Raw genomic sequence first — 57,671 nt, forward strand, 5'->3', positions numbered from 1 at the left:
TATACAATATCTTCAGGGAAAATATACCGAATCCCCTCTTGACCTTCTATCGGTAGTTTACGCAAATAGCTCTTTGCTTTCTCACCTTGCTCTTTAGCCATTCTATATAAAAGGAATTGCAAATCTTCCTCGCGAAATGGGCGTAGTAAATAATAAACTGCTTGAAAACGAAATGCTGTAATGGACTCTTCTATATCTTCACCCATAAAAATAAATTTCGTATAACAATTTACTTCCCGTAATAAACTCGCATATTCAAAACCCGTTCCATCTAGTAATTTTGAATTTAAAAAAACAAAATCTGGTGTATGCTTCTTCATCATAAATAAGGATTCTGTTCCTGTATTTGCTTCAAAACATTCTACATTCCTTATATTTTCAGTAAATTTTTCAGCTAAACTTCTTCGCTCTTCTGCATCTTCCATGATCAGTAAAATTTTCATTTCTTCAACCACCTAATTCTTTTGTCCGTATGTCCTGTTGTATACATTCGCTTTTATAAGGAACATTCCCTTTTTCTTACTATACCATTATTTATCTAAAAAAACAGAAAAAAGGGAACCATCATGGTTCCCTCTGCCCTTTTATTCCGTTATTTGTAGGCAGTAAAACCCACTGAATGAGAAAACATGAGCTCTTAGTTTTACTACTCTAAAACATAATTGGTACGGGCCAATTATGAGATCACTTACCGATTAAAGTTTTACCTTATACTAATTCTCGTTGTTTCGTTTCTTGCCCAAGTATAATTACAGCAAATACGCCTATTAAAATTGATCCACAGAAAATCGTAAATATTAGTGATAGCGAAGCCTGTGAAGCAACTAAATATCCTACTAATAGCGGTCCAAGAATACCACCAATACGACCGAATGCTGCCGCCATCCCTGCACCTGTACCACGAATAACCGTTGGGTATTGTTCAGGTGTATAGGCATATAATGCACCCCAAGCACCTAAATTAAAGAATGATAGTAACATGCCTGCTACGATTAATACCGTTAATGACTCTGCCACTCCAAATAAGTAAGCACTGCAAGCTGTACCAATTAAATACGTAACCAAAACAAACTTACGACCAAGACGTTCAATAAACCAAGCAGCTGTGAAATAACCTGGCAATTGAGCTAACGTCATAATAAGTACGTATTGGAAACTTTTTATTAAACTAAATCCTTTTAATACCATTACACTAGGTAACCAAAGGAACATGCCATAATAGGAGAAGACAACAGAAAACCATAAAATCCATAACATAATTGTTGCCTTACGATATTCCCCAGACCAAACTGACTTTATATTTTCGATAACGGATGGCCTTTTTTCAACCTTTTGGAATCTTGGAGAATCCGGTAAATTCCATCTTAAATATAAAGCATATAGCGCTGGAACCGCACTCAATATCATCGCAACTTCCCAACCATATTTCGGTATAACAAAATACGAGATAAGAGCTGCGATTAGCCATCCACCTGCCCAAAAACTTTCTAATAGCACAACTATTTTGCCACGTTCATGTGCTTCAACACTCTCCGATACTAATGTAGAAGCAACTGGAAGTTCTCCACCAAGCCCCATACCAATTAGAAATCGTAAAACAAGGAACATAGCAAGTGTCGTCGTTAAAGCCGTTAAACCACTACCGATAGAAAATAATAATAATGTAATAATAAAGACTGATTTCCGCCCTATTTTATCTGATAGTATTCCAAAAACGAGCGCCCCGACCGCCATACCAATTGAATTAATGCTGCCTATCCAGCCCATTTCTTGGGTACTTAATCCCCAATCTTTTTGCAGCGCTACCATTACAAATGAAAGCATTCCAACATCCATTGCATCAAATAACCATCCAAGCCCCGCTATACCAAGTAGCTTTCGCTTCGAAATTTCTTTCACCTTGCCCACAAGAAGTCCTCCTTACACAGCTGTCTTTACACATCATTTTACATGTGTGAATTGTATAAGTAAAATACTTTCGTGTAAAAAATTCTCCTTCATCATTCCCAAAAAGTAAAATACTTATCCGACTATTTGAGGGCAGTAAAACCCCTCACCTCAAAATTCAGCTGAAGCAAAGGCGGATAGATTAAAAAAACATGACCATTAAACACCCGATTAGTGAGTGCCCGCAATCGGTAGTAGATGAATAAAAACTCACTTTATTAAAAATGGACAAATAAAAAAGTAGCGATAGAACGCTACTTTTTTGAACGCATGACTTCTTTTAAAAATTCCGCTAATACTAACTGACGACGCCAACGCGTTGGATTGCTACACAATCTATAAAACCACTCTAAATGAATCGCTTGAATCCATTTTGGTGCACGTTTTACCTCTCCAGCCCATACATCTAAACTTCCGCCTACTCCAACAGCCATTTTCGTTTCTAAACGATGCTTATTCGTTTGGATAAAGTTCTCTTGTCTCGGGAAACCAAGTGCAACAAGCAATAAGTCTGGTTTTGCCTTTTGAATACGAGAAACAATATTCTCTTCTTCTTCTTGTTTAAAATACCCATCTTGTATACCCACAATAGATACAGCTGAATACGTCTTCGTTAAATGATCTGCTGCAGCTTGTACAACATGTGGTTTTGCACCTAATAAGAAAACTGATACTGGTTTACTGTCTTCTGATAACGCCGCAAGTAAATTACACATTAAATCAAAACCTGCTACACGTTCCTTTACAGGTGTACCTAACATACCACTTGCTTTTACGACTCCAATACCATCAGGTGTAATTAAATCTGCATTTAATAATGTTTGATGGAATGCTTCATCCTTTTTTGCACACATAACAATTTCAGGATTTGCTGTTACTACCTGAAAAGTATGTGTTCGCTCCACTTCTAGTTGTTCTTTTAAATATTGGACCGTTTCATCCATTGTCATTGTAGAAAAAGGAACGCCTAGAATATCAACTGTTTGTACTGCCATAGTTAACTATCCTCTCTATCATTACAAGTTTTTCGCTATTAATTGCTTATATGTTTCCTTTGTATCTTCATATAGTTTTTGAAGTGAGAAGTTCATAATAGCATGCTCATAAATATGTTTCCCCATTGCTGCTAATTCTCCAGTTTTCCACTTATCATACGCTTCTTCTAAAGCTAATGCTAATGCCCTTCCATCATCTGTTGGCACAATCCATCCGTACGTTTCATCTACAATTAATGGTTCAATTTCTCCAGCCCTAGTCACAATTGATGGTACGCGTTGATTTGCCGCTTCTAATAAAACTAGTGGGAACCCTTCACTATGGGAGGTTAATAAATTCACATGTGACGACGCAAATAATTGTTTTACATCTTGACGATGCCCTAAAAACTCAACTTTATTATTAATCCCTTTTTCAGTAGCCAATGACTTTAGATTTTCTTCTAACGGGCCATCGCCAACTAACAATACTTTAATTTTCTCTAATTTTGTTCGTTGTAACGCATCAAATAGAACTTCATGTCCTTTCACAGGATGCAATCGTGCTACTTGGATTGCCGTAAATACATCTTCATCAATATTGAACATTTCTTTTTTATTATAACCTTCTGCTTTTTCCTTATCGTATTCAATTCCATTATAAATAACATGCATCTTTTCATTAGAAATACCTAAAGCAGCTAAACTTTTCTTTAATCTATTTGTTACAACAAAAAATAAATCTACATTTTTTAAGGATTTCAAATTTAATTTCGTAAAAACCCAACCTTTTAAGCCTTGTTTAGTAAAGTCTTCAAATGGATCACTATGAATAGTCGTTACCCATTTTGCCGTTATTCTCTTTTTCATTAAAGAAACATAGAAATTAGCCCTAGGACCATGCGTATGAACTATATCAAATTTTTCATTATTAATGAATTCGCTTATATTCTTTAAAATAGATAAATCATAGCGGGATTTTTGTGAAAACACATGGACTTTTATCCCTAACTCTCTTGCTTCTTTCGCAACAATTCCATCTTCAAATACCGCTAATTCTACTTCACCAGTTGGAAACTGATCGAGAAGTGAAATAATATGTGTTTTCCCTCCCCCATCTTCTGCTCCTGCATTCATATGCAATATCCTCATATTTTTTCCTCCTTTAAATCCTCGCCACATTTCCATCTATCTTTATTTTACTGTACTAAAAAATAAAAGCTAACAAAAGTTAGCTTTTATTTTAATCATTCAATTTCTAAGTCTACAATTAGATAAGCTAACACCACTACAAAGTAGATCCCAACTCCTGGTGCTGTTAAAATATGTCCTGCAATATAAGCAATACCTAATGCTAACAATAAGCTTGCTGCAATCATTCCATATTTTATATTAAATATCTCTTTAAACCTTGTAATAAATACTAATAGGATTCTTAAGCCGTAATAAATAAATGGAATCATTAGTAATGCAAAACCAATAATCCCAAAGTCATAAAACCAATCATGAAAGTCCATTTCAATTAGCTTTGGATCTGGCTGCTTTTGTTCATTATATTTAAAATTACCTGCATAACCCATTCCTAATAACTTTTGTGACGTTGGCGCTTCTTTAAAGAACTGCTTATGTCTTTCTTCATATACTTGACGTCCGCTGAAAATAAGATTTTCTTGATTTTCTTTCTTTTGCTCTTTCTCAAGCTCTTTCTTAACTTCCTCTTCTATCTTTGCCTTTTCTTCTGGCTTTTCACCTTTATGATGAGTTTCTTCTTTTGCTTTAAGTTCTTGCTCTTTTTTCAGCTTCTCTTTAATTTCTTTTTCTTTTTGACCTTGCTGTGCCACATTTTGCTCTGATAAATAGTTATTGTGAATGCCCATATTTTGTGCTAATGGCGTTTGTTTAAACGTTCCAACTACACCAGCTAATAGGACAATAGCAATTACTGCATTAAGCGCAAGGGATTTTTTGTTCGGATTTTTTCTATCAAATAATAATTGTAGTACAATGATCCCGATTGCTGCCGCTAACGTAGCACCAATTGAGCCCATTCCTACTTTCGTACCGACCTGAATTAATGAGTAAATCATTAAAAGCGATGGAATCCAATATAAAACGTGTTTCCAGCTCTTTGTCTTTTGAATAGAATATAGTACCACAATAGGGAAAATAATAGCTAAGATTGAACCTAGTTCATTCCCTGCATAGAACCAACCTCGAGAACCTACCTTCATCCATTCATAACTACCAAAGTCAGTAGATGTTGAAATAGAAATAACCATAATTGCGTTAATGATTAATGTAGAATATACAATACTATTTCGAACCTTATCACTAATATTAACTTTCTTTTTCAATGATTTTAAAGCTAAAATATATGACCCCAGCATGATATATATATATAATGCTTTCGCAACGAATTTAACTTCTTCACCAAGTACAATAGGATCCTTAACTAGTTTGTTATTAATAAATCCTACCCCTAAAACTCCGGCTAATAATATAAGATAAATTAAAAACTTTCTATTTTCCTTCTCTTTTGCCTGAATTAAAATGTAAATACCACCAACAGCCATAATAAGGAATCTTACTAAAATTCCAACGGTAGCACTTGACTTTAATAAAGTGATGCTAAGAGACGTTAATAAATCTAAAACAGGCTGTAAAATAATAAAAAAGAGCAAAAACCGCTCAAATCTAACCCTAGCTTGATTTGCTAACATTCCAAGACCTCCATACAAAATCTTAACATTATCTTTTAATCATAATTTTTTATCATTCAAACACACCTAGCAATTATAACATAACTCATATTCAAATCGAGAACTATTTTTCCAGCTAAAACTAGCCAGGACAAGTATTAATCAGTAATAGAAATTACTGTCCTTTCGCTATACTCCCTATTTTTACAAAAGCTATCTAACAACCATCCCCTTATTTTTGTCAGTATATACATATTTTTTTATCATTTTATACAGATGTAAACAACATACCTAACATTGTAACATTTTACCAACTAGGTAACACCAAAAAAATGTAAAATTAATCTTTTCATATCTTCTTCAAATTACTTTATAGCTATTTTTCAAACATTTTCAAACGCTTTCTTTATGTATTTTATCCGTTTTTCTACATGTAGCGAAAAGTAATTGTTATTTCCAATACTTTAGTGTATATTTTTTCTCTGGAACATCTTTAAGAGGAAGGGATTAAGGCCATGTTATTAATCGATATATTTACGTTTCTTGGCATTATCGCCGCTGCCATTTCTGGTACATTAGTTGGTTTAAAAAAAGATTTAGATTTATTCGGTGTCCTTTGTTTAGCTGTAGCTACTGCGCTCGGCGGCGGTATTATTCGTGATATTATGATCGGTAACCTGCCTCCCGTCGCATTTGTTAAACCCATTTACTTTTTCGTAAGCGTATTATCAGCATTATTTACTTGTATGTTTTTTGAGCGTATCAATAAACTTCAAGTTGTTATTATGCTTTCTGATGCTGTTGGCTTAGGCGTTTTTACAGCTATTGGTGCAAATGCGGCAATGTCACATCATGTTGACGCCTCATTTTTAGTTGTTTCAATGGGAGTCATTACAGGTATTGGAGGCGGTATTTTGCGTGACATTTGCGCTCAAGATATCCCCTACGTATTCCGAAAAGAAATTTACGCCATCGCTTCTATTTTAGGGGCAATTAGTTTCCTAATCACATATGCAATGGGGGCACACGTATTGGCTTTCTATGTTTGTTTATTAGTAACATTCATTATTCGTGTTGTCACTGTCATATATAATGTACATTTCCCAGTTTTCTTTAAAACACATGCTAAAATTAATAAAGGTCATTAAGAGAATTCTATATGGAATTCTCTTAATTTATATACTATTCTACACACTAATATAGAGTAATTGCATATAAATATATATAATTATATTAGAACCAAAAAATGAAAACGCTTTACAAACAGGGGGAAGAACGATGCTTGGGGTTTTTAAAAAACATAACAATACAACAAACGTAAGTATACTTGAATTAAGTAAGAATCAACAAATCACTTTTAACGTTCCTACTAATTCTGAACTGAAAATTCAAATGGATATGCTACATATTTCAAAAGAAGATTTACAAATCGTAAAGGTACTACAACCTTTTATTTATGAAGAAATTGATTGGATTACTGAAAAATTCTATTCCAATATTACACAACAGCCTAATTTAATTACGATTATCGAACGTTATAGCTCTATTCCAAAACTAAAGCAAACTTTAAAAACACATATAAAAGAATTATTTAGCGGAGATATGCATGAAGACTTTATTGAACAACGTGTTAGAATTGCAAAAAGACATGTACAAATTGGGTTACATAGAAAATGGTATACTGCCGCTTATCAAGAATTATTCCGCTCTATCATGAAGATTTTAAAAACGAAAATTACAACAATTGACGATTTTTCTTATTCTATAAACGTAATAAATAAATTACTTACTCTTGAACAAGAACTCGTTATTGCGTCTTATGAATCTGAATATGAAAGAATGCAAAAAGAACTTGAAAAAGAAAAAGAAATAACAGCTATGACCATTACGCATATTGCAACAGAACTAGCATCTGTATCTGAAAAAACAAGCGCTTCTATTCAGCAGTTAACCGCTAAATCTGAAACGATTGTAGAAATCGCTAAAACAGGTACGTCATTAGCTACAACATCAGAAGAAAAAGCAAATAAAGGTAAAGAACAATTAAATGAGCAAAATAAACGAATGGAATACATTCAAACGAACATGGAAACGATTATTACAGATACACATGAACTTCTCGATATTTCTAACAAAATTAACGAAATTATAGATATTGTAAAATCAATTGCCGAGCAAACAAATTTACTCGCACTAAACGCTGCAATTGAATCTGCGCGCGCTGGGGAATTTGGCAAAGGCTTTTCTGTTGTAGCTGGAGAAATTAGAAAGTTATCAGAGCAAACGAAAGAATCTATATTTAACGTTACAAAGCTCGTTGAAAAAACAAATGAACAGATTGTTCGTGTCTCTTCTTCCGTGAAACAAATTAGCTCTCTCGTATCTGAAGGAACTGATAGTATGTCTGCAACGGATCAATACTTCCAAGAAATCGTAAAAGACATGTCTAACTCAAAAGAACAGAATAAAAAAATTGAAAATGAGTTAGAAACCATTTCACAAGTAATGAAAGGAATTCAAGACGATTCCTCAAAAATGGCTCTAACAGCTGATAGTTTACAACTAGAACTGAACCGATAGAGCGATTATGTCAGTAGAGATTCTTTATCTCTACTAGCTCTTAGTATTCATCTTCCATCCAAAAAAAGAATCCAAATTGGATTCTTTTTATTTTCTAAAGAATATTTTTTGACAATATACATAACTCATATAAACACCAAAGCTTTGCAAAATAAACAATGCTGGCACAATAAGATTATAATATGCCATATCGACTTGGAAGAGCTTTAACAATACGTATCCGCTAATTAACAATAAGAACAACATATATCCCTCGTTTTGTTGTTTCTTAATAAGGAAGTGTAATAGAGCGATAGTCATAAACAATGTTACCGCTATATATATCAGTTTTTCACATTTAAAAAGAATAGAATTTATTCCCTCATCTGAAAACTGATTTATCACCGGTTCTAAAAGTTTAAATCTTTCTCCCTCAATCTCTTTTAACTTTTGATCAATATGCTCTGTTACACTTTGATTTTTCGATACTTTTTCCTCACGTTGCGTTTTTCCAATTAAGATAGATTGAACATACGTCTCATTCGTAATCGTATATTGTGACAGTCCCATTGTCTTAATTCCATAATTCACACTAAAATGAGCACTATAAAACAGAATAAGTATCCCTATCGTCTTTAGTAACACTTTTTGTTTCGTTGCTGATTGAAACACTTCAATTAATAATACATATATCGTGATAAAAATAGGAATAAATAATCCCATTGGGAAAATCATATTACTACATGCAAATAAAACCGCTGAAAACACCCACATATAAGGATGATCTAATCCTTTATATAAAAGTATGTAGCAAGCAAAATAAAATAAAAATATTGCAAGTGACTCAGGAGTTAATACGGAACTCATGAATATATTTGGAATATACAGAGCATAAAATGTGGAAGCAATACGACCGCATTCTTCTCCAAAAACCATTGCCGCAATACGATAAATAAAAAATGCAGTTCCTGCGCAAAATAACACATTAAATAGTTGTAAAGCAAATAATGTATCACCAAATATACGAATAATTACTGACTCATATATAATAAACGGCAAATGAGTTACAGTCCCTATATTATTACCAATTGCAATCTCCTTTGCAGACTCATACATCACTTTCATATCACCAATTATTGGAGTGTCTACAAATAACAGCATACTAAGCCTCACAACTATAGATATACTTATAAGAAAAATAAGAAATTGTTTGTCTGTAAAACGATATTGTAGAATTGATGCCACTAACAAAATGAGTATGACGAAAATTGCCAATATGATTGTTACACTTGTTGTACTTCCTCCAAAAAATTGCTTACTTGTCTCAAATGCTGTCCAACAACTATAAACAAAAAATGCGAGCATCGCACCAATCGTAATTTTATTGAAGAAAGATGAAAAATTTGTTTGTATATGATTCATATGTCCATTGCACCTCTATTTCCATTCATAACAAAACGATTCTATCATGAATGGGTACACGGCTGATAGGGAATTTCTATGACAAATACATAGTCATTACTTTTTACTTGCAATGTAAGCGAATCCTCTTTTACACTACATTTTAGATAAAATAAATTTTCTTTCAGTTACATGAATACAAATACAGAAGTTTAAATAATCCTCTTTTGGAATACGCTTTACTTTATTAAATATCTAATATGAGTAATCCACTTACACATATTATTCTGATTGAAAACAGACTATAGGGGCTGAATATATGGAAAAGAAATTCATGCGAGAATCAAAAGCAATTAAAACAACACGTGTTTTTCCTAACGATTTAAATAATCACCAAACACTGTTTGGAGGGAAATTATTAGCAGAAATTGATAGTATTGCTTCAATTGCGGCTGCAAGACATAGTCGTAAACATTGCGTAACAGCATCTATTGATTCAGTTGATTTTTTAACTCCAATTCACCAAGCTGATTCTGTTTGTTATGAAGCATTTGTATGTTATACAGGGAAATCTTCAATGGAAGTTTTCGTAAAAGTAATCGCTGAAAATTTATTAGCAGGCGAGCGTAGAATTGCCGCCACTTGCTTCATTACATTTGTGGCAATAAAAGATGGAAAACCTTCGTCCGTACCACAAGTACTTCCTGAAACTGAGGAAGAACATTGGTTACACACAACCGGTTCAGAACGCGCGGAAAATAGAAAAAAAGGACGTTTAAAAAGTAAAGAAATGGCTGAGGTTTTAACTTTAAATAAACCTTGGAATATTTAATACGATACTCTTCCATATACATGCATAGGTTCTTTCTTCCTTGCATGTATTTTTTATACAAAATATTCTCTCTTATCCTTTTATTCTCAATCTGTTCTCTTAAATCATGCACCAGCTTTTCCTTTATTTTGTTATACTGTTAATGGTATATTAAATAAAGTTCGTTTAAAAATAACCATAATATGATTAAGTATATAAGGGATGGTGCGGTAATGACTATTGAAGTACCAATTTCAATACCAAAAACGTTAATTATTATTCCAGCGTATAACGAGGAAGAAGCAATTGCAGATACATTAACAAGATTATTAAAACTAAAACAGCATTTTACTGGATTAAGCATTTGCGTTATTAATGATGGATCACACGATAAAACAGCTCAAATCGTAAAAGAATTTCCTGTTCACCTTGTGAATTTACCCTATAATCTAGGTATTGGCTCAGCTGTACAAACTGGATATAAATACGCATATGAGAATGGATATGATATTGCGATTCAGTTCGATGCTGATGGACAACATAACCCAGATGATTTATATAAAATTATAAAGCCTATCGCTGAAGATGAATGCGATATGGTACTAGGGTCACGTTTTACAGAAAAAACAGCATATAAAGGTAGTATTTCCAGAAGAATCGGTATTTTTTATTTTACTGCCCTATTGAAAGTACTAACAAAACAAACATTTATGGATCCAACTTCTGGATATCGTGCTATCAATCGAGAAGTAATTACAATTTTTGCACACAATTATCCAAAAGATTATCCAGAACCAGAAGTTCTTATTCATTTAAAAAAGAAAAAACTTCGCATTAATGAAATATCTGTAAATATGCAAGAGCGACAAGGTGGACAATCTTCTATCACACCTTTTAAATCTGCATATTACATGATTAAGGTAAGCCTTGCTATATTGATGCAAAAAATCGTGAAAGGTTGATAATAAATGCCTATAATTACCTTTTCATTCATCTTTATTTTATTATTATTATTATTAATTATTAATTCTATTCGTCGCGGAACTTTAGAAACGAAATATGCTGTTTTGTGGATTTTTGTTTGTATTGCAATGGCTATTTTAAGTTCTACCGATAAAATTATAAACTGGATTGGAAAACTATTAAAAGTAGAATATCCCCCTTCCATTTTATTTTTATTTGGATTATTATTCTGTTTCATCTTAATTTTTGACCTAACAAGAAAAATTTCTAAACAACATCATCAACTTGTAACATTAACGCAAGATTATGCGTTACTAAAGCAAAAATTACATGCGACTGAGCCAGACAAAGACTAACCTAATAGTTCAAAGCCAATATAAAAAAACCTCTTAATTTATTTCAAAAATTAAGAGGTTTTTTATTCTCAATAATCATTTATTCCCCTTCACAATCGTTACGATAAATATATCCTACTTACTAACTAAGTAAAAATAGTATAAATAAGAATTTATATGCAATAAACATATTAAAGCCGTTTGAAATACGAGAATTAACCATAAGCCACCACCTTTTTAATAGAAAGTTGATTTACAAAGTTTATATGCGTTAAAATTATACAGATGTTCTTGTAATCTTCTTCCTTTCAAAAGGCTTGTATATATGGTGCAAGACATAAAAAACTTGAGGAGATAAAAATTCTATGATGGAACAAAAACAACTTGTTTCTGTTGTCATACCTCTGTATAACACGGAAAAATATATTGAAGAAACGATGCAATCAATATTAGATCAAACATATAAAAACATCGAAATTGTAATTGTAGATGATGGGAGTAAAGATCAGTCACCTTCTATCGTAAAAAATCTTGCTGAAAAATACCCAGGGCAAGTAAAATACGTTCATCAAAAAAACCAAGGCGTTTCAGTAGCCCGTAATACAGGTATGGAAAATGCTAGCGGAGAATATGTCGCTTTCCTTGATAGCGATGACTTATGGCATCCAACTAAAATTGAGAAGCAAGTCGAAAGTATGCATAAAAACGAAATGGACGCGTGCTATTGTGGTTATATGAATTTCTACGAAGAAACAGGCGAGAAGGTTGAACATACAACAAACTTTATTAAAGGTGATATGACAAAAGCATTCCTAACGCATCAAGTTGTTGCTCAAACAAGTACTTGGATTTTCAAAAGATCTATCGTAATAGATCATAACATTCGTTTTACACCAGGATGTAGTTGGGGCGAAGACTTGGAGTTTTTATTTAAACTTATGAGTGTGACAAATGTATGTTATGTCGATGAATACTTAACATATTACAGAATCTTATCAGAAGGAAATCTTTCTTCTAAATATAAAGATTATGAATTAAAAACGGCAAAAGAGCTGGAAGTATTCAATCGTATGAAAGACTGGATACATAATAAATCTCAAGATTTCATTACAAAAGACCCTCAGTCACTTATTGAGATTCTTGAGACTTATTTATTTCCTTATACAGTCATCAATAACTCTTGTATATATATTAAAGAAAACTCTCAATTAGATAAATCACAAGTTCAATTAATCAAAAAAGATATAAAGAAATATTGCCGTAAAATCTATTCAAAGAATGGAAAGCGTAGTAAAAAACTATATGCAATGCTTTGGTTTGTACGAATTAAATTTCTGTTTTCTTAAACTGAAAATATAACGATACTCTCTTTCTGTGAACAAATCAAAATTACAAATAGGACAAGCTAACCGGGTCCTAAAGAATAGAAAGGTCTTTTCTCATGAAAACAAATAAAATTCTAAAAAATGCATCCTACCTCTTTGTAGGAAACATTACTGTTCGTTTTGTACTGGCTATTGCAACAATTCTCTTTGCAAGATATGTTTCACCAGATGAGTACGGGATGTTTACAGTTGCATTAGCAGTTTCCGCTGTCATTTGCTATTTTACGGATGCAGGTTTGACACATACGTTTATGCGTGAAGGAACAAGAAGCAACGCTAACATTAGCGTATTAATAAGCAGTTATTTACGAATTCGTTTAGTATTAGCTATCGTAATTTCTGTGCTCTTCGCCATTTTCGCTCAGTTCTTCTACACTGATGCTTACTTACGTGCCATGGTATATTGGGTCGTACTACCAACTATGTTTGGAGCTACTTTACAAGGGGTCGGGATGGCCTATTTCCAAGTAACAGAGCGTATGCAATTCACGGCGATTATTTCTGTACTACAAGGTGTGACGGCCGCAGCCGCTCTTCTGCTAGGGATGTCATTTAAATGGTCACTTATGATGGTTGCTGCTATGTACGGAATATCTAGCCTTGTAACAGGAGTCATTGCCTTTATAATGACAATCCGCTATACAACAATTCATAAGGGTTGGAATAAAGGCATTTTAGATCAATTACTTATTTTCACAGTCAATGGCGTTATCATTATGCTTTTACCGCAGTTAGGTCCTATTATCTTAGAAAAAGTTTCAACGAAAGCACAAGTTGGATTCTTTGGGGCCGCCTATAAAATACCTGCTGTACTTTACCAAATACCTGGTGTAATTGCAGCAGCCTTTTATCCAAAATTGTTTGCTTTTGGAAACGAAAATAATATTGATGAACATAGAAAGCTATCTCAATTCGAATTAAAGCTTATGTCTTTCTTAGGGATGGGAATTTCTATCCCGTTTATTGCCGATCCAAGTTTTTGGATTGTAACTCTATTAGGTGAAAAATATGCACCAGCTGGTGATGCCCTTGCAATTTTAGCCTTTATGGTCATTTTACAATCTATCAACTATCCGCTTGCTGATAATTTAACAACAGCTGGTCAACAATGGAAACGTGCAACAACTATGGCAATTGGATTAGCTGTCGCTATCATAAGTTACATCATATTAGGTAGCCAATTTGGAATGATGGGAGCTGCTGTAGCTGCTATCCTTACTGAGATTACATTATTAATCGGATTTTCATTATTCGTTCGTAAAGGATTTTCATTGCTATTCAAAGGAATAATATTCAATACACTAGCATTTATAATTAGTTATGCAATATACCGCACCATACTAATTAGCTTACCACCACTAGTAGCTTTAGTACTTACTGGTATATTGTATGGCATTATTGGCCTTGCAATTGATCCACAAATACGTAGATTAATTTTAGGGGTTGTAAATAAAAAGCTAGGTAGATAAACAATAACAAGGCAAGCTTCTAAATTGTAAATAGAAGCTTGTTTTTTTACTTATATACAATTCCCCTTCATAATAAGAATTTCTAGGTACAACCCCAATATATTTCTCGTACTTCTCTCCACTTAATACAACTGGTTTTACCGTCAAATATAGTATTTCCACAAATTCTTTCATCTGCTTATCAAACAGACCAATGAACTGGATCATTCCTCTTTTTACAGTTATTATTCGTTTGGTATATCCCGTTAATTCCCGTATGTGTTAAATCAATTCCTCACCTGTAATGGCACCATAACCTGATATGTTCCAATTTTGTCCATAGGCCTCGTCATGTGAAGCTAATTCAACTATTGCTTTTGCACCAGCTGGTGTAAAAATATATTCACGGGCAATCTTTTTATCTTCAACAAAGCTAGACATTTTATTTGCAAGTATTCCTTTTAATGTATGATGGACAAGTGTGTTTTCTGCATTTGGACCATAAAAGTCTGGGAAATGAGCAATAAACATTCGTACATTAGCTTGTTTTGAAAATATATACATTTTGAAATGATGGCATTATATGAAAGAATTTAGTATCATGATTCAAGGTACTATTTCAAGTTGGACGGAGGATACTATGAGCTTATTAACAGTTGAAAAATTAGGACATACATTTGGCGATCGTACATTATTTAAAGATGTATCTATGCGATTACTAGCAGGTGAACACGTTGGATTAGTTGGTGCAAACGGCGTTGGTAAATCAACATTTATGAATATTATTACTGGTCAACTTATTCATGACCAAGGTCGTGTAGAATGGACACCGGGCACACATTACGGCTACTTAGATCAGCATACTGTTTTAACGCCTGGACGTACAATTCGTGACGTACTGGCGGATGCATTTTTACCGTTATTCGAAAAGGAAAAAGCTTTAAATGAAGTTACAGAAAAAATGGGAACTGCTACACCAGAAGAGCTAGAAGAACTTCTTGAGCAAATGGCAGAAATACAAGATGCACTTGAAGCAGGTGGTTTCTATTTACTAGATATGAAAATTGAAGAGGCTGCACGTGGTCTTGGAATTGATGCAATTGGTTTAGATCGTGATGTTTCAGCACTAAGCGGTGGACAACGTACAAAAGTATTGCTTGCAAAGCTATTACTTGAACAACCAGAAGTGTTATTACTTGATGAGCCTACTAACTATTTAGACGTTGAACATATTCATTGGTTAACAAATTATTTAAAAGAATACCCACATGCATTCTTATTAATTTCTCATGATACGGAATTTATGAACAAATGTGTTGATGTTATTTTCCATCTGGAATTCACAAAAATGACACGCTATACAGCGACATATGAAAAATTCCTAGAACTAGCAGAGATCAATAAAAATCAACATATAAACGCTTATGAAAAGCAGCGCGAGTTTATCAAAAAGCAAGAAGATTTCATTGCAAAGAACAAAGCCCGTTATTCAACAACAGGTCGTGCAAAGAGTCGTCAAAAACAACTTGATCGCATGGAACTTATTGATCGCCCGGAAACAGCAATTAAACCTGAATTCTCATTTAAAGAAAGTCGTGCAAGTAGTCGCTTCGTCTTTGAAGGTGAACATGTAGAAATTGGATATACACATCCGCTACTACCAAAGCTATCAATGACAATTGAACGCGGTGAAAAAATTGCTATCGTTGGATGTAATGGTGTTGGTAAATCAACGTTACTAAAAACAATCTTAGGTAAAATTAAACCTTTAAGCGGTAAAACGAGTCTTGGGGACTTCTTAGAGCCTGCATACTTTGAGCAAGAGGTTAAAGCTGACAATATAACACCAATTGATGATGTATGGAATACATTCCCTGGCTTAGACCAGCATCAAATTCGTGCGATGTTAGCAAAATGCGGATTAAAAAATGAACATATTTCTCGCCCGTTAAGTCAATTAAGTGGTGGAGAACAAGCAAAAGTTCGTTTATGTAAACTAATGGGTGAAGAAAGTAACTGGCTACTATTTGATGAGCCGACAAACCATCTTGATGTTACAGCAAAAGCAGAACTTAAGAAGGCTATGAAAGCATATAAAGGAACAATCCTTCTTGTATGTCACGAACCGGACTTTTATGAAGATTGGATTACAAAGGTTTGGAACATAGAAGAATGGGCACAACAAAACTCTTAATTATCTAACCTGCCCTTTATACTGTAACTTAACGTACAAAGGGCAGTTAAGTTGAATCAGTAATAAATTTTGATAAGGAGTTTTCAAATATAATGGAAAGTACATTCTCTCTCAAACTTAATACGTTTTTTGTGAAAATTTTATTAGTACTATGTCTAATCATTTCTGGTGCTATCACATGGCATTCGGTAGCAGTGATTAAAGAACATGATGATACTAGCCTCTTAGTTTTAGTACCAGTCCTTATTCTAATAGGTCTTGTATTTTTACTTTTTGGCTATATTTCTAATAAATATATGTCAAAATTGGCATTTTCTATCTCACTAATCATTTTGGCTTTTTCTATTCGATTAATTTGGGTACTCAATATTCAAACCCCTGTAGAAACAGACTTTGCAATGATGTACCATAGCGCTATACAAGCTGCTAAAGGAGACTTTAGTTTCGCACAAAATACTTATTATACTTCATGGGTTTACCAACTTGGATTTACAATGTACCAAGCCTTTATTATTAAGTTATTTGGTGAAGGGACGTTTCTCTTAAAATTTTTAAATATAATCTATTGTACAGGAACAACATTACTAATTTATAAAATAACTTCTTATATATTTAATGAGTGGTCTGGACGAATAGCTGGATTACTATATGCATTTTATATCCCGAGTATTGTATTGAGTTCTGTACTAACAAATCAACACCTTGCTGTATTTTTATTTTATCTAGGCTTCTATTTATTAATTACAAAAGGCCTAAGCAATAAGTATACGTGGATTTTTATAGGGGCTATCCTAGCTTTAGGAGACATCATGCGTCCACTTGGTGCTATAATCTTAATTGCAATAACTATATATGTCTTTTTACAAGGTATATTAGGAAAATCAAGAAAAGAAATTTTTATTTCTGTAAAAAAACTTGGTGGCATTTTGATTGTATTTTTCCTTTTACATCAAATTGTAAGTTATTCATTTATATATTCCGGAATCACACAATACCCTCTCTCTAATCGCGATCCGCTTTGGAAATTCACAGTAGGATTTAATCATGAAACAAAAGGTAGCTATTCTGGTACAGATGCGGAATATATTATGTCCCTTAAACTTGGCGAAGAACGAACTGCGGCCCAAAAAAAGCTAATTCAAGAGCGACTATCTGATCCACAGAAGGTTTTATCTTTATTTGGGGATAAATTTGTACTCATGTGGGCAGATTATGACTCCGCACCATTATGGAGCCTAGTAACATTGGAAAAGACAGATAAGGATATGGTGTCATTAAAAGAGGATCTTACAAAATATGAAAAGTATATGTATACTGCGGCTATGATATTTAGCACATTATCACTCCTTTATCTCATCCTAACTAAACAAAATAAAACACATTACACTCTATTTTTATTACTAATAATCGGTTATGTAGCTATTCATTTCTTAATCGAATACCAAACAAGGTACCGATACTTCATTATCCCTAGCTTTACAATAATTCAAGGCTACGGAATATATATTTTTTATAGTCTAATATCGAAAAAGAAATTCTCATAAAAAGAAAATAAGAAAATACCTTTCAAAATATTTATAATTGCCCTCAATTTTACTTATAATTTACATTTTGAGGGCAATTTTTTTATGATTAATTTCATTTAAAACTTGAAAATATGGTATAATTTTTATTTGTTGTATATGAATAACACTTCTATATTTTTTGTTTTACTTATATATTATTATAAACATGAGGATATTATTATGGAAAAACTCTTAAAGTTTGGCTTAGTAGGGATCTTTAATACACTCATTACAATTATTAGCTTTTGGATATTATTAAAATTCGGTATGAACTACCTTATTGCGAATACCATTGCCTATTCAATTGGTGTTGCCAATAGCTACTATTGGAATAAAAATTGGGTGTTTAAACCTAATAATAAAGGCTCGTCAATGTTCTTTAAATTTCTAACTGTAAATTTAATTGTATATGCTTTTAATACATTATGTTTATTTATATTAGTAAATAAACTTACCTTTAATGCATTAATTGCACAGATCTTCGCAATTGGTTTCGGAATGGTTATAAATTTTGTACTTAATAAAATTTGGACATTCAACCAAACTAAAAAGGTGACTAATTAAATTTGAACAACTTATTAAAAATACGGAGGATGCAACATGCAAAAATTAATTTCGGTTGTAGTTCCTATGTACTTCGAGGAAGAAGTAGCACAAGAATGTTATAACCGTTTAAAGTCCGTTATGCTTCAAAATAACATTAATTACGAATTTGTCTTTGTAAACGACGGTAGTACAGATCGCACAATGGAAATCTTATCTGAGATTGCAGCAAATGATTACCGTACAAAAATTGTTAATTTCGCACGTAACTTTGGTCACCAAGTAGCTGTTACAGCTGGTATTGCTGCCGCAAAAGGTGATGCTATTGTAATTATAGATGCAGACTTACAAGATCCACCTGAAGTTATTCCTGAACTTATTGCAAAATGGGAAGAAGGATATGAAGTTGTTTATGCAAAACGTAAGCAACGTAAAGGTGAAACTTGGTTCAAACTTTTAACAGCTAAGTATTTCTATAAATTCTTAAACTACATGTCTGATATCGATATCCCAAAAGATACTGGTGATTTCCGAATCATCGACCGTAAAATAGCTGATGTTTTCAATCAAATGACTGAGCGAAATCGCTTCATCCGCGGTATGATGTCTTGGGTTGGCTTCCGCCAAACATATGTTGAATATGAACGTGATGAGCGCTTTGCTGGTGAAACAAAATATCCATTAAAGAAAATGATTAAATTTGCATCTGACGGCATTATTGCATTTTCGACAAAGCCATTACGCATCGTTATGTCTTTAGGTTTATTATCAGTTCTTATTTCTATAATTGTCTTACTATATACAATTACTGTGAAAGTCTTTGGACATGGCACGCAAACAGGTTGGGCGTCCATTATGGTTGCTATTACATTCTTTAGTGGTATTCAATTACTTGGTCTTGGAATCGTTGGCCAGTATATTGCTCGTATTTATGACGAAAGTAAAAACCGTCCGATTTATATCGTAAAAGAAACAATTAACATTGATGAAGAAGAGACAGCACTGCAAAAAGAAAAAGTGAATGCATAATAAAAAGGTAACAATGAAAACTATCATTGTTACCTTTTTATATTGTAATAGCCCATAAGCCTCAAACGAAATTCTTTTAAAGTTGGATATGCCTCTAAATTAAACAACATCCCTTGGATAACCGGAATTCTTGGATTTTGCATCCTCATTTCTGCCTCCAAAACATCTAATGTAACAAGCAATTCCTCATCTTCTAATTGATCCGCTAAAGTACGTTTAAACACAATAATTTCTTTTAAAAAATGTTCCTTAACCTGCTCCTTAATAAGCTCTGATTTACAAAGAAATTCTCCAAGCTTTTCTTCATGTAACACAGGTTCTTCTGAAGATTCTACCAATCCATCTACTAAATGATCCACTCTTTTCAAAATAAAAGCAGAGACGTAAGATAAGTCTATTTCTGGCGCTTGTAAAATAATTAGTTCTAAATATCCACGGCATATGCCTTCTACCATAATGACTAAATCTAATAAATATGGCATAACCTTATCACCATAAATAGACAGTAAACTATTCCGATAAAATGCGTGAGACTCTAACTTCATCCGCATCATAAATTCTTCGACTTCTTTATTAAAAGGAATCGCGTTTTCCCTTGCATGCATAATAATAAATTCTTTATGCTTTTGTATATCATTAAACTGGCAATGCAATTGTTTTGCAAATTTTTCACGTGGCAATAACGACTCTTTTTCAATTTCCATCATTTTGTTTTGAATCTTGTCATAGTAATATCGAAGTGTCGCTAATAAAAGTTCCTCTTTTGATTTAAAGTATAAATAAAAGGCTCCCTTAGATATGCCACAAGCTGTCACAATTTCCTGCACCGATGTCGCATTTACACCCTTAGTCGCAAATAACTTCATAGCCATCTCTATAATTAAACGCTCTTTGTCTTTCATATCATGTCTCTCCTAAATTTAATCTCGCATCTTATTATGAATGTATTATACCATCCCTTTTCATTGACGGCTGACCAATTAGTCAGTTATATTATGTATTAGACTGACCAGTTGGTCAATATAATACAAAGGGAGCGCAAACATGAACAAAATTATTAATTTTTCGTTAAAAAATAAGTTCGCAGTTTGGCTACTAACCATTATCGTTACCATTGCAGGTATTTATTCTGGGCTGAATATGAAGCTGGAAACAATTCCTGATATTACAACACCTGTTGTAACAGTAACCACGGTTTATCCTGGTGCTACACCAGAAGAAGTAGCTGATAAAATTTCAAAACCGATGGAAGAGCAACTGCAAAATTTAAGTGGTGTAAACGTTGTTAGTTCATCATCTTTTCAAAATGCATCTTCTATTCAGGTAGAATATGATTTTGATAAAAACATGGAAAAAGCTGAAACAGAAATAAAAGAAGCTCTCACAAATGTGAAACTGCCAGAGGGCGTAAAAGATCCGAAAGTTTCACGTGTAAACTTCAATGCCTTCCCTGTTATTTCATTAAGCGTAGCAAGTAAAAATGAATCTTTAGCTACCTTAACTGAAAATGTAGAAAAAAATGTTGTTCCAGGATTAAAAGGACTTGATGGGGTCGCATCTGTTCAAATTTCAGGTCAACAAGTAGATGAAGTACAACTTGTCTTCAAAAAAGATAAGATGAAAGAATTAGGTTTAAGTGAAGATACTGTAAAAAATGTAATTAAGGGATCGGACGTATCTTTACCACTTGGTTTATATACATTTAAAGATACAGAAAAGTCAGTTGTTGTAGATGGAAATATTACAACAATGAAAGCATTAAAAGAATTAAAAATCCCTGCTGTTCCTTCATCAGCAAGCGGTCAAGGTAGTCAAACTGCTGGAGCTGGTGCACAAATGCCACAAATGAATCCAGCTGCTATGAACGGGATTCCGACAGTTACATTAGACGAAATTGCTGATATTAAGGAAGTCGGAAAAGCAGAATCTATTTCTCGAACAAATGGAAAAGAAGCAATTGGAATTCAAATTGTCAAAGCTGCTGACGCCAACACAGTTGATGTTGTAAATGCAGTGAAAGATAAAGTAACAGAACTTGAGAAAAAATATAAAGACCTAGAGATTATTTCAACATTCGACCAAGGTGCACCTATTGAGAAATCAGTAGAAACAATGCTGAGCAAAGCCATTTTTGGTGCTATTTTTGCGATTGTTATTATTATGCTGTTCCTACGAAATATCCGAACAACATTAATCTCTGTCGTTTCCATACCACTTTCTTTATTAATTGCTGTATTAGTCATAAAACAAATGGATATTACACTTAACATTATGACGCTCGGAGCAATGACAGTCGCTATCGGGCGCGTTGTGGATGACTCCATTGTTGTTATTGAAAATATTTACCGACGTATGTCGTTATCAGGAGAGAAACTACGCGGGAAAGATTTAATTCGTGAAGCTACGAAAGAAATGTTTATTCCGATTATGTCTTCTACCATTGTAACAATTGCTGTATTTTTACCGCTTGGACTAGTAAAAGGTATGATTGGTGAAATGTTCTTACCATTCGCCTTAACTATCGTCTTCGCTTTATTAGCATCGTTGCTAGTAGCAGTTACAATCGTACCGATGCTAGCTCACTCTTTATTTAAGAAAGAGAGTATGAGGGAAAAAGAAGTACATCATGAAGAAAAACCAAGTAAATTAGCAAATATTTATAAACGCATACTTGCATGGGCTTTAAATCACAAAATTATTACATCAAGTATCGCTATCCTTCTATTAGTTGGTAGTCTTGCACTTGTGCCAATCATTGGTGTAAGTTTCTTACCATCTGAAGAAGAAAAAATGATCATTGCAACATACAACCCTGAACCAGGTCAAACGTTAGAAGACGTTGAAAAAATTGCAACGAAAGCTGAGAAGCACTTCCAAGATAATAAAGACGTCAAAACAATTCAATTCTCATTAGGTGGCGAAAACCCAATGAGTCCTGGTCAATCAAATCAAGCAATGTTCTTCGTACAATATGATAACGACACGAAAAACTTCGAAAAAGAGAAAGAACAAGTCGTTAAAGATTTACAGAAGATGTCTGGGAAAGGCGAATGGAAAAACCAAGACTTCGGGGCAAGTGGCGGTAGTAACGAAATCAAGTTATACGTTTACGGAGATAGCTCGGAAGACATTAAGCCTGTCGTAAAAGATATTCAAAACATAATGAAGAAAAACAAAGACTTAAAAGATATAGACTCTAGTATTGCAAAAACATACGCAGAATACACTTTAGTCGCAGATCAGGAAAAGTTAAGTAAAATGGGTCTAACGGCTGCACAAATTGGAATGGGACTTTCTAATCAACATGATCGCCCTGTTCTGACAACAATTAAAAAAGACGGTAAAGATATCAATGTATATGTAGAAGCTGAAAAACAAAATTATGAAACAATCGATGACTTAACAAATCGTAAAATTACAACGCCACTTGGTAATGAAGTGGCTGTAAAAGATGTGATGACTGTAAAAGAAGGAGAAACTTCGAATACAGTGAAACACCGCGATGGCCGTGTTTATGCGGAAGTAAGTGCAAAACTAACATCTGATGACGTTTCAAAAGCATCCGCCGCGGTTCAAAAAGAAGTAGATAAAATGGATCTTCCTTCTGGCGTAGATGTTTCTATGGGAGGCGTTACAAAAGATATTGAAGAATCATTCAAACAACTTGGCTTAGCGATGTTAGCTGCGATTGCTATTGTATACTTCGTTCTTGTCGTTACATTTGGCGGTGCTCTTGCACCATTCGCAATTTTATTCTCGCTACCATTTACAATCATTGGAGCTCTTGTTGCCTTATTAATCTCTGGTGAAACGTTAAGTGTCTCTGCAATGATCGGTGCCCTTATGTTAATCGGTATCGTTGTAACAAACGCAATCGTGCTTATCGACCGCGTTATTCATAAAGAAAATGAAGGTCTATCAACACGTGAAGCTTTATTAGAAGCTGGTGCAACACGCCTTCGCCCGATTTTAATGACTGCAATTGCAACAATCGGTGCTCTTATCCCGCTCGCATTAGGATTTGAAGGTAGCGGCTTAATTTCTAAAGGACTTGGTGTAACAGTAATTGGTGGATTAACAAGTTCAACATTATTAACACTTCTTATTGTTCCAATCGTTTATGAAGTATTAAGCAAATTTAAAAAGAAAAAAGTAAAATAACCAAAAAATAACCTCGCTAACTGCGAGGTTATTTTTTATTTCCAAACAAGATTAGGAAATCACCATAGCCTTCTTTTTCTAATTCCTCTTTTGGAATAAATCGAAGAGCTGCTGAATTTATACAATAGCGAAGTCCATTCGGTCCTGGACCATCTGGAAATACGTGCCCGAGATGTGAATCTCCTTCCTTACTTCTCACTTCTGTACGCGTCATATTATGACTCACATCCATTTTTTCCTTCACACTAGCTGATATAACTGGCTTCGTAAAACTAGGCCATCCACATCCACTATCAAATTTATCTAGAGAAGTAAACAAAGGTTCACCTGAAACGATATCTACATAAAGACCTTCTTCTTTATGATTCCAATACTCATTTCGAAATGGTGGTTCTGTACCATTTTCCTGTGTTACATAAAATTGCATCTCATTCAGTTTTTCCTTTAAATGAGCATTATCCTTTGGCCAATGCTGCTTAATAAACGCATCTCGCCCTGAGCCTTTACGGTATAACTCGTAGCGGAATTCATTTTTTTTATGATATCCTTGGTGATATTCCTCTGCGGGATAAAACGTAGCAGCTGGCAATATTTTTGTCGCAATCGGCTTTGAAAAGCGCCCACTCCTTGCAAGCTCTGCTTTTGAAGCCTCTGCTTTTTTATGTTGTTCTTCATTATGATAAAAAATCACTGTTTCGTAAGACTGTCCGCGATCGTGGAATTGCCCACCTACATCAGTCGGATCAATTTGTCTCCAATATATATTTAATAACTCCTCATACGGCATTTTATTTGCATCAAATGTAATTTGTACTGCCTCATAATGTCCCGTCGTTTCTGAACATACTTCTTTATATGTTGGATTCTCTTTATGACCACCTGTATAGCCAGAAACAACCTTTATAATGCCTTCCATCTCTTCAAATGGCGAAACCATACACCAGAAGCACCCTCCAGCAAATGTAGCTAATTCTACCTTTTCATTTACAGCCATTATTTCACCCCTATTCTATCTTCTTCTTACAGTATGGCATAAGAAACATCATGTTATAAAAGAAAAAGCATCGAATATCGATGCTTTTTTCTCTTCACTTTATTTTTTTCCAGCGTCCTTCTCCATTTCATCACTTGTCACATCTAAGACATCTAATAAGAAAATGAAGATTGGAATACCGATAATTAATCCCCATACACCTAAGAAGTGTTCCGAGAAGATTAATACCATAAACGTATAGAAAATTGGTAAGTTTGTTTTTTGCGACATAAACTTCGGATTTAACACGTAACTTTCAAGCGCATGAATGACTGTTACGATAACTAAAATATAAACAACGTACATAATACCGCCGATATTGTAAGCAATCATACAAAGCGGGAATAACGAAATGATAACCCCAGCTACTGGAATTAAACCAAGTAAGAAGATCATTAACGCTAAACCTAATAATTGTGGGAATCCTAATATCCATAATGCAATAACGGATAAAACGCAGTTAACAACTGCAATTAAAAATTGTGCCTCAATTACTTTTCCGAATGAACGTGCAAATTTCTTACCGAAGTACTCGATTTCAGTATAGAAAATTGCAAGTCTGCTCTCTTTAAATTTTGCAGTAAAAGCAACGATACGAGCTTTCTCCAATAAGAAAAATAAACTTAAAATTAAAGAAAGTAACACTTGAAGGCCAAATTTCCCAACATTCGTAATCGATTTATACAAAATGTCAACACCTTGTCCTACATACTTCGAAAGTTCCATATGATTAACAGCATTAACTGCATACTTAATTAATTCACTGTCCGGTGGGTTTCTTAAAAATACGTTAAATTGATAAATCAATTGTGAAATTTGTATCGTTAATACTGGTAAATATTTAAATAGCGTAATAGCAATTCCGCCAATTAACATAACATATAGAAATGCTATAATGAGCTTTCGATTAATGGGCATAAAGTGGTCTAATTTGCGAGAAATAAACTTTTGGAATCGATCCATTAAATACGTAAGAATAAACGTAATTAATATTAAATTCAACATACTTTGCAGCCCATATAATACGAGAGCAAGTATTACTAATACGAGTAACCTCTGAAATCCTTTGCTTTGAAACAGGTTTTTTATTTGCATAATCGACGAGTACTCTCTCCTGTCCTATAAAGTAAAACGTTAATAAGTAGATTTTTCTCTCTTTTCTACTTTTAATTATTCATTCATATTAAGATTTTTATAAGCTCATTATACGTCTACCTTAGCAGATCTATAGTAGCTTACTTCTTATTTTACAATACAATGACCTAATTCAAAACGTATTCTACACAGTATTAATGAAGATTTAAGGAAACTTACATTTTTTCAAAATAGGTCTTACCACTACTGTAACATAAAAAGCAAGCTATCAGTAGAAATCTGTCCTACAAATAGCTTGCTTTTCTCATTTTTTAAGTAAGTTTTACTATCCAATGAATGGCATGAACATCGGTATGACAACTACCGTTACAACTCCAACTACTGTTACAGCAATACTTGCCATAGCTGCCTCTACTTCACCCATTTCAATTCCTACTGCCACTCCTAATGCATGACCTGCTGTTCCCAGTGCTAAACCTTTTGCAATTGGATGTTTCACTCTAAATGTTTTTAAGAATAACGCTCCTAATGCGTATACGATAACTGCGTTAAAGATTACTGCAAACGATGTAATTGCTGGTATACCACCAATACTTTCAGAGATTGGTAACGCAATTGCTGTTGTTGCCGCTTGTGGTAACATTGAATTCATTACTGCTGTATCTAGGCCAATTGCTTTTGCAACAATGAACACGACAATTACTGAACAAATAGATCCAACCACGATAGCTGATAAAATTTGCCACCAATATTTTTTCAACTTATCCACTTGTTTATATAATGGAATTGCAAACGCAATTGTTGCTGGCTCTAAGAAAAAGCTAATCATTTTTCCACCAGTATTATATTCTTCGAAAGTAAAGTTACCTACTTTTAAAAAGACAATCCCTAATACCATCGCTACGAATAATGGTGTGAATAAGAAGAACCCTTTTGAATGCTTGAATAATAATGTTCCGATTCCGTATGCGATTAATGAAACGACGATTCCGAAATATGGAGTCATTGTGCTTGCCATGTTCATTCCCTCCTAACAATATATACCAAAAATAGTTACGCAACTTTTCCGTGCTTGCGTCCTTTATTTACTACTTTCAATTCTTTTGTATCTTCTGTTTCTTTTTCATCTTTTCCTAAAATAAATTGTGCAAATAATCCTGTTACAGCGAGTAAAATAACTGTCGCGACAACAATTACAGTTAAAATTTGTACAAAATATTGTCCCATTACACCAAGAGAATTAATAACCGAAATACCTGATGGGACGAAAAGGAATCCGATAATACCTGTTAAAGCTGTTCCAAGTGATTCAACTTGTTCCAATTTAATAACCTTTAAACATAATAGACTAAATAAAATGACTAACCCGATTACCGATGAAGGCATCGGAATTGGTAAATGTGTTGCAATAATATTAGAAACTAACATAATAGCTGAGAATATGAATGCTTGTGATAAGAAACTATATACTTTTTTCGTACTCATTTTGGCCACCTCTTTCGATTTGGTACCTTTATTGTATAGGATATACTCGCCTTAGTAAGCGTTTACATAACAGAACGTCAAATATACAGAATCAGTTACACATATAAAAGGCTGAAATACAAAAGCTGCTTCTTAAATGCGAAGCAGCTTCTTGAGTTCTTTTGCATATGTACGACTAACAGGTACTTTTGATCCTTCTTTCATAATTAAATTATAAGTAGAATTGAACCACGGCTGGATTTCAGTAATATGATTAATATTTGCAATAAAGCTACGATGTACACGCATAAAACTTGCTTGCGGCAACTTCTTTTCCAAAATCACAAGTGTATCGTGTGTTATATATGTGTCCCTCATTGTTTTTACTGTCACTTTTCCATCCACAAGCCCTACATATATAATATCTTCAATATTTACAAGTACGATTGATTCTTCAATTGGTAATGCTAATTTATGCATCTCTGCCGTTACATCTGCCCCTTTTATTTCTTGCTTCGTTTCTATTTGCGACTGCTTTTGTTTTTTATACTTCTTTAATGTTTGTACAATACGTTCTTCATCAAATGGCTTTAAAATATAGTCTAACGCATCTACTTCAAATGCTTGCAACGCGTATTGATCATAGGCAGTCGCAAATACAATGGCAGGTGGATTTTTCATCTTCTTTAATATATTCGCAATTTCAAATCCGTTATCATCAGATAACTGAATGTCTAGGAAAACAATATCTGGTTTGTTTTTCATTAGCTCTTCTAATGCATCCTCTACACAATCAGCCTCACCAATTATCTCAACTTCCTTCGTTCTTTCTAATAAATACTTTAGTTCATCGCGTGCTAACATTTCATCATCAACTACTAGTACTTTTAACAATCTGCTCTTCCTCCCCTACTTTTTTTGGAATAACAAAAGTAATCTCTGTCCCCTCATTTAATTCACTTTCGATATGAAGCATCGTTTCTTTTCCAAATAACCCAATAAGACGTTCATTAATATTATATAAAGCTGTTCCAGTCCCTTTCTTGGACGAAACTACCATCTTTCCTAATTGTTCTAAACGTTCTTCCTCAATTCCTTGCCCATTATCTTTTACTTCAAAATGAACCATACCCTCTTTTTCAAAAACATGCACTTCCACTTCACATACTGGTTGCTTCTTCGGGAAAGCGTGTCGCAACGCATTTTCAACCAATAGTTGAAGAACAAATGGTGGTACTAAAGTTGTCTTTAGCTCATCCTCAATATACATCTTTACTTCATACTTATTTGGGAACCTTGCTTGTTCTAGCGATAGGTATGCCTGTACATGGTTTAATTCTTGTTCTAGTGGAATCAATAACTGACGTGCGCCTTGCAAATTACAACGGAAATACACGCTAAGTTGTAACAATAACTTCCTTGCCTTCTCTACATCTGTTCGGCATAAAGCTGATACTGTATTAATCGCATTAAATAAAAAGTGCGGGTTAATTTGTGCTTGTAATGCCTTTATTTCCGCATCTTGCAATAATTTACTTTGCAACTCGGCTTCCCCTAATTCAAGTTGTGTAGAGAATATTTTTGCTAATCCTTCTGCTAATTCCTCTTCCACACGACTTAACTGGTTAGGATTTTTGAAATACAGTTTTAATGTCCCTATCGTATTTCCATGTGAAGTTAGCGGAATAACAATCGCCGCTTGCAAAGGGCATCCTTCATGTTGACAATTAATGACCTCACGTGATTTTGCTTTCATTATTTTCCCTGTTTGTAACACTTCTTTCGACAAACCAGTTATTAAACTATGTGAAGGAATATGGTGATCTGATGCTAATCCAACATGAGCTAATATTTTCTCTGTATCTGTTAAGGATACCGCATCTGTTCCTGTAAAACGGTGAATAATTTGTGCCACATGCTTACATGATTCTTCTGTTAAGCCTTGGCGAAAATACGGTAACGTTTTATCTGCAATACGTAATACCTTATGAGTCTGAAGTGCCTTTGCGTTCTCTTCCTGACGCAATATAGCTTGTATCATAGAAAGTAAAATAAAACTTCCAAAACTATTTACAAGGATCATTGGTATCGCAATTGTTTTCACAATACTCATTCCATCTTCTACAATTAATAAGATCATAATCATTTCTAAAGAAACGATAAACACACTTAAAACCGCTGAAAATTTAGGCGTAATTGTACGATTATACTTTTTAAAAATGTATCCAATATAACCTGTTATAACCCCCGCTAAAATTGAAGAGATTGCACAGCTTAGTGCAGTCGTCCCGCCAAGCATATAACGGTGAATACCAGCAATTGATCCTACTCCAATTCCGACGATAGGGCCACCAAGCAATCCACTAATTCCAACACCCATAATACGTGTATTCGCGATTGTGCTCGATGAAGAAACACCCTGTAGCCAATTTTCATTCATAATCGTATTTCCTGCTATTTCAATTCCTGTGTAATTGCTTACAATTGTAAACACCGAAAAAATACAAATAAGCTTAAGCTTATCTACATACCCATCTTGCTTATGAAGAAGGCGCCTGAACGTTTTAATATGAGAAAGTAAAAACCCTAAAATAACAATAAGCCCGACACGTTCAATCATCATAAGTACTAAATTTAGCATCTGTGATTCATTCCTTTTTATATGAGTTAGTTTTATTATCGGAAAATAATGAAGTGGGCGTCAAGAAGAATGAAATATCTTTTGTAATATTTTACACATAACAATTCCCGCTCTATTTGACAATCTAATAGAAGAGTGCTAAAAATAAAGTAATATAATACAGTCCTTTAACCCAACCCCGTGAGGTTGAGAAGGAAGTCGGAATATACTATACGTATGGCCTATTTTAGAAATACGTATGCTTTTTTTGGCCTTCTCATCATATCAGGTGAGAAGGCCTTTTGTTATTCTTCCATAGCGACTGTAGAAGAAAATAAGGGGGAGTAATGATGAACGTCACTACTGATGTACAATCAACAACAGAGGAAACGAAAGAGAAAAGATATAAAACATTATTTGGGTCTGCGTTAGGATATGCAGCAGAAGGCTTAGATATGTTGCTCTTATCTTTCGTACTCGTCTACATTTTAAAAGAATTTCATTTAAGCCCTGTTGAAGGTGGAAACTTAACTTTAGCTACCACAATAGGAATGCTAATTGGGTCTTATTTATTTGGATTTATTGCTGATTTATTTGGGCGTATCCGTACGATGGCCTTCACAATCTTACTATTTTCACTCGCAACAGCACTTATTTATTTCGCAACAGATTATTGGCAATTATTAATTCTTCGCTTTTTAGTGGGGATGGGAGTTGGTGGTGAATTCGGGATTGGAATGGCCATCGTAACTGAAACATGGTCTAAAGAAATGCGTGCTAAGGCGACATCTGTTGTTGCACTTGGATGGCAATTTGGCGTACTAGTAGCTTCACTCCTTCCAGCATTTATCGTCCCACATTTTGGATGGAGAGCTGTTTTCCTATTTGGACTTATTCCCGCTTTATTAGCTGTTTATGTACGAAAAAGTTTAAGTGAACCGAAAATATGGGAACAAAAACAAAGATACAAAAAAGAATTGTTACAAAAAGAGGTTGAAGGCAGTTTAACAACTACTGAGGCTGAACAACTAAAACAAATGAAAAAGTTCCCACTTCGAAAGCTATTTGCAAATAAAAAAGTAACAGTAACAACTATTGGCCTTATTATTATGTCATTCATCCAGAACTTCGGATATTATGGTATCTTTACATGGATGCCAACTATTTTAGCGAATAAATATAACTATACATTAGCAAAAGCTAGTGGTTGGATGTTCATCTCTACGATCGGTATGTTAATTGGAATTGCAATTTTTGGAATTCTAGCTGATAAAATTGGTCGCCGTAAAACTTTTACAATCTATTATGTCGGTGGTACTATATACTGTCTCATTTACTTCTTCTTATTCACAAATCCAACATTATTGTTATGGGGCAGCGCATTGCTTGGATTCTTCGCAAATGGCATGATGGGAGGATTCGGAGCAATTTTAGCTGAAAACTATCCTGCTGAAGCTCGCTCTACAGCAGAAAACTTTATTTTCGGTACAGGACGTGGTTTAGCTGGCTTTGGACCTGTTATTATCGGATTACTTGCTGCAGGTGGTAATTTAATGGGCGCATTATCTCTTATCTTCATTATCTATCCAATCGGTTTAATTACAATGCTACTATGTGTCCCAGAGACGAAAGATAAAGTATTAGAATAGATTGAAAATGTACAGAGTATGATCTTAGTTAAATAAATAAATAAAAAAGAGGAAGCATTTCATTTGAAATGCTTCCTCTTTTTATATGAATACAATTATTTATTTTGATCTACTAGCTTTTTGGAACAAGAAGCTAGTTTTATCTTCTTCTTTTACAATGCCTTGTTTTAATGCTAGTTCCCCTGCAACTTTAGGCGCTAGCCATAGCATTGGGAGTAACAGAATGGATACCGGGACAGCTGTTACTACGATGAATGATTGCAAGGCGTTAATACTTCCCTCACCCATGTATAACAGAATTGCAGCAACTGCTCCCATAATAAGCGACCAAAAAATTCGTAAGCTAATTCTAGGATCTCCATCTCCAGTCACTGCCATCGAAATCGAATAAGCCATTGAATCTCCTGTTGTCACTACAAATAAAATTGTTAATAAAAGAAATGCCGGCCCAATAATATGAGAGAGTGGCAGTTGCTCTGTAATTGCAATCATAGCAGCTGGCATACCCGATTCACTTAATGCGCTTGAAATAGAACCAGGCTTCATTAACTCATAAAACACACCTGATCCTCCCAGAATTGTAAACCAAAATGTTGTAATAATAGGTGCAATAATTCCAATTGCAACAATGATTTCTCGAATCGTTCTTCCTCTTGAAATACGGCTCACTAAAATTGCCATCATCGGTCCATATCCAATAAACCATCCCCAGAAAAAGATTGTCCACGATCCTAACCAACCTGTATCACCGCGGTATGTGCTCATTGGAATAAATTCATTTATATAAAATCCAAACGAAGATACAAACGAATCAATAATAAATCCACCTGGTCCACATAATAATACAAATACCATTAATAAAATCGCTAATTTAACATTTAAATCGCTTATAATTTGAATCCCTTTATTAATTCCTGTTACTGCAGATATAGTAGAAACCGCAACTACACAAATAATAATTGCTAATTGAGTAGTAAAAACATCAGGAATATTAAACAATGCTTGTAGGCCATAACTTGCTTGTAAGCCTAAAAATCCGATCGGCCCAATCGTCCCTGCAGCTACTGCAATAATGGCAAATGCATCAATCATTGTTCCAAGCAAACTCTTTCGCAATTTCTCACCAAAAATAGGATATAAAAGCGTTCGAGGTTTTAACGGCATACCTTTATGATAATGCCCATACATCATAACTACCGCACTGATTGTACCTAAAATCGTCCAAGCCAAGAAACCCCAATGCATATAACTTTGTGCTAAAGCAGGCATTACTGCTTCTTTCGTTCCAGCAGATATACCTTCATGTATCGGCGGCACCGTCATCAAGTGGTACATTGGCTCTGCAGCTGCCCAAAAAACGCCACCTCCGGCAAGTAATGTCGACATAATAATAGCAAGCCACTTTGCCGTACTAATCTCAGGTTTTTCTAATCCCCCAAGTTTAACTCTTCCATATTTCGAGAATGCCATACACATTGCAACAATAAATGTACCAATTAATAAAACTTGCCAGAAGGCACCAAAATATTTAATTGAAGCTGCAAAACTGCTATTAATGACTCCCTCTACATAATTTTTATTTAAGAAAACCGCAATTACAAATAATAAAAGCGAACCACCACTAATAAGAAATACAGGCCAATCCGTTTTTCGACTCTTCATCCTCATTTACACTTCCTCCCTCCTCAGCAATCTAAAAAAACAACTTTATTATGTTTTATTGTTTACACCCAAAACACAATGATTATATAAGTATAATAATTTATCTATTTCCTACACACTTATGTTGTCCCTAAAAATATGCTAAATCCCTTATTTAAAAGAAAATTTCTATTCCTCTTACATAAAAAAGCAAAATAAAAGACCTTATATTTCTATAAGGTCTTCGAAACAGAAATTTGATTATAACATAAGGAACTCCTTGGTTCAAAAAGCTCCTTCCAAAAATAACCGAGGGTAAAGGCTTCCATTTGCTACGTAACAGTAATTAAAAAAATTTATATTTTTACAGAAAATGCCCTATACTACAAACTATTTATGAAAAAAATTCGGCTTCAAAATTTCATTCGAATACGGTTTATGATAAATATGAGTGGTAGCTGGAGATAACGGCGGAATGAGCCACACCCAATTGCCAGTGACAACCCGTCCACATGATGCTTCTTGCTTCTCAAATTGTTGAAATTGTTGTGCAGCTGTATGATGATCTACAATACTAACTCCTTGTTTTTTGAAGGAATATAATACAGCAATATTCAACTCAATTAGTGCCTTATCTTTCCATAACGTACCGTTTCTCGATGTATCCAAATCCATCATTTCCGCAACTGCTGGAAGTAAATTATAGCGATCATGATCCGCTAAGTTACGTGCCCCAATCTCTGTTCCCATATACCATCCATTAAACGGAGCTGCTGTATAGGAAATACCGCCAATTTCTAAGCGCATATCTGAAATCATTGGAACCCCGTACCATTTTGCTCCAAGTAACGAAATTGGGTATTCTGGGTGTTCAATTGGTACCTCTTTTACTTCTTCTTTCGGAATTTCTTTATATATAGGCGCTTTTCCATCTATAGAAAACACAAGTGGCAATACATCGAAATTCGTACCTTCTCCTTGCCAGCCAAGTTCTTGACAAAAATCTGTAAACACAGCGGAATGAGAGTCACCAATCACTCCCATTTCTGTTTTATATCCTGCATATCGAATTAATTGATGATTATAAATTCGTATATTATTCTCTTCACCTTGATATTGCTTAAAAATCGTAATGGTCGGTTTCACTTTTCCGTCGTTCGTTGCATATTTAATATGATGAATTAATGCATTATATACACCTTCCTCGTCATTTACTTCACGTGCATCTAATATGTGCATCTTACTCCAAAATAGTCTTCCGATACATCGATTACTATTGCGCCATGCCATTCGCGATCCATGGACAAGTTCTTCAAATGTATGTTCATACGTCCCCGTCTTTTCTATTTCAACTTGAATTTCCTTCATACGTTCTTCTATGAATTGTTCTTTATTAAGTTCTTTATAGCAAATCGTAATAAATTGACTCGCTTCCTCTATTAATTGTTTCGTTTTACTCATAAACGATCTCCTTCTATTCCAACAAAACGTTCTACTTTACAGTATAAGCAAAAAGAATAAGAGTCACAAACGAAAGTCGAATTGTTACTTTTATTGTAATATTTTTCAGAAAATTAAAGAGATTACTATTGACTTACATAAAAAATAGGTGTATTTTTGACTCAGGTAAATTATTTTTACCTAGACCAACTTTTAAAAAGAAAGGAGGTAATATTATGTCTTCATTTCAATTGCCAAAGCTTTCATATGACTATGATGAACTAGAGCCATATATCGATAGCGACACACTTTCTATTCATCACGGAAAACACCATGCGACATACGTAAATAACTTGAATGCTGCTTTAGAAAACTATACGGAATTACATAATAAATCTTTAGAAGAGTTACTATGTAATTTAGAAACTTTACCAAAGGAAATTGTTACAGCTGTCAGAAATAACGGTGGTGGACATTATTGTCATAGTCTGTTTTGGGAAGTAATGAGCCCACGGGGTGGCGGCGAGCCTAATGGAGACGTTGCAAAAGTAATTGATTATTATTTCAATACCTTTGACAACTTAAAAGATCAACTGTCTAAAGCAGCAATTAGCCGTTTTGGAAGTGGCTATGGGTGGCTTGTCCTTGATGGTGAAGAACTTACTGTTATGAGTACACCTAATCAAGACACACCTCTGCAAGAAGGGAAGACTCCATTACTCGTCATCGATGTATGGGAACACGCCTATTATTTAAAGTATCAAAATCGGCGTCCAGAATTTGTTACCAATTGGTGGCATACAGTGAACTGGGACCAGGTAAATGAAAAGTATTTACAAGCAATTCAGTCACAAACACATTAGTCGTGCGTATAAGGTAAGTTTGGTAATGTAGAATTAGTATTGTCGAAATCCTCCAGAATCCCCCGGATTGCCACCGGGGGATTTATGATTATTTCATTGCATGTATGTAATAACGTAATACTTGTTCTATTTCTATTTTCAACCCTCGGAACGGGAATCCTAATTCATTAGCTTTTCCATTATGTAATGTACAATTAGTCACTTCATTATAAGGTGCTACATGATCTCCTACTTCTTGAATGCGTGATTTTATCCCCGTATTTTCTTCTATAAAATGAATAATTTCCCGAGTAGAAACTACCCCGTTGCTACAAGCATTAATTGGCCCTTCTATGTCTTTCATCCCGCACCAAGCTAAAAATCCCCCGGCTTCTTCCTCATGTATAAACGACAATTTTCCATCTAGATGATTCACTGCGACAGGTTCTTCTCTCACAATATGTTCAACGTAAAATTGTAACCTTTTCGTATAATCATTTTCTCCAATAACAACTGGAAAACGAACTGCAACAACTGGAAATGTTGCTTGTTGAAATACAACTGCTTCGGCTAATCTCTTTCCTTCACCATAATTGAAGTCATTCCTATCTCCATACGCAATTTCATACTCGTACGGATTGAAGTCCTCTTCTGATAAACTTAGTGCTGGTTCATAGACAGCCATTGAAGATGTCATAACGTATTTCTTCGTTTTCCCTCGTAACACTTCACATATTATCTTCGCTGCATTCGAGCTATAGCATAAATTATCGTATACAATATCATAACTTTTATCTGCTAGACGCTCTGCTAGTTGTTTTTCATCTTCTCTATCTACAATAAGTCTTTTTACTCTACTTCCAAAAGAATCTTCCGTAATTCCTCTCGTCGCAATCGTTACATCGTGCCCATCTTGCAAAAGTGCTTCTACTAAATGTTTACCAAAAAATCTAGTTCCCCCTAGCACCAATACTTTTTTCAACTTTATCATCCCCATTTCGATAAATTGTAAAATACTACCTCTCTATTATAAATGCTAACATATAAAAAGCATGGAACTCGTTTAACGATTCCATGCTTTTCTCCAAAAAATATATTAACGTACTCGATATTTATAAATACAATAACAGAAGTATAAAATAGAAATTACAGATACATAAACCCATAATTCATATACGAACCCCTCTCCCCATACTCCCATAAAATAAAAGAGTGAAGGTAACGTCAATGTTACCCATGATTGTACGAAGGCAATCCTTCCAAGATATTGATTGATGTTCTTTTTTTGTGTATTTAATACAAAGAATAAATACCAAAGTAATGCCCACATAAACCACGTTAGCGCATTCACAACATCGTGGAATTGAACAAATGAAACAACCATATAGAATAAAGCAATAATTGCTACCCAAATACAAAACCAACCTAGACCGCTACTATCCATCCCTTTTATAAAAGTAACACCTACATATAAATAGGTTAATCCGAATAAGAAAGTAGCTGCATATGAATATACCGTCCAATTGCTTTGATCAGAAATCATGATTAAATAGAACGGAATAATAATTTGTAGTGCACCCACAAATAAATTAAAAACACCTGCACTTTTCATCTCTGCTTTTCCTAATATAACAAGACTATTTAAAAATAAAGCTGCACCCGAAAGTAATAATCCTACGTAACCCATATGTATTCGTGTGAAAGTCTTTCCCTTTCACACTTTTAACCTCCCCACAATATAAAGTGATTCTTTATTATTTTTCTTCCTATTTAAAACTACATACATAATTTTTAATTTAAATAAGTCAGACTTCCTACCTTGAAGAACACCAAATTTAAAACGCTTTCAATCATAAATAACCCTATCAGAACATTAATAAGATTCCTTGATTATAAACGTACTCTAACCATGACACAAGTATTGATGTTATTTTAAACATTACGTTTTTCATTTCTATAAAAATTAATAGGATAATGCATTTTTTCTATCTTACTCTACTAATTTCTAACATGGAATATTATAAAATGAGCTAGTCAGTAATACATTCATCTTTATAAGATAATCGTATACTGACCTAAACTTTCATAGTGAATATTGATAGTTTCTCATCCCTAATAATTGCTATTTATCATAAATATCATTCGGATTAATTGTAGGAATAAACCCATTTATAGAACTATATTTTTTAGATACGGTATTTGGAGTAACGGTAAACGTTACAATCTTATTACTTTGTTGTTTAAAATAGCGCATCCAATTTTGACTCCATTCATCTTTCGTAATAGCTTGTTTATTGAAGTCCTCCCACAATACACCATGTATAAAATTCAAGGATGTATTTTTGATTGTGTCAAATCCCCAATTCTGTATAAGAAGCAAATCGGAATCAACACCTTTTATTTCTTTTAATAAATTTACATATGCTTCGCGAAATTTCCCTTGTGTAACTGGCTGATCATAAAAATAGTCATCAATATCACCAGCGGTATCTAAAAACACACCGTCTATTCCTTTTCCAATAACTTGCTGTTTCACTTTATTTACAACAATCCGCCGGTAATGTTCATCAGCTAAATTCATAATATATGTATCCCACTGCTCAATCTTCATTTTCTTACCGTCTCGATAATAATAGTCTGATTCAACTACTTGCGATTTATGCCACGATTCTAATTCTAAAACACTAACATACCCAAGGACTACTGTTCCGGATTTTTTTAATTGCTGAACTTGCTCTTTCGTAAATGCATATGGCTCTATAATGACCATGTCATACTTTGAAAGTCCCTCAATTACTTGCTCATTTGCTTCACCATAATAAATTTTATAACTTCGCACATCTTTTAAAACTGGTTCCACGACATTTGCTTGGGCGGATGTACTTGAGGAAAAAATAAAAGAAAATATAGCTAAAAAGCATATGGAACGTTTCCACTCCATAATAATATTCCCCCCCTATAAAACTGTAATTTTTTATCGTTTTAAATATTAATACAAGTATAGTAATACAATAACATTTTACATTTTTTCAAGCTCGATATTTAATATAAATTCCAATAAATACAATACATTAACAAAAATTAGAATTTATTTCACTTGAATTTACTACATCTCTGTTGATAAAATGATTTGGGCTTCGTATATTATATATTTTAAAATAATTCTTTTAAATTATGTATTTTATTTCAGTGTACTATTCCTCAAAATTAAATTCGCAAACGAAAGAAGGGATTTTTTATGCACTATAGACAATCTAATTTATTACAAAAAATGATTGAACCTACGATTCTCTTTATTGCTCTATTTTTTCTCTCAATACTAACTGATTTTCTAACACCAACGTATGAATACTTCTTACTCTTATTTATTACATTAATTATTTCTAGCCGGTATGGCATATCTATCGCCCTTTTCACCTTTCTAGAAGCAATGATTTATATTTTTGTAAGCGGTATATATAAAGAAGATGATATATTACTGTACTTTTATTCATTAGATTACTGGATTAATTGGATTTTCTTACTTGTTATTAGTTTATGTTGTGGACTAATGAGTACTGCACAAAAAGAACGGTATGAAGATGTACATATGATAAATAATGAGCTAAAAGCCGAAAATAAAGAATTAAAATATGTTGTGAAACAATTGGATGAAACACGTATTACACTACGTTCTCGTGTACTTGAATCAAATAATCACTTATCTAAAATGTATCATATGTTTAAAGCTTTAAATCATACACATCCTGAAATTGTACTCGATGAGGGAATAAATGTATTAAAAATGTATTTCGGAGCAAAAAAAATTGGTATCTACCACGTTGATAACAATAAACAATCACTTCGTATTAAATTAAGAGCAGAAACTGGTAAAAACACCTTACCTCAATCCATTTTTGTTAAAAATGCTTCGCTAGTCATCAAAAATGCTCTAGCGCATAATCGACCTTTTTTCCGTACAGAAGAGGATTTTCAAGACGCTCCACTTTTAGTTGGTCCCGTCCTATTCCAAGATGATGTACAATACGTCATTATATTAGACGAAATTGAATTTTCAAAAGTAACTTCTGAGCAATTCGAACTTTTCACATGGTATTTACGCTGGATGGGTGATCGTTTACAAAACGCTTCTAATCTTTGGCTATCAAGTCAAGAGGATCGTACATTCCCTAAAACGAGCATTTATTATGAAGATGAATTTGAACATTTACTAAAAATAGAAAAGAAACGTTACGAAACATTATCTTATCCATATTCCTATTTTGAATTTACTGTTCCACAAGATTCCTTAGAAATAATAAATTCTATTTTAAAAGATCATTTGCGTGATATCGATATATTCGGTTATAGCACAACCAAACAAAAAGTTATGATTCTATTACCTGGCACTGAAGAAAAGTTTTTATTACCAGTCAAAACTCGTATACAAAACGCTCTTTCTTCTAAAGGAGTGGTATGCTAATGATTTTACTCCTTCTTTACTTTATTTATGCTATTTTGGTTTTTCTTTTATTTCGATTTACGAAAGGTTTGATTACTGAAGATAAGAAAGGAATTATTGAGTTTTGCTTGATTATCTCTCTCCTTTTCCCGCTTGTCGGACTTATTGTATCAGCAATCATGTTATTACTGAATATAAGACGCTCCAAAACCGAGTGGTTACAGCAATACTCTGAGTATGTTTCCTTTCAAGTTGATCATTATGAAGATATTTTGGCATCAGCAAAACAAGATATGGACCTAATTTCATTTTCTTCTGGATTAGAACTAGATAAGCCTGAATTACATAAACAACTCATTGTACAGTTAAGCTCCTCCCCTATTTCCAATGAAGGAGGCTTATTGAAAGAAGCCATTCACCATAAAGATCCTGAAACTGTACATTACGCAGCAACTACTATTAATTTACTAAATGAACGGTACGAAAAACAGATCGAATACTTAAATAAGCAATTTCTACAAAATCCACAAAAGGAAATTGCAAAAGAGTTGGTTTCTAACTATTTAAGATATATAGACAGTGGTCTTCTTTCTAATCAGCAAAAGGAAAAAATAATCGCCGAATTTATGAATTTTATTACACAAAGTGTAGAACTATTCCCTACCGAACCTCTTTATCCTTTCCACCTTGGAAATCTGTTTCTACATACAAAACAATATGCAAAGTCTGAAGAACAATTTTTAAATCTTATTCATTTCTATCCTGAATCATATTACGGTTATGTTGGGTTACTTGAAATATATTATGAGCAAAAGTTATGGGACGAGCTCTATAACTTAATCAATAATCTAGCAGCTGCAAAAAGAGTTCATATACTACCGCGTAAATATCAATTATTTGTAAGGCAGTTTGGAGGCGCACACATTGAAAAAGGGGATTAATATATATATCGGAATTGTTAGTATCATTTTATTTCTCTTAATTATATCTATCCTTATATATCGAACAGAAAATTTCTATCAAAAGTTTTCTGTTCCTAAAACTAAAGAAACAAATACTGTTAAAACACTCAAAGCAAAAGATGCAGCCCAAAATGGACAAAAAATGCAATTATACGTTTTAAAAACGGATAATACATTAGGGCAACAAGTCGAATTTAATACGAAAAAGGCAATGGATTACGCACACCTACACTATAAAGATATTACAGCTAATGAAATTAAGGGACTTACTCCCTCTCCCTATACAGGAATTATTATTACAGGTGAAATAATGGCGCAACTTCCACAAGCTGATATTCAAAATTTTGTACAAATGGGTGGAAGGATTATTATCGCAAACCGACTTGATTCAGATCCTTCTTGGAACACATTATTTGGTATTACAAAAAAAGAAGGCTTCAAAGATGTGAAAGGATTAACCTTTGAAGAAGTTTTATTCCCTGGTTATCCTGATCTCTCAAGTTCTTCTCCATTGTTCACTCATAGCTCAATGAATATTACGCTAGATGAGAATACAACTAATACTTGGATTACTGCAGAAGATACTCCCATCCTTTGGACCAATGACTACGGTGAAGGAAAAGTCTTATATTGGAACACAACAGCATTGAACGATAAATTAGGTAGAGGTATGTTCGTTCAATCACTGGGTACTATTTTCCCGACTTTCGTTACAGTACAACTTGGAGCGGAGATTATGTATATCGATGACTTCCCATCTCCAATTCCAAGTGGAGAACTAAAAAACTTAACAACAGAAAAAATTTCTGTTGAAGAATTTTATAAAAAACATTGGTGGAAAAATATGAAGGATATCTCTGAAGAACTTGATATTAAATATACAGGGGTTGCAATTGGGACATACCAAAATAAAGTAACGCCACCTTTTGAAAATTTCACAGGTAAAAATAGAAATACCTATTTATTATTTGGGAGAGAATTATTAAGTCACGGTGGAGAAATCGGTATTCATGGCTATAACCATCAACCTTTATTATTACCACCAGACCCAGTAGATAAAGCACTTGAATATGTTCCATGGAATTCAAAAGAGGACATGGAGAGATCCTTAGATGCTTTACAAAAACTCGTGTATAACTTCTTTCCAAACGAAAAACTAAAAACCTATGTACCACCATCCAATATTATAAATACAACTGGATTAAGTGCATTAAACGACGCGGTTCCAACTATGGAAACAGTTGCTTCTCTATATGTGGGAAGTAAAAGTAACGGCAGTTTAATTCAAGAATTTGGACCAGACGAGCACAACAAAAATATTTATCACTTCCCGCGTATTACGAGTGGCTACGCTATCCCAGATGAAGAACAATTTATTTTAGCTGATGTTACCGCAAATTTAGGGGTTATCTCACATTTCGTCCATCCAGATGATATCCTTGATGAAAAACGTTCGGGTAATTTAACGTGGGAAGAATTATTTAAAGCTTATAAAACGACAATTAAAGAAATACGAGAAAGATATCCTTATATAAAAAGTATGACACAAAGCGAAGCAACTGCTTCTATGAAAATTTATCAAACTGGTGATTTAGCTGTTTCTTATGAAGATGATGCTGTTCATATTGCATATAAAGGATTACCAAACCACACTGCAACGATTATACGTGTGGAAGAAGGGAAAAAATTGAAAACCGGTTCATTCCCATACGGCACAGTTACAAAGCTAGATTCACAAATTTATAGCGTTATATTAAAACAAGCTAACGCTACAATTCCAATTAAAGGGGTATAGCAGATGAGAATAGGTTTAGTCGTTGAAGGAAGTTATCCTTTTGTCAGTGGCGGAGTAGCAAGTTGGGTACAAATGATCATCCAACAATTTAAAGAACATGAATTCACCATATTTGCGATCGTACCGCAAATAAAAACAGAAGAGGAATATCAATATGAAATTCCTAACAATGTAAAAGATATCATTATGATTCCCTTACAATCAGAAAGTGACTCAAAACATATAAAAACCAATTTAACGACTGATGAAGTACAAACACTTCAAAAATGGTTTACATTCCAAGCTAACAACACAGAGGCATTACAAATATTAGGGAACAAGCAAAAGCTAGGAACACTACATTCCTTCTTCGAAAGTCGTGAATTTTATGAAATAGTGAAAGAAAGCTATTTATATGAAGAAAGTAGTGGTTCTTTCTTAAATTACTTTTGGATGTGGAGATCTATGTTCACACCAATCATTCAAATTTTACAAATTGATTTCCCTGAATTAGATCTTATCCATTCTGTATCTACAGGCTATGGTGGGCTTCTTGGAGCTGCAATTAGTGCCAAATCTGACATACCATTTATTCTAACAGAGCATGGTATTTATTCTCGGGAACGTGAAGAGGAAATACTCCAATCAACTTGGATACCAATCGAATACAAAAAAAGATGGGTTTCTTTCTTCCATCATTTATCTCACCAAGCATATGAACAAGCTGCTGATGTGATTACGTTATTCGGACGGAATAGTGCATATCAAAAAGAACTAGGAGCCCCGGCCCATAAACTAAAAATTGTTCCAAATGGTGTTACTTTATCTGACTATAAAGGGCTACGTAAGCCAAAACATAATTCAGATAAACTCATTATTTCTGCTATTATACGAGTTGTGCCAATTAAAGACGTAAAAACAATGATTTATGCAGCTAAATTATTATTAGAAAAAGATATTCCTTTTATCTTCTACTTATTAGGTCCTGATACAGAAGAACCAGAGTATGCCCAAGAATGTCGTGATTTAATTCAGCAACTTGGATTAAAAGAACATGTAATAATGACTGGCAGAGTAAACATTAAAGATTACTTAAAACAAACGGATATTCTCGTATTAACTAGCATATCTGAAGGACAACCACTAGCTATGTTAGAAGGAATGGCATCGGGATTACCATGGGTTGTTACAGACGTTGGTTCTTGTAAGGAGTTAATTTATGGACAAGATGAAGATCCTTACGGCCAATGTGGCTTTGTTGTACCACCTGTATCTCCTGAACAAGTTGCCACCCACTTAGAATGGTATTATCGCCATCCTGAATCCATTCAACAATTCGGAAACAATGGGCGTAATCGTATTGAAGCATATTATCAATTATCAGGTGTTGTTGATAGTTATCGTAAGCTTTATTTAGAAAGGGGGGCGAAAACATGGCAGGTATAGGATTTCGATTACAAAAATTATTTCAGGAAGACTACTATTCTTCAAGGGTAAAAGCTTATGGATTTTCGTTATTTGTTACAGCTGGTCCTTGGTTAGTCGTTATTTTAGCAGTAACAACTATTCGATTCATTTTGAGTTTATTTCATTCTATTTCAATTGAAGAACAGCGCCTTTTCACTATTTCAATTTCATATTGCTTTATTTTTTCTCAAATTATTTACGGAGCATTGCAGCTCATTGTAACTAGATATGTAGCTGACCTTTTATACGAACAAAAAGCTGATAAAGTATTTTCTTCATTTTTAGGAATGACGAAGATCACACTTTTTTTAGCTATTATGTTATGGCTTTTGTTTGCATTTTTCACACCGTTAGCTTTATATTATAAAATCGTGATGCTATTTTTATTTTTAGCTTTAAATATCATCTGGATTCAGTCCATTTATTTAACAGCAGCTAAAGATTATCAATCAATTGCACTGGCATTTTTAATCGGATCCATTTTTTCCCTATTAGGAATTATCCTAGTAGCTTACTGGCACCCTACACTTGGGTTAGAACATGGATCTGCCCTATTGCTTTTAATTTCTTTTACACTCGGCACTTTCATTACACTAGTATGGTTAAGTATCGTTATTGTACGAATGTTTCCAAATAGTGATGCTACTGAACAATTTACCTTTCTGTCTTATTTAGATAAATATCCAGAATTATTTTGGTCAAGCCTCTTTTACAATGTGGGTATTTGGGTATGTAATTTTGTTATTTGGTTTGGAGACGGTCGGGGAAATATTGAAGACACATTTATTTATCATCAAATTTATGATACTTCTGTTTTCTGGGCGTATTTAAGTATTATCCCAACCTATATTTTCTTTGTAGTATCCATTGAAACCAGGTTTTATGAAAGATATAAAAAGTTCTTCGGTTCGGTAAACAATGGCGGAACATTACATACGCTTTTACAATTGAAAGATTCCATGAACTTTGTCTTAAAGCAGGAAATGGAACGTATACTTCGTAATCAAGGTATTTTTTCCTTACTTATTATTTTTATAATATGGATGTTTAGTTCGCAATCTGGAAAGACAACACTTAATTACTCTATTCTGCAACTAACTATAGTTGGTGCTTATGCAAATGGAATGGTACTCGTTATTACATTACTACTCCTATACTTTGAGGATCGTAAAGGGGCATTTCGAACATCAGCTATTTTCTTTTTTGCAAACTTATTATTAAGCCTTATCCTGCTTCCATTTGGATTCAATGGTTACGGCATTAGTTTCGCAGTTGGATCTTCTATTACATTCCTATATGCTATTTCTAGACTCTTTACTTACATTAAAGATATTGATTATTATACATTTTGCCAGTCAAATATTCCCATAAAACAGCGGACCTTTTTTACCAAATTAGCTAATAAACTTAATGGGAAATAAATACAAAAAATGCCCTTTGCTCATGCAAAGGGCATTTTTTGTATCTACATATTAAACTTCCAAATAGCCATTTTTATTATTTGATTGCCATCTCCAAGAATCTGCACACATTTCTTCTAATCCACGTTTTGCTTCCCATCCTAGTTCACGTTTTGCCTTTGATGCATCTGCAAAACATATTGCCACATCACCAGGACGACGCTCTGTAATTTTATAAGGAACTTTTTTTCCTGAAACCCTTTCAAATGCTTCAACCATCTCAAGTACACTATACCCTGTACCTGTGCCCAGATTATAAGCATCTACTCCTGTTGTATTCAGTACTTTCTCTAGCGCTTTTACGTGACCTTTTGCTAAGTCTACAACATGTATGTAGTCACGGATGCCTGTTCCATCTTTCGTTGGGTAGTCATTTCCAAATACACTTAATTCTTTTAGCTTACCTACTGCCACTTGTGTGACATATGGCATTAAGTTATTTGGAATTCCATTTGGATCCTCTCCAATACGTCCACTTTCATGTGCACCAAATGGGTTGAAATAGCGAAGTAACGCGATACTCCATTCTCTATCTGCAAATGCTACATCACGCATAATTTGCTCAATCATTAATTTCGTTTGACCATATGGATTTGTTGCACTTAATGGAAACTCCTCTGTAATCGGTGACGTTTCCGGGATACCATATACAGTTGCGGATGAACTAAAAATCATCTTCTTTACATTATGTTTCTGCATTACTTCACATAGCACTAAAGTGCTCGTAATGTTGTTATGATAATATGTTAATGGAATTGCTACTGATTCCCCTACAGCTTTAAATCCTGCAAAGTGAATAACTGCTTCGATTGCATTTTCTTCAAAAATTGCGTCAAGTGCTTCTTGATTTAAAACATCTTCTTTATAAAACTTAAATTGTTTTCCTGTTATTTCTTTCACTCGATTTATAGATTCTACCGAGCTATTCGAAAGATTATCAACTACTATAATTTCGTAACCGCTATTTAGTAATTCTACACATGTATGACTACCAATATACCCTGCTCCACCTGTTACAAGTATTGCCATAATTATAGTCCTCCATATTTCATTCATTATAAACTTCTCAAAGTATATCACATATTTCTTATCCTATGTTTAATATGCGAACACATAAACTTACATTTTATCCCATAATAATTTTATAACATATACGATTTCAATCAAGTAATAAGAAAAATGCCACATGATTTTTGTCATGTGGCGTTTTTCTTATTAAATTACGTAACAATATACACTTAGAAAATGTGCAAGACTACCTAATAATACAAAAACGTGAAAAATTTCATGATGTCCCATATATTTAAACTCTAGCCATTTTGGCTTTGTTCCATAAATAAATCCACCAATTGTATAAAAAATGCCCCCAAGTACTAAGAAAACAATGCCTCCTGTACTTAAATTCTTAGCTAACGGTGCAAAGAATAAAACAATTAACCAACCCATCGTAATATAAATTGCTGTCGATAACCATCTTGGACAATTAAACCAAAACATTTTAAACACAATGCCACAAATCGCAGTTGCATAGACTAAACAAAATAATAGCAAACCACTTGCTGAATTTAATGTAATTAAGCAAAAGGGTGCATATGTACCTGCAATTAATATAAAAATCATAGAATGATCTAACTTCCTAAAGAAGTAAATAACACGTTCATTGGCCACAACACTATGATATACAGCTGATGCCGTATAAAGGACCATCATTCCAATCCCAAACAAAATAACAGCTGTAATTGCAGCAAATGATGGCATCTTGATAGAAACTTTCACAAGCATAGCTAATAAGGCAATAAATGATAATATCGCTCCACCTAAGTGAGTAAATGCATTAACTGGTTCCCTTACATAAGCATTCATAATAACACCCCTCATATAATTACATGTAGTTTTAATAACTACATGTAATTATATACATATTTCTTTTTAAGGTCAACATTTACAATTTATTTGTTTCGTAATACCATATTTAAGGATGTATTAGACATTAAGTTCCACTAAGTTATAAAAGTGAGGGATTCTACGTGGAAAATATAAATGAATTACTTGAGACATTGCATTTAGAAAAAAATATTAAACTTGAGGATATTCCAAATGTTGACTTATATGTAGATCAAGTTGTCCAACTATTTGAGAATACTTATGCAGATACAACGAGAACTGATGATGAAAAAGTATTAACAAAAACGATGATTAATAATTACGCAAAAGGGAAACTATTCATCCCTATCAAAAATAAAAAGTATTCAAAAGAGCATATGATTTTAATTAGCCTAATTTATCAATTAAAAGGTGCTCTTTCCATTAACGACATAAAAAGTTCATTAGAAACTATAAATGACTCCTTATTAAATGATGATTCATTCGAATTAAATACGTTATACAAAAATTATCTTGCTCTTACTGAAAGCAATGTCGAAAGCTTTAAACAAGACGTAAATAACCGTGTTACAGAAGTAAATGAGATTTCTTCCTTAGAAGACACAAAGCTAGAAAAATTTCTACTACTAACATCCTTCGTGACTATGAGTAATATGTATAGACGTTTAGCGGAGCAACTAGTGGATGATTTAAAAGAATCATAAATAAAAAACTATCCACCTATTAAAGTGGATAGTTTTTATTTACTTAATTGCTTCATGAACTTTTAGTTGTTTCCCTTTAATCGTTGTAGTCTTCATGACTTTCAAGACAAGTGGTCCTTTTCCATTTAATATTTCAACGTAAGAAACATTATCTTGTATCGTAATAATGCCTATATCTTCTGCTGTAACACCTTTAATTTTAGCAATTGTACCGACGAAATCTACCGCCCTAATTTTCTTTTTCTTCCCGCCATTAAAGTACAGCTTCATAATGCCTTTGTTGATGTCTGCATTTTTATCTTTCTTTATAATTGGTTTAGCATGTATCTTTTCTTCAAATGCAGCTTTCCCTTTCATAACTTCTTCTTTTGAAGGTCCAATTGCCTTTGGAATTTCAAAGCCAATATACTCCTCAATCTCTTCTAAAAATCTATTTTCATATGGTGTTATAAATGTAATAGCTTTTCCACTATTTCCAGCTCGTCCCGTTCTTCCAGTACGATGTACATAGCTTTCTTTTTCAAGTGGAATATCATAATTAATAACATGTGTAATATTATCAATATCAATTCCTCTCGCAGCTACGTCTGTTGCTACTAAATAACGGAATTTTCCTTTTCTAAAATCATCCATGACTTCAAAACGATCTTCTTGTACCATACCACCATGTATTTTGTCACAAGGATAGTTAGCTCGTTTTAATTGTCTATATACATGATCTACATTTTCTTGTGTACGGCAGAAAATAATACAGCTATCAGGATTCTCAATCGTTGTTACATCTTTAAGTAGTGAAAGCTTCTCGTCTTCTATCGCCTCAAAAAGAGTATGTTCAATTTTATCCGTCGTAATCCCAGCCGCTTTAATTTCAATATGAGTTGGTGCATTCATATATGTACGTGATAATCTTTCAACATCTTCCGGTAAAGTTGCTGAAAATAACATTGTCATTCTATTTGTAGGTAATTCATCAATAATTGCCTCTACTTGATCGATAAAGCCCATGTTTAGCATTTCATCTGCTTCATCAATCACTAAATATTTTAATCGCTCTAAAGAAAGGGTCCCTTTTTCAATATGATCCAATACACGCCCTGGAGTCCCTACTACAATATGCGTCTTTTGCTTTAACTCTAATTTTTGACGTGCAAATGGGGACTTACCATAAATTGCGGCGGCTTTAATTCTTTTGAATCGCCCTATATTTGTAATATCTTCTTTCACCTGTACCGCAAGCTCTCTCGTTGGTGTTAAAACTAATGCTTGTGGTTTATTCTCTTCCCACTTCACCATTTCACAAAGTGGAATACCAAATGAAGCTGTTTTTCCACTTCCCGTCTGGGACTTCACAACAAGATCCTTCTTTTGTAATGCGACTGGAATAACCTCACCTTGTACTTCTGTTGGATGATCATACCCTAACCCAGTAAGTGCCCTTACAATTTCTTTACTTAATTTATACTCAAAAAACCCTTTTTTACTCATATATTAACCTCATTTTATTCTGTATTATTTTCTTTTTTATCTTTTGTATACGTTACTATCGCCCTACTTATTATACTTGAAACCTCACATAAAAAGATGGATTATGCCAGATTCATCTTTTTATATAGAAATAAACCTTATCATTTCATATATTGTTCAACTACTTGATAACATCTTTTGCTCGTATTGTTAGCATTAACCTTTTCATAGAATCCTACATCCACTCCAAAAAAATAAAAAGAATACATACACCCTTGTATAATTATCTTAATTTTTCAACCTTTTTTTATAAACGAACAATACAAACAAAAAAACATTTTAAATTCGTTTTTAACGTTGTTTTTTAGATATAAAATCTACTTTTAAAAAAAACGTTAAGAAATCCTTTGACTTTTTAATGAAAACAATGTAAATTATCATATGGACGAACATTTTTGATTAATAAAAATAAAATATTCGTATTTTAGGGGTGTAAATGATGGAAAACGTATTCGACTATGAAGATATTCAATTAATTCCTGCAAAATGTATTGTGAACAGCCGCTCTGAATGTGATACAACTGTCACTTTAGGTAAACATAAATTTAAATTACCTGTCGTACCTGCAAATATGCAAACGATTATTGATGAAAGAATTGCAACTTATTTAGCTGAAAATAATTACTTCTATATCATGCATCGTTTCCAACCAGAGAACCGAATCTCATTCATTAGAGATATGCAATCACGTGGATTAATCGCTTCTATTAGCGTTGGTGTAAAAGCGGACGAGTATGAATTCGTACAACAGTTAGCTGCTGAACACCTTACACCTGAATACATCACGATTGATATCGCGCATGGACATTCTAATGCTGTAATCAACATGATTCAACATATTAAAAAGCATTTACCAGAAAGCTTCGTTATCGCTGGAAACGTTGGAACTCCAGAAGCGGTAAGAGAATTAGAAAACGCTGGTGCTGACGCAACAAAAGTTGGTATTGGACCTGGTAAAGTTTGTATTACTAAAATTAAAACAGGCTTTGGAACTGGTGGTTGGCAGCTAGCTGCACTTCGCTGGTGTGCAAAAGCTGCAAGTAAACCAATTATCGCTGACGGTGGTATTCGTACACATGGTGACGTAGCTAAATCTATTCGATTTGGGGCGACTATGGTTATGATCGGTTCTCTATTCGCTGGTCATGAAGAGTCTCCAGGGGAAACAATCGAAAAAGACGGCAAACTTTATAAAGAGTACTTCGGTTCAGCTTCTGAATTCCAAAAAGGTGAGAAGAAAAACGTTGAAGGTAAGAAAATGTTCGTTGAGCATAAAGGTTCTTTAGAAGACACTTTAATCGAAATGGAACAAGATCTTCAATCTTCTATCTCTTACGCTGGTGGAACAAAATTAGACTCCATTCGTACTGTAGATTATGTAGTCGTGAAAAACTCTATTTTCAACGGTGATAAAGTATATTAATTTTTAAATTTAACTCGAAGGACAAGCAGTTTTATGCTTGTCCTTCTTTTTCATATATAGAAATGTAAAATATTTTCATTTTACTGAATTTTCTAGTATTATGTTTTTAAATACTTATAATAAAGGGGATATAACAAATGAAAAAAACCATTGAAAAACGCCATATTCGTGCAGAAGTTCCTACTGAATTAACATGGGACCTCTCTGATTTATACGAATCTGATAAAGAGTGGGAAACTGCATTACATGTATTAACAGATGATATAAAAAAACTTGATATGTTTAAAGGTCAATTACACACTAGTCCCACGACCTTATTACATTGCCTACTTTTAGAAGAAGAGCTTTTAATGAAGTTAACAAAATTATACTCCTACGCAAATTTAAAAGAATCTACCGACCGTACAAATCCAGTTGTTCAAGCGAACGCTTCCAAAATTTCCGCTTTATGGACGAAAGTACATACGGCGCTATCCTTTATTCATAATGAAATTCTCTCATTAGAAGCAGGAACAATTGAAAAATATTTAACTGAAGAAACAAAACTTGAACCTTTCCGTAAATCATTACTAGACATATTACAAAAAAGGCAGCACACGCTCTCTCCTGAAACTGAAGAAGCACTTGCTGCACTTGGCGAAGTACATAGTTCTCCATACAAAATTTACGGTATGACTAAATTAGCTGATATGGATTTTAACTCCATACAAGACGAACAAGGAAATGAACTTCCTGTCTCATTTGCATTATTTGAAAGTAAATATGAGTTTTCTCCAAGCGTAGACATACGCAGAAAGGCATACTCATCATTTGTGTCCACTTTGAAGCGATATAAAAATACCGTGGCAACAACATATGCTACCGAGGTCAAAAAACAAGTAACACTCTCTCGTTTACGCAAATTTGAATCTGTTACTCATATGCTTTTAGAACCTCAAAAAGTTCCACTTGAAATGTATAACAATCAACTCGATATTATTTATAAAGAATTGGCGCCTCATATGCGCCGTTTTGCAGATTTAAAAAAGAAAGTATTAGGACTCGATCAAATGCTGTTCTGCGACTTACATGCACCTTTAGATCCCGAATTTAATCCAGCAATTACTTACGAAGAAGCAGGAAAACTCATTCAAGAATCTTTACAAGTACTTGGCGATGAATATAGTGCCATTATCGAAAAAGGATTCAAAGAAAGATGGGTCGACCTTGCAGATAACGTAGGCAAATCAACTGGAGCATTTTGTTCAAGTCCATACGGTTCTCATCCATACATTTTAATTACATGGCAAAATACGATGCGTGGCTGCTTCACATTAGCTCATGAATTTGGGCACGCTGGTCATTTTTATTTAGCAAATAAAAACCAACGTATTATGAATGTACGTCCATCTATGTACTTCGTTGAAGCACCATCTACAATGAATGAATTACTATTAGCCCAGCATTTATTAGCGACGAATGACGATAAGAGAATGCGCAGATGGGTAATCCTGCAACTACTTGGCACATATTATCACAACTTTGTTACTCACTTACTTGAGGGAGAATATCAAAGAAGAGTATACAGCCTAGCAGAAGAAGGTGGAGCACTTACAGCTACAACTTTAACTGAAATAAAAACAAATGTCCTTTCAACATTCTGGGGAGATTCCGTAAAAATTGATGAAGGTGCTGGCTTAACTTGGATGCGTCAACCTCATTATTATATGGGCTTATATTCTTACACGTATTCCGCAGGCCTCACTGCATCTACTGCAGTAGCTCAAATGATTAAAGAAGAAGGACAACCTGCCGTTGATCGCTGGTTAGATGTACTTCGCGCTGGTGGTACGATGAAACCACTTGAATTAATGAAACATGCCGGAGTTGATATGTCAAAACCAGATGCAATCCGCAGAGCTGTTTCTTACGTTGGTTCCCTAATTGATGAATTAGAGCGCTCTTATCAAGAATAAAAAATAAGCCCTCGCTTTATGAGGGCTTATTTCATATTTACTTTCCAAATCTTTTACGGTATCCACATTTTCTACATAACTCTTCAACTGCAACTCTTCTAGAAAATCCATCAACAATGTTTGTCGCTCTTTCACCTTCTATAATGTTAGAAAATGAGTCATTATTAATATTCCCAAGATTAATGATTCCCTCACCATCTAAACAACAAGGAATAACCGTTCCGTTCGCTAAAATACCAGCTTGATTTCGAAGCCCGTGACAGAATCCTTTTCCATCATCCTCTTCTTCATGCAATGCTGGCCACTGGAATTCATAGTCTTGATTAATAAAGACACGTTCCGCAATTTTTATACCTTTTCCTGGTGTAAGCTTCTCTTCAATTTGATAAGATAGATCAAACTCATTTTCAATGATGGATAATAACTCTCTATTCTTCTGAATTTCAGCATTCGTTTTATTATCCTGCGTTAAATTCCATAATCTTAGTGAAACAATTAAATCTGATTGACTTGTCGCCTCTCTAATGAAGGAAAGTATACTTCTTACATACCCCTCTTTGTCTTGTGAACCTGGGTGCCCATCAAAACTATGCAGTGAAAAATTCATTTGTCTTAAAGCAGGCTTATTTAACAATCTATGCCTTCTCTTATTAATTAACGTTCCGTTCGTTGTAATATTAACTTTAAACCCTTTTTCATGGCTTAAATCTAACAATTGATCTATTTTTGGATGCAGCAACGGCTCACCCTTCACGTGCAAATAAATGTAGTCTGTGTGTGGTTTAATTTGGTCTAACCTTTTTGCAAAATCCTCCACAGAAATGAATTGCTTCTGTCTTTCCGTCGGCGGACAAAAGCTGCACGCAAGATTACATACACTCGTAATCTCCAAGTAAAATTTCTTAAACTTCTTCACCTTTAACTCCTCACTTCTATGACTACTTATACTTTTTCCTCTTCATATTACAGCATACTTTTTTAGAAATAGAAACATACTTATTTTAGGAAATATAGAAAACGGCCACATATGTAGCCGTTTGAATGTACTATTACTATTTATGATACGGTTCACCACGATTAATACGAAATGCCCTATACACTTGCTCAAGCAATACTAATCGCATTAATTGGTGCGGTAATGTCATCTTTGAAAAAGAAAGTGATTCGTTTGAACGCTTCATTACTTCTGAACTTAATCCAAGTGATCCACCAATTACGAATGCAACTTTACTCTTCCCATATGTAGCAAGACGATCTAAGCTTACTGCAAATTCTTCTGATGATTTTTGTTTTCCTTCTATCGCTAACGCAATGACATGCGTATCATCAGAAATTTTATCCAGTATACGTATTCCTTCTTTTTCTTTTACAATTAACATTTCTGCTTCACTTAAATTTTCTGGTGCCTTTTCATCTGGCAATTCAATTACTTCTACTTTTGCGTATGCAGATAATCGTTTTAAGTATTCTGCTATACCTTGTTTTAAATATTTTTCTTTTAATTTCCCAATTGAAATAATCGAGATATTCACACGTATTCCCCACCTTACAAACATGTTATCCACATAACTTATCCACATATCCACAATTGTTACCCACATATTGTGTGAGAATCTGTGTTCGATACAACATATGTCGCCTCATTTTGACAAAATTCACATGTTTTTTTCTCTTTTTCTGAGTTATCCACATTGTTAATAACCGGCGGAACTTCACACTCATCCACAATAATATCTAAAGCTAATTCAACATGTTCTAAACAACAAGGTAAGTTCATATTCTTCACCTCACTTTTCTACAATAGAAAACAGGAGGTAGGCCCTCCTGTTTTTAATACTTTTGAATGCCTAGTTTAACCGTTGTTGTTGCTCGTTTTGTACCACGATAAAACGTAAGAGTCATTTTATCATTAATTTTTTTATCATATAAGGCCGTACGGAATCCGATAATATCGCGAACTGGTTTCCCATCTACTGCTACAATCACATCGTGTTCTCGCAAACCAGCATCTGTACCTGGCGAAGGACTTTTCACATCTAAAATGCAAACTCCCTCTGTTACATTGCCTGGTAAATGCAATGTTTTTGACCAATAGTAGTTTGGAATTTCATTTAATGATCTCAGTTCAATTCCAACATACGGTCTTCTTACTTTTCCGTACTTCTCTAATTCATTCATAATTGGAACAGCTCTAGTAACAGGAATAGCTAGCCCAATTCCTTCTACTTCTTTTGCCGCAATTTTCATTGAGTTAATACCAATTAATTGACCCGCTGCATTTACAAGCGCACCACCACTATTACCCGGATTAATTGCTGCGTCTGTTTGCAACACTTCTACTTGCCAATCATAATGTCCATCTTGATCTAAATCTACAGGGACAATACGCTCATTAGCTGAAATAATACCTTGTGTGACAGTTCCAGAAAATTGGAGCCCGAGTGGGTTTCCAATCGCAATGACTGGTTCTCCTCTACGAACAGTATTAGAATCGCCAATCTCAATTACTTTTTTCACATGCTTTGCATCTATCTCTAGTACAGCCAAATCTGTGACTACATCGGTTCCTAATACCTTTCCTGGAACCTTCTTACCGTCACTTAAACTTACTTCAATACGATTTGCTCCAGCAACAACATGATTATTCGTTACAATATAAGCTTGACCATCTGTCTTCTTATAAATTACACCTGATCCCGTACCTGCTTCTGAATCTGCCTCTGAAAAATTATCTCGTTGAATATTAATAACTCCAACAACAGCTTCAGACGCACGATCAACAGCATCCACAAAACTAATCTGTTTAATGCCTTGAGCTTCCGCCATATTACTTCCACTTGCTTCAGCCTGCGGAAACGCGTCCGTATCATTTGAAAATAAAGGAGCTCCAAATGCAAATAACGAAGCTCCTACAATTGTTCCTGCTATGCTAGAAATAACAATACCTTTATGCTTCTTTTTCCTTGCACGTTTCATACGATAATTTTCTCCATCAATAAAGGACATATTTGTTCACCCATCTTCCTGAAAACAACTATATTCACCTTTATTGTTTACTAAAATGGAGAATTATACGTATTGAATTTTTGTAGGCATTTTTGGATCTGTATCGTGGATTTCAAAAGCTTCTCCCACTCCAAATCCCTTTTCCTCTAATACTTGCGATACTGACATTCGCGCCAGTTCTTTCATGTTATTATCTAAACTTAAATGGGCTAAATAAATATGCTTTGTCTCATCTGTAATTACATCCGCCATAGCCAATGCAGCATCTTCATTACAAACGTGCCCTACGTCACTTAAAATACGTCGCTTAATACTCCATGGATAGCGTCCCATACGAAGCATTTCCACGTCATGATTGCTTTCAAACACGAAAGCATTAGCCCCCTTAATAACACCTTTCATACGGTCACTCACGTATCCTGTATCTGTAATAAGAGCTAACTTTCTATTATTGTTATGAAAAGCATAGAACATCGGCTCTGCCGCGTCATGTGAAACTCCAAATGACTCGACCTCAATATCACCGAATGTTTTTACATCCCCAACTGAGAAAATAAACTTTTGCTCAGTTGGGATATTTCCTATTAAGTGTTCCATTGCATTCCATGTTTTCTCATTTGCATAAACAGGTAAATCATATTTACGTGCCAATACACCTAATCCTTTAATATGATCACTATGTTCATGTGTTACAAGAATACCCGATACATCGTTTATATTTAATTCTGCCTGTTTAAATAAAGCCTCAGTTGCTTTACCACTTAAACCTGCATCGACAAGTAACTTCTTTTCATCTGTTCCTACATATAGCATATTCCCTGTACTTCCACTTGCAAGTACGCTAAAATGCAATCCCATTCTTTCTCACTCCAGTATGTTCATCAACCACTTGATTTTCCTTTTCCCCTAATTCCATAACTTGTCCTTCAATTGCATTTACAAAGAAGTCCTGCTTCTGCTCCGTCTTTAAGTTCCACGTTGGAGCAAGTACTTGGTTATTAGAAGTAGATGCGGTAAGGTTGGCATAACCAATTTGCGCTTCTTTTACATGTGTATTCCCATGAATTTTATTTTTTAAATACAGATTTTCTAAAGCGGTTTGGGCAGTAATAATTTCTTGCTGTTTCGTTTTTTCACTTTCGCCCATTTCTTTTAAACCTGTTAGCATCGTCTGCGTGTACGACACAAGTTCATTTTTTTCATTTAATTCCACAACAATCATTGCCTGATCGTTATAGAAAATAGGCTTATCTTTATATTTTTGGAAGAAGTA

The 57,671-nt window shown here is 34.0% G+C and carries 49 protein-coding genes and 3 pseudogenes (2 of these 52 cut by a window edge); 23 read left to right on the forward strand and 29 right to left on the reverse strand.

The genetic code is table 11. The features are described from left to right. From ACTFRS_RS25030 to ACTFRS_RS25050, 5 genes are all read right to left on the reverse strand, one after another. Positions 1-443: the 5' portion of a LytR/AlgR family response regulator transcription factor gene (locus tag ACTFRS_RS25030; protein ID WP_000698249.1), read on the reverse strand. Its footprint begins 274 nt before the window's first position; 443 of the gene's 717 nt are visible here — the first part of the coding sequence; its start codon is at positions 441-443; the stop codon falls past the left edge of the window. A gap of 265 nt (positions 444-708) precedes the next feature. Then, positions 709-1,908 (reverse strand): MFS transporter, encoded by a 1,200-nt coding sequence (locus ACTFRS_RS25035; protein WP_087955226.1) that lies wholly within the window; start codon positions 1,906-1,908, stop codon positions 709-711. 293 nt (positions 1,909-2,201) lie between these two features. Next, on the reverse strand, positions 2,202-2,942 hold the full coding sequence (locus tag ACTFRS_RS25040; RefSeq protein ID WP_139868578.1) for a WecB/TagA/CpsF family glycosyltransferase: 741 nt from the start codon (positions 2,940-2,942) through the stop codon (positions 2,202-2,204). 21 nt (positions 2,943-2,963) lie between these two features. After that, positions 2,964-4,073 (reverse strand): glycosyltransferase family 4 protein, encoded by a 1,110-nt coding sequence (locus ACTFRS_RS25045; protein ID WP_242293754.1) that lies wholly within the window; start codon positions 4,071-4,073, stop codon positions 2,964-2,966. Positions 4,074-4,168: 95 nt separating this feature from the next. Continuing rightward, a complete protein-coding gene (locus ACTFRS_RS25050) occupies positions 4,169-5,641 on the reverse strand; it encodes an O-antigen ligase family protein (protein WP_139868580.1) in 1,473 nt (490 codons plus the stop codon). 494 nt (positions 5,642-6,135) lie between these two features. On the opposite strand from ACTFRS_RS25050, the gene ACTFRS_RS25055 reads away from it, so the two are divergent. From ACTFRS_RS25055 to ACTFRS_RS25065, 3 genes and pseudogenes are all read left to right on the forward strand, one after another. Further along, positions 6,136-6,768 carry a trimeric intracellular cation channel family protein gene (locus ACTFRS_RS25055; RefSeq protein ID WP_000924376.1) on the forward strand — a complete coding sequence of 211 codons (633 nt, stop codon included), beginning with the start codon at positions 6,136-6,138 and terminating at the stop codon, positions 6,766-6,768. A gap of 250 nt (positions 6,769-7,018) precedes the next feature. After that, positions 7,019-7,396: pseudogene (locus ACTFRS_RS25060) on the forward strand (protoglobin family protein); the annotation flags it as partial. Beyond that, on the forward strand, positions 7,394-8,200 hold the full coding sequence (locus ACTFRS_RS25065; protein WP_369805093.1) for a methyl-accepting chemotaxis protein: 807 nt from the start codon (positions 7,394-7,396) through the stop codon (positions 8,198-8,200). The pseudogene ACTFRS_RS25060 and the gene ACTFRS_RS25065, both read left to right, overlap by 3 nt. 87 nt (positions 8,201-8,287) lie before the next feature. Here the strand turns inward: ACTFRS_RS25065 and ACTFRS_RS25070 are convergent, their stop codons facing one another. Then, on the reverse strand, positions 8,288-9,601 hold the full coding sequence (locus ACTFRS_RS25070; RefSeq protein ID WP_440025313.1) for an ArnT family glycosyltransferase: 1,314 nt from the start codon (positions 9,599-9,601) through the stop codon (positions 8,288-8,290). Positions 9,602-9,899: 298 nt separating this feature from the next. On the opposite strand from ACTFRS_RS25070, the gene ACTFRS_RS25075 reads away from it, so the two are divergent. From ACTFRS_RS25075 to ACTFRS_RS25095, 5 genes are all read left to right on the forward strand, one after another. Further along, a complete protein-coding gene (locus tag ACTFRS_RS25075; RefSeq protein WP_000412121.1) occupies positions 9,900-10,412 on the forward strand; it encodes an acyl-CoA thioesterase in 513 nt (170 codons plus the stop codon). A 212-nt stretch (positions 10,413-10,624) separates the two neighbouring features. Next, positions 10,625-11,353: a glycosyltransferase family 2 protein gene (locus ACTFRS_RS25080; RefSeq protein ID WP_000151538.1), complete on the forward strand. Its 729-nt coding sequence runs from the start codon at positions 10,625-10,627 to the stop codon at positions 11,351-11,353. Positions 11,354-11,359: 6 nt separating this feature from the next. Beyond that, complete coding sequence (locus ACTFRS_RS25085; protein ID WP_001121772.1) at positions 11,360-11,710, forward strand: DUF2304 domain-containing protein; 351 nt, start codon at positions 11,360-11,362, stop codon at positions 11,708-11,710. Between the two features lie 344 nt (positions 11,711-12,054). Then, positions 12,055-13,035 (forward strand): glycosyltransferase family 2 protein, encoded by a 981-nt coding sequence (locus tag ACTFRS_RS25090; protein ID WP_000970533.1) that lies wholly within the window; start codon positions 12,055-12,057, stop codon positions 13,033-13,035. Between the two features lie 95 nt (positions 13,036-13,130). After that, positions 13,131-14,543 carry an oligosaccharide flippase family protein gene (locus ACTFRS_RS25095; RefSeq protein WP_440025309.1) on the forward strand — a complete coding sequence of 471 codons (1,413 nt, stop codon included), beginning with the start codon at positions 13,131-13,133 and terminating at the stop codon, positions 14,541-14,543. Here ACTFRS_RS25095 and ACTFRS_RS25100 read toward each other — a convergent pair. Beyond that, positions 14,532-15,074, reverse strand: a pseudogene (locus ACTFRS_RS25100) (short chain dehydrogenase); the annotation flags it as partial. The gene ACTFRS_RS25095 and the pseudogene ACTFRS_RS25100 overlap by 12 nt on opposite strands. Before the next feature lie 31 nt (positions 15,075-15,105). Between ACTFRS_RS25100 and abc-f the strand changes: the two are divergent. The 4 genes from abc-f to ACTFRS_RS25120 all read left to right on the forward strand — a co-directional run bounded on the left by abc-f (position 15,106) and on the right by ACTFRS_RS25120 (position 19,853). Further along, positions 15,106-16,716 (forward strand): ribosomal protection-like ABC-F family protein, encoded by a 1,611-nt coding sequence (abc-f, locus tag ACTFRS_RS25105; protein WP_440025307.1) that lies wholly within the window; start codon positions 15,106-15,108, stop codon positions 16,714-16,716. A 92-nt stretch (positions 16,717-16,808) separates the two neighbouring features. Beyond that, entirely contained in the window at positions 16,809-18,260 is a 1,452-nt protein-coding gene (locus tag ACTFRS_RS25110; protein WP_139868588.1) for an ArnT family glycosyltransferase, read from the forward strand. A 201-nt stretch (positions 18,261-18,461) separates the two neighbouring features. Further along, entirely contained in the window at positions 18,462-18,845 is a 384-nt protein-coding gene (locus tag ACTFRS_RS25115) for a GtrA family protein (RefSeq protein WP_000413286.1), read from the forward strand. Positions 18,846-18,881: 36 nt separating this feature from the next. After that, positions 18,882-19,853 carry a glycosyltransferase family 2 protein gene (locus ACTFRS_RS25120; RefSeq protein WP_001170717.1) on the forward strand — a complete coding sequence of 324 codons (972 nt, stop codon included), beginning with the start codon at positions 18,882-18,884 and terminating at the stop codon, positions 19,851-19,853. 29 nt (positions 19,854-19,882) lie between these two features. On the opposite strand, the gene ACTFRS_RS25125 is transcribed toward ACTFRS_RS25120, so the two are convergent. Continuing rightward, positions 19,883-20,755 (reverse strand): TetR/AcrR family transcriptional regulator, encoded by an 873-nt coding sequence (locus ACTFRS_RS25125; protein WP_139868590.1) that lies wholly within the window; start codon positions 20,753-20,755, stop codon positions 19,883-19,885. 142 nt (positions 20,756-20,897) lie between these two features. Between ACTFRS_RS25125 and ACTFRS_RS25130 the strand changes: the two genes are divergently transcribed. Then, a complete protein-coding gene (locus ACTFRS_RS25130; protein ID WP_139868592.1) occupies positions 20,898-24,014 on the forward strand; it encodes an efflux RND transporter permease subunit in 3,117 nt (1,038 codons plus the stop codon). 28 nt (positions 24,015-24,042) lie between these two features. Here the strand turns inward: ACTFRS_RS25130 and msrB are convergent, their stop codons facing one another. The 7 genes and pseudogenes from msrB to lytS form a co-directional block, all read right to left on the reverse strand. Then, the gene (msrB, locus tag ACTFRS_RS25135; RefSeq protein WP_313897259.1) at positions 24,043-24,495 is read right to left on the reverse strand and encodes a peptide-methionine (R)-S-oxide reductase MsrB; all 453 of its coding nucleotides are present in this window, start codon (positions 24,493-24,495) and stop codon (positions 24,043-24,045) included. 45 nt (positions 24,496-24,540) lie between these two features. Then, positions 24,541-25,008 (reverse strand): annotated as a pseudogene (gene msrA / locus ACTFRS_RS25140) (peptide-methionine (S)-S-oxide reductase MsrA); the annotation flags it as partial. 99 nt (positions 25,009-25,107) lie between these two features. Further along, positions 25,108-26,142, reverse strand: a complete 1,035-nt coding sequence (locus ACTFRS_RS25145) for an AI-2E family transporter (protein ID WP_001166015.1) — start codon at positions 26,140-26,142, stop codon at positions 25,108-25,110. A 325-nt stretch (positions 26,143-26,467) separates the two neighbouring features. After that, on the reverse strand, positions 26,468-27,160 hold the full coding sequence (gene lrgB / locus ACTFRS_RS25150) for an antiholin-like protein LrgB (protein WP_000168869.1): 693 nt from the start codon (positions 27,158-27,160) through the stop codon (positions 26,468-26,470). Between the two features lie 35 nt (positions 27,161-27,195). Beyond that, positions 27,196-27,627 carry an antiholin-like murein hydrolase modulator LrgA gene (gene lrgA, locus ACTFRS_RS25155; RefSeq protein WP_242293752.1) on the reverse strand — a complete coding sequence of 144 codons (432 nt, stop codon included), beginning with the start codon at positions 27,625-27,627 and terminating at the stop codon, positions 27,196-27,198. A 132-nt stretch (positions 27,628-27,759) separates the two neighbouring features. Continuing rightward, entirely contained in the window at positions 27,760-28,500 is a 741-nt protein-coding gene (locus ACTFRS_RS25160; protein ID WP_000921835.1) for a LytR/AlgR family response regulator transcription factor, read from the reverse strand. Further along, complete coding sequence (lytS, locus tag ACTFRS_RS25165; RefSeq protein ID WP_139868596.1) at positions 28,478-30,247, reverse strand: two-component system sensor histidine kinase LytS; 1,770 nt, start codon at positions 30,245-30,247, stop codon at positions 28,478-28,480. Before lytS ends, ACTFRS_RS25160 begins: the two co-directional genes overlap by 23 nt. Before the next feature lie 329 nt (positions 30,248-30,576). Here lytS and ACTFRS_RS25170 point away from each other — a divergent pair, with 329 nt between their 5' ends. Then, complete coding sequence (locus ACTFRS_RS25170; protein WP_242293751.1) at positions 30,577-31,875, forward strand: MFS transporter; 1,299 nt, start codon at positions 30,577-30,579, stop codon at positions 31,873-31,875. 99 nt (positions 31,876-31,974) lie between these two features. Here the strand turns inward: ACTFRS_RS25170 and ACTFRS_RS25175 are convergent, their stop codons facing one another. Beyond that, positions 31,975-33,543, reverse strand: a complete 1,569-nt coding sequence (locus tag ACTFRS_RS25175; protein WP_061184141.1) for a BCCT family transporter — start codon at positions 33,541-33,543, stop codon at positions 31,975-31,977. Positions 33,544-33,906: 363 nt separating this feature from the next. Further along, entirely contained in the window at positions 33,907-34,977 is a 1,071-nt protein-coding gene (locus ACTFRS_RS25180) for a nitric oxide synthase oxygenase (RefSeq protein ID WP_318160926.1), read from the reverse strand. Positions 34,978-35,192: 215 nt separating this feature from the next. On the opposite strand from ACTFRS_RS25180, the gene sodA reads away from it, so the two are divergent. After that, on the forward strand, positions 35,193-35,819 hold the full coding sequence (sodA, locus tag ACTFRS_RS25185) for a superoxide dismutase [Mn] (RefSeq protein ID WP_139868604.1): 627 nt from the start codon (positions 35,193-35,195) through the stop codon (positions 35,817-35,819). 88 nt (positions 35,820-35,907) lie between these two features. On the opposite strand, the gene ACTFRS_RS25190 is transcribed toward sodA, so the two are convergent. From ACTFRS_RS25190 to ACTFRS_RS25200, 3 genes are all read right to left on the reverse strand, one after another. Next, positions 35,908-36,789, reverse strand: coding sequence for an NAD-dependent epimerase/dehydratase family protein (locus ACTFRS_RS25190; protein WP_242293748.1), 882 nt, complete (start codon positions 36,787-36,789; stop codon positions 35,908-35,910). Between the two features lie 105 nt (positions 36,790-36,894). Beyond that, positions 36,895-37,485, reverse strand: a complete 591-nt coding sequence (locus ACTFRS_RS25195; protein WP_000542569.1) for an AmiS/UreI family transporter — start codon at positions 37,483-37,485, stop codon at positions 36,895-36,897. Positions 37,486-37,920: 435 nt separating this feature from the next. Next, a complete protein-coding gene (locus tag ACTFRS_RS25200; RefSeq protein WP_139868609.1) occupies positions 37,921-38,739 on the reverse strand; it encodes a putative glycoside hydrolase in 819 nt (272 codons plus the stop codon). Positions 38,740-39,036: 297 nt separating this feature from the next. Here ACTFRS_RS25200 and ACTFRS_RS25205 point away from each other — a divergent pair, with 297 nt between their 5' ends. From ACTFRS_RS25205 to pelG, 5 genes are read left to right on the forward strand one after another with little or no spacing between them, the layout of a single operon-like run. Further along, positions 39,037-40,260, forward strand: a complete 1,224-nt coding sequence (locus tag ACTFRS_RS25205) for a nucleoside-diphosphate sugar epimerase (protein ID WP_139868611.1) — start codon at positions 39,037-39,039, stop codon at positions 40,258-40,260. Continuing rightward, the gene (locus tag ACTFRS_RS25210; RefSeq protein ID WP_098922098.1) at positions 40,260-41,180 is read left to right on the forward strand and encodes a tetratricopeptide repeat protein; all 921 of its coding nucleotides are present in this window, start codon (positions 40,260-40,262) and stop codon (positions 41,178-41,180) included. Before ACTFRS_RS25205 ends, ACTFRS_RS25210 begins: the two co-directional genes overlap by 1 nt. Further along, positions 41,164-42,996, forward strand: coding sequence for a DUF2194 domain-containing protein (locus ACTFRS_RS25215; RefSeq protein WP_139868613.1), 1,833 nt, complete (start codon positions 41,164-41,166; stop codon positions 42,994-42,996). Before ACTFRS_RS25210 ends, ACTFRS_RS25215 begins: the two co-directional genes overlap by 17 nt. 3 nt (positions 42,997-42,999) lie before the next feature. Beyond that, a complete protein-coding gene (gene pelF, locus ACTFRS_RS25220; RefSeq protein ID WP_242293747.1) occupies positions 43,000-44,421 on the forward strand; it encodes a GT4 family glycosyltransferase PelF in 1,422 nt (473 codons plus the stop codon). Beyond that, positions 44,409-45,863 (forward strand): exopolysaccharide Pel transporter PelG, encoded by a 1,455-nt coding sequence (pelG, locus tag ACTFRS_RS25225; protein WP_000907294.1) that lies wholly within the window; start codon positions 44,409-44,411, stop codon positions 45,861-45,863. Before pelF ends, pelG begins: the two co-directional genes overlap by 13 nt. Before the next feature lie 51 nt (positions 45,864-45,914). Here pelG and galE read toward each other — a convergent pair whose 3' ends face one another. Further along, positions 45,915-46,931 carry a UDP-glucose 4-epimerase GalE gene (gene galE, locus ACTFRS_RS25230; protein ID WP_000996533.1) on the reverse strand — a complete coding sequence of 339 codons (1,017 nt, stop codon included), beginning with the start codon at positions 46,929-46,931 and terminating at the stop codon, positions 45,915-45,917. 186 nt (positions 46,932-47,117) lie between these two features. After that, the gene (gene trhA / locus ACTFRS_RS25235) at positions 47,118-47,765 is read right to left on the reverse strand and encodes a PAQR family membrane homeostasis protein TrhA (RefSeq protein WP_242293746.1); all 648 of its coding nucleotides are present in this window, start codon (positions 47,763-47,765) and stop codon (positions 47,118-47,120) included. A 164-nt stretch (positions 47,766-47,929) separates the two neighbouring features. On the opposite strand from trhA, the gene ACTFRS_RS25240 reads away from it, so the two are divergent. Further along, a complete protein-coding gene (locus tag ACTFRS_RS25240; protein ID WP_000427879.1) occupies positions 47,930-48,490 on the forward strand; it encodes a DUF1836 domain-containing protein in 561 nt (186 codons plus the stop codon). A gap of 39 nt (positions 48,491-48,529) precedes the next feature. On the opposite strand, the gene dbpA is transcribed toward ACTFRS_RS25240, so the two are convergent. Next, positions 48,530-49,975, reverse strand: coding sequence for an ATP-dependent RNA helicase DbpA (gene dbpA, locus ACTFRS_RS25245; RefSeq protein ID WP_440025300.1), 1,446 nt, complete (start codon positions 49,973-49,975; stop codon positions 48,530-48,532). Between the two features lie 478 nt (positions 49,976-50,453). Here dbpA and guaC point away from each other — a divergent pair, with 478 nt between their 5' ends. Together guaC and pepF are read left to right on the forward strand one after the other, a co-directional pair. Continuing rightward, on the forward strand, positions 50,454-51,437 hold the full coding sequence (gene guaC / locus ACTFRS_RS25250; RefSeq protein WP_440025298.1) for a GMP reductase: 984 nt from the start codon (positions 50,454-50,456) through the stop codon (positions 51,435-51,437). Between the two features lie 137 nt (positions 51,438-51,574). After that, a complete protein-coding gene (pepF, locus tag ACTFRS_RS25255) occupies positions 51,575-53,392 on the forward strand; it encodes an oligoendopeptidase F (protein WP_440025296.1) in 1,818 nt (605 codons plus the stop codon). Between the two features lie 37 nt (positions 53,393-53,429). On the opposite strand, the gene ACTFRS_RS25260 is transcribed toward pepF, so the two are convergent. The 6 genes from ACTFRS_RS25260 to ACTFRS_RS25285 all read right to left on the reverse strand — a co-directional run. Continuing rightward, positions 53,430-54,308 carry a radical SAM/SPASM domain-containing protein gene (locus tag ACTFRS_RS25260; protein ID WP_000713634.1) on the reverse strand — a complete coding sequence of 293 codons (879 nt, stop codon included), beginning with the start codon at positions 54,306-54,308 and terminating at the stop codon, positions 53,430-53,432. Positions 54,309-54,444: 136 nt separating this feature from the next. After that, on the reverse strand, positions 54,445-54,924 hold the full coding sequence (rlmH, locus tag ACTFRS_RS25265; protein WP_001027003.1) for a 23S rRNA (pseudouridine(1915)-N(3))-methyltransferase RlmH: 480 nt from the start codon (positions 54,922-54,924) through the stop codon (positions 54,445-54,447). A 59-nt stretch (positions 54,925-54,983) separates the two neighbouring features. Continuing rightward, positions 54,984-55,169 carry a CxxH/CxxC protein gene (locus tag ACTFRS_RS25270; RefSeq protein WP_001052835.1) on the reverse strand — a complete coding sequence of 62 codons (186 nt, stop codon included), beginning with the start codon at positions 55,167-55,169 and terminating at the stop codon, positions 54,984-54,986. A 53-nt stretch (positions 55,170-55,222) separates the two neighbouring features. Beyond that, positions 55,223-56,398 (reverse strand): S1C family serine protease, encoded by a 1,176-nt coding sequence (locus ACTFRS_RS25275; protein ID WP_000008058.1) that lies wholly within the window; start codon positions 56,396-56,398, stop codon positions 55,223-55,225. 63 nt (positions 56,399-56,461) lie between these two features. Continuing rightward, positions 56,462-57,256, reverse strand: coding sequence for an MBL fold metallo-hydrolase (locus ACTFRS_RS25280; protein ID WP_000522836.1), 795 nt, complete (start codon positions 57,254-57,256; stop codon positions 56,462-56,464). Next, positions 57,240-57,671, reverse strand: the 3' portion of a protein-coding gene (locus ACTFRS_RS25285) for a two-component system regulatory protein YycI (protein ID WP_000383736.1). It continues 411 nt past the right edge of the window; 432 of the gene's 843 nt are visible here — the last part of the coding sequence; the start codon falls outside the window, past its right edge; its stop codon occupies positions 57,240-57,242. Before ACTFRS_RS25285 ends, ACTFRS_RS25280 begins: the two co-directional genes overlap by 17 nt.

Origin of the sequence: Bacillus cereus group sp. MYBK139-1 (assembly GCF_051916915.1) — a bacterium.
Taxonomy (GTDB): Bacteria; Bacillota; Bacilli; order Bacillales; family Bacillaceae_G; genus Bacillus_A; species Bacillus_A pacificus.

What these genes read in the sequence shown, in the direction of transcription:
- ACTFRS_RS25040 (WP_139868578.1), bottom strand. Translation starts at nt 2,942, where the DNA reads ATGGCAGTACAAACAGTTGATATTCTAGGCGTTCCTTTTTCTACAATG.
- ACTFRS_RS25045 (WP_242293754.1), bottom strand. Translation starts at nt 4,073, where the DNA reads ATGAGGATATTGCATATGAATGCAGGAGCAGAAGATGGGGGAGGGAAA.
- ACTFRS_RS25050 (WP_139868580.1), bottom strand. Translation starts at nt 5,641, where the DNA reads ATGTTAGCAAATCAAGCTAGGGTTAGATTTGAGCGGTTTTTGCTCTTT.
- ACTFRS_RS25055 (WP_000924376.1), top strand. Translation starts at nt 6,136, where the DNA reads ATGTTATTAATCGATATATTTACGTTTCTTGGCATTATCGCCGCTGCC.
- ACTFRS_RS25070 (WP_440025313.1), bottom strand. Translation starts at nt 9,601, where the DNA reads ATGAATCATATACAAACAAATTTTTCATCTTTCTTCAATAAAATTACG.
- ACTFRS_RS25075 (WP_000412121.1), top strand. Translation starts at nt 9,900, where the DNA reads ATGGAAAAGAAATTCATGCGAGAATCAAAAGCAATTAAAACAACACGT.
- ACTFRS_RS25080 (WP_000151538.1), top strand. Translation starts at nt 10,625, where the DNA reads ATGACTATTGAAGTACCAATTTCAATACCAAAAACGTTAATTATTATT.
- ACTFRS_RS25085 (WP_001121772.1), top strand. Translation starts at nt 11,360, where the DNA reads ATGCCTATAATTACCTTTTCATTCATCTTTATTTTATTATTATTATTA.
- ACTFRS_RS25090 (WP_000970533.1), top strand. Translation starts at nt 12,055, where the DNA reads ATGATGGAACAAAAACAACTTGTTTCTGTTGTCATACCTCTGTATAAC.
- ACTFRS_RS25095 (WP_440025309.1), top strand. Translation starts at nt 13,131, where the DNA reads ATGAAAACAAATAAAATTCTAAAAAATGCATCCTACCTCTTTGTAGGA.
- abc-f (WP_440025307.1), top strand. Translation starts at nt 15,106, where the DNA reads ATGAAAGAATTTAGTATCATGATTCAAGGTACTATTTCAAGTTGGACG.
- ACTFRS_RS25110 (WP_139868588.1), top strand. Translation starts at nt 16,809, where the DNA reads ATGGAAAGTACATTCTCTCTCAAACTTAATACGTTTTTTGTGAAAATT.
- ACTFRS_RS25115 (WP_000413286.1), top strand. Translation starts at nt 18,462, where the DNA reads ATGGAAAAACTCTTAAAGTTTGGCTTAGTAGGGATCTTTAATACACTC.
- ACTFRS_RS25120 (WP_001170717.1), top strand. Translation starts at nt 18,882, where the DNA reads ATGCAAAAATTAATTTCGGTTGTAGTTCCTATGTACTTCGAGGAAGAA.
- ACTFRS_RS25125 (WP_139868590.1), bottom strand. Translation starts at nt 20,755, where the DNA reads ATGAAAGACAAAGAGCGTTTAATTATAGAGATGGCTATGAAGTTATTT.
- ACTFRS_RS25130 (WP_139868592.1), top strand. Translation starts at nt 20,898, where the DNA reads ATGAACAAAATTATTAATTTTTCGTTAAAAAATAAGTTCGCAGTTTGG.
- ACTFRS_RS25145 (WP_001166015.1), bottom strand. Translation starts at nt 26,142, where the DNA reads ATGCAAATAAAAAACCTGTTTCAAAGCAAAGGATTTCAGAGGTTACTC.
- lrgB (WP_000168869.1), bottom strand. Translation starts at nt 27,160, where the DNA reads ATGGCAAGCACAATGACTCCATATTTCGGAATCGTCGTTTCATTAATC.
- lrgA (WP_242293752.1), bottom strand. Translation starts at nt 27,627, where the DNA reads ATGAGTACGAAAAAAGTATATAGTTTCTTATCACAAGCATTCATATTC.
- lytS (WP_139868596.1), bottom strand. Translation starts at nt 30,247, where the DNA reads ATGCTAAATTTAGTACTTATGATGATTGAACGTGTCGGGCTTATTGTT.
- ACTFRS_RS25170 (WP_242293751.1), top strand. Translation starts at nt 30,577, where the DNA reads ATGAACGTCACTACTGATGTACAATCAACAACAGAGGAAACGAAAGAG.
- ACTFRS_RS25175 (WP_061184141.1), bottom strand. Translation starts at nt 33,543, where the DNA reads ATGAGGATGAAGAGTCGAAAAACGGATTGGCCTGTATTTCTTATTAGT.
- ACTFRS_RS25180 (WP_318160926.1), bottom strand. Translation starts at nt 34,977, where the DNA reads ATGAGTAAAACGAAACAATTAATAGAGGAAGCGAGTCAATTTATTACG.
- sodA (WP_139868604.1), top strand. Translation starts at nt 35,193, where the DNA reads ATGTCTTCATTTCAATTGCCAAAGCTTTCATATGACTATGATGAACTA.
- ACTFRS_RS25190 (WP_242293748.1), bottom strand. Translation starts at nt 36,789, where the DNA reads ATGATAAAGTTGAAAAAAGTATTGGTGCTAGGGGGAACTAGATTTTTT.
- ACTFRS_RS25195 (WP_000542569.1), bottom strand. Translation starts at nt 37,485, where the DNA reads ATGGGTTACGTAGGATTATTACTTTCGGGTGCAGCTTTATTTTTAAAT.
- ACTFRS_RS25200 (WP_139868609.1), bottom strand. Translation starts at nt 38,739, where the DNA reads ATGGAGTGGAAACGTTCCATATGCTTTTTAGCTATATTTTCTTTTATT.
- ACTFRS_RS25205 (WP_139868611.1), top strand. Translation starts at nt 39,037, where the DNA reads ATGCACTATAGACAATCTAATTTATTACAAAAAATGATTGAACCTACG.
- ACTFRS_RS25210 (WP_098922098.1), top strand. Translation starts at nt 40,260, where the DNA reads ATGATTTTACTCCTTCTTTACTTTATTTATGCTATTTTGGTTTTTCTT.
- pelF (WP_242293747.1), top strand. Translation starts at nt 43,000, where the DNA reads ATGAGAATAGGTTTAGTCGTTGAAGGAAGTTATCCTTTTGTCAGTGGC.
- pelG (WP_000907294.1), top strand. Translation starts at nt 44,409, where the DNA reads ATGGCAGGTATAGGATTTCGATTACAAAAATTATTTCAGGAAGACTAC.
- galE (WP_000996533.1), bottom strand. Translation starts at nt 46,931, where the DNA reads ATGGCAATACTTGTAACAGGTGGAGCAGGGTATATTGGTAGTCATACA.
- trhA (WP_242293746.1), bottom strand. Translation starts at nt 47,765, where the DNA reads ATGAATGCTTATGTAAGGGAACCAGTTAATGCATTTACTCACTTAGGT.
- dbpA (WP_440025300.1), bottom strand. Translation starts at nt 49,975, where the DNA reads ATGAGTAAAAAAGGGTTTTTTGAGTATAAATTAAGTAAAGAAATTGTA.
- guaC (WP_440025298.1), top strand. Translation starts at nt 50,454, where the DNA reads ATGGAAAACGTATTCGACTATGAAGATATTCAATTAATTCCTGCAAAA.
- pepF (WP_440025296.1), top strand. Translation starts at nt 51,575, where the DNA reads ATGAAAAAAACCATTGAAAAACGCCATATTCGTGCAGAAGTTCCTACT.
- ACTFRS_RS25270 (WP_001052835.1), bottom strand. Translation starts at nt 55,169, where the DNA reads ATGAACTTACCTTGTTGTTTAGAACATGTTGAATTAGCTTTAGATATT.
- ACTFRS_RS25275 (WP_000008058.1), bottom strand. Translation starts at nt 56,398, where the DNA reads ATGTCCTTTATTGATGGAGAAAATTATCGTATGAAACGTGCAAGGAAA.
- ACTFRS_RS25280 (WP_000522836.1), bottom strand. Translation starts at nt 57,256, where the DNA reads ATGGGATTGCATTTTAGCGTACTTGCAAGTGGAAGTACAGGGAATATG.